Origin of the sequence: Deinococcus sp. YIM 134068, assembly GCF_036543075.1 — a bacterium.
In the GTDB taxonomy this organism is placed as follows: domain Bacteria; phylum Deinococcota; class Deinococci; order Deinococcales; family Deinococcaceae; genus Deinococcus; species Deinococcus lichenicola.
Genome location: NZ_JAZHPF010000027.1, coordinates 1 through 43,064, shown reverse-complemented (window position 1 = coordinate 43,064; position 43,064 = coordinate 1). Strand labels below are relative to the sequence as shown.

Here is a 43,064-nt window from a genome sequence, read left to right as displayed (position 1 = left end):
CGCGCCGCCACTGCCACCAGCGGGCCCCCACCCCCTCCCCCGCGTTATTGTTGGCCGGAACTCACTTCAGGAGGGGAACCCATGACAACCAGCACCAAGCAACCCGTTCGTGTGGCCGTCACCGGCGCTGCCGGGCAGATCGGCTACAGCCTGCTCTTCCGCATCGCCGCCGGAGACATGCTCGGCAAGGACCAGCCCGTGATCCTGCAACTGCTGGAGATCACGCCCGCGCTGAAGGCTCTCAACGGCGTGGTGATGGAGCTGCGCGACTGCGCCTTTCCGCTGCTGACCGACATCGTGACCAGCGACGACCCGAACGTGGCCTTCAAGGACGCGGACTATGCCCTCCTCGTCGGCGCGATGCCCCGCAAGGCCGGGATGGAGCGCGGCGACCTCCTCGGCGCGAACGGCGGCATCTTCAAGCCGCAGGGGCAGGCGCTCAACGCTGTGGCGAGCCGCGACGTGAAGGTTCTCGTGGTGGGCAACCCCGCGAACACGAACGCCCTCATCGCCCAGCAGAACGCGCCCGACCTCGACCCCAGGCAGTTCACGGCGATGGTGCGGCTGGACCACAACCGCGCCATCAGCCAGCTCGCCGAGAAGACCGGACAGCCCGTCAGCGCCATCAAGAACCTCACGATCTGGGGCAACCACTCCTCCACCCAGTACCCCGACCTCTCGCAGACGACGGTGAACGGCCAGCCCGCCCTCGACCTCGTGGACCGCGAGTGGTACGAGACCACCTACATCCCCACCGTTGCCAAGCGCGGCGCGGCGATCATCGAGGCGCGCGGGGCGAGCAGCGCGGCGTCGGCGGCGTCGGCGGCCATCGACCACATGCGCGACTGGGCGCTGGGCACGTCGGAGGGCGAGTGGGTCAGCATGGGCATCCCGTCCGACGGCTCCTACGGCGTGCCGGAAGGCCTGATCTACGGCTTCCCGGTTCGGTGCAGCGGTGGCAAGTACGAGATCGTGCAGGGCCTCTCCGTCTCGGACTTCAGCCGGGGCAGGATGGACGCCACCGCGCAGGAACTCACCGAGGAGCGCGACGAGGTGCGGAAGCTCGGATTGGTGCAGTAAGCGAATACCGCCGAAAGTGGGCCGTCTCCTGGGGAGGGGGCGGCCCCAACTGTTCTCGTCCGCTGGCATCTTCCCCCGCCACGGGCTAGACTGACGGGCTGAACGTGCCGAAAGCAGGCGCAACGACCGGCACCCGCCACGCCCACCGGGCGGTCTTCCTGCGGGGTGCCGATTGAAAGGGGTCTTTACCGTGGCTGAAAAGGACATCGACAAGTTGCTCTCCCTGACCGACAGCAAGTACCGCCTGTCGGTCGTGACGGCGAAGCGGGCGCTGCAACTGCGCTCCGGCGCGCCGAGCGTGTTGCCCGTGGAGCAGCGCGTCCGCACCCGCAACCTCGTCACCCAGGCGATGCGCGAGCTGGCGACCGGGCGGCTCACCGTGGGCACCGAACTCATGGATGAGGGCCGATTCCATCAGGATTACGTGCGGCAGAAGCAGGCGCAGCTTCAGGCGCAGCTCAACGCCGAGCGCGAACGCGAACGCGACTGAGCGCGGGTCAATCGGGGGGGCGGGCCTGTTCGGGGTCCCGTCCCCCTCGCCTTTGGGAGGGAGGCGCGGACTAGATTGGGGTCTATGCTGAGCGCCTTCGCCGTCCTCCTGAGCGTGACCGCCGTGCTGGCCTACCTGAACGAGCGGACGCTGCGGCTCCCGACCACGGTGGGCGTCACGCTGGCGGGGGCGCTGGCGAGCATCGGCCTGATCGCGCTCGACGCGCTGGGGGTGCCCGGCCTGCGCGGCTGGGCGAGCGAGCTGCTGCGAACGCTGAACTTCACCGAATTCGTCCTGAACGGCATTCTCAGCCTCCTGCTCTTCGCCGGTGCGATGGGCCTCAACGCCGGGCAGATGCTGCGGCAGCGGGTCAGCATCCTCACGCTGGCGGTGATCAGCACCCTGGTCAGCACCCTCCTGATCGGGTTCGCGGCCTACGGCGTCTTCGCGCTCGTGGGGCTGGACGTGCCCCTGATGTGGGCGCTGCTCTTCGGTGCCCTGATCAGCCCGACCGACCCCGTGGCCGTGCTGGACCTCCTCAAGCGGGCGCGGGTACCCCCCCGGATCGAGACGCTGATCGCGGGCGAGAGCCTGTTCAACGACGGGGTGGGCGTGGTGATCTTCCTCGTGCTGGCGGGCCTCGCCGGGGTGGGCGACCACCACGCGCCGCCGGGGCTGACGGGTGCCCTGACCCTCTTCGTGCAGGAGGCGCTGGGCGGGATGCTGTTCGGGGCCGCGCTGGGCGTGGTGGGCTACCGGATGCTGCGTTCTATCGAGCAGCACGCGGTCGAGGTGCTCATCACGCTCGCGCTCGTGGTGGGCGGGTACGTGGCCGCCGCCGCGCTGGGCATCAGCGGGCCGCTGGCGATGGTCGTGGCGGGGCTGTTCGTCTCCGCGACGAAGGACCGTGCCTTCGGGGCCGAGACGCGCGCCCACATCGAGGGCTTCTGGGAGACGACCGATCAGGTCCTCAACATCCTGCTCTTCTCCTTTATCGGGCTGGACGTGCTCCTCACCGAGACGACCGGGCCGCAGATCGTCGCCAGCCTTCTCCTCGTCGGGGTGGCCCTCGCCTCCCGCTGGATCAGCGTCGCCCTGCCCTTCGCGCTCGTGCGGGCGCGCGAGGGGTATGGGGCCTACACCGTGCGCCTCCTGACCTGGGGCGGCCTGCGCGGCGGCATCGCCATCAGCCTCGCGCTCAGCCTTCCGGAGAGTCCGTACCGCACCCACATCGTCACGGCGACCTACGTCATCGTCCTGTTCACCATCGCCGTGCAGGGCCTGACCATCATGCCCCTCGTGCGCCGGGCGGTGGAGGCGAGCGGGGAGGCGAGTCCGGGGGAGGGTGCTCCGGCACGGCACTAGACCTCTGCGAAAGCAGGTGCTGGGGGTGGAGAAGGTCAGAGGAAAAAGTGATGGGTGATGAGGGATGAGGAGGGACACGGCCCGGTCGCCCTCTTCCGCTCCTCCTCAAAAGAAGAGAGGCGGTAGGCCACAGCCCCCGCCCCTCGTTGTTGTTGCTGACCGCTGATTGCTGAAAGCTGACCGCTTCCCCCTTACCTCCCCGCCGACGCCGTGACTCCGGTGGTCAAGGCCTCGTGGATGCCCTGCGCGATGCCGAGGGCCACGCGGTCGAGGTAGTTGTCGTCCTTGAGGTTCAGGCCGTCCACTGGATGACTCGTGTACCCGATCTCCACGAGGGCGGCGGGGACGCGGCTGTTCCGCAGCACCGACAGAGAGCGGTTGCCCTTGAGGCCGCGCGAGAACGCGCCCGTCACGTTCACCATGTTCTTCTGCAACAGGCCGGCGAAGCGTCCCGACAGGGAATGGTTGGGGTTCCACCACGTCTCCACGCCGTAGCCGCGCAGGGCGGTCTGGGCCTCCATCGCGTTGACGTGGATGCTCACGAAGAGCTGGGTGCCGGGACTGCCCATCCGGGCGCGGGCTTGCAGGTCGGCAGCCTTGTTGGCGTTCAGGGCGGTGTCCGACTCCCGCGTGAGCACCGCGTCCACCCCCGCCGAGCGCAACAGCCCCTTGACCCGCTGGGCCACGTCGAGCGTCACCACCTTCTCGACGATGGAACCGACCGCGCCGGGGTCCCGCCCCCCGTGGCCGGGGTCGATCACCACACGCGGCTGTGTCAGGCTCGCGCTGAAGGCCAGGATCGCCGTGCCGCGCGTGGCGGGGATGGGCGGCACCGCCGTGAGGACCTTCGCCTGCGGGACGAGCGGCGTCAGGTCCGCCAGCGCCGGGGAGAGGTCCACCGCGAGCCGCGAACGGTCGCTTCCCGCCGCCGGGGGCAGCAACTCCGCCCGCCATCCGCTGCGCGCCGTCAGCGAGGTTCCCGTCAGGAGCGTTACGGCCACGCCCTCCACCGTCGGCTCGAAGCGCCACGCCCGCAGTTCGGGGCTGAGGTTCTGCCCGCCCTGCATCCCCGCCGTCACGCCCGCGAGTTCCAGCCGCAGGCCGATGCCGCCCGGCACCATCCGGTAGCTCGCCCCCGGCGGCAGGTCGAGGACCACCCGCGTGAGGCCGGGGTTCTTCCCCAGACGCGGCGCGGCGAGGCTGGCTCCCGGCTGCACGTTGCCGGGCACCCGTCCCGCCAGCGGGTTGGGCTTCCCGGCCTCCTGACTGGGCAGCGCCGGGGCGGGTGGGGGCAGCGTCCCCTGCGTCTTCACCGTGTCGCCGGGGGGCAGCCCTTCCGGCAGGGAGGCGGGGGGGTCCGCCGGGGCCGCCGCAATCGGGGTGGGTGTTGGCGTCGGAGATGTCGCCGTCGTCGCGGGCGGGGTCAGGGGCGCGTTCAGGGCCGTGCGCGCGTCGGGGGTCGTCGGGGCCACGCTCGTCCGCACCTGCGCCCGCAGCGCCGCGCTCGCCCCGCCCGTCAGCGTCGGCGCGAACTCCACGATCAGCACCCGCGCCCCGTTCGCCACCGTCGTCTCCGAGGCCCGCCAGCCGTCCGTCAGTGACAGCGGGAAGGGCGTGACCAGCGTCACCTGCCCACCTCCCGCCCGGTACTCGCTCACGCTGGCCCCCAGCCGCGCGCTCACGGATGGCAGCACGCGCGCCCCCCGCACGTCGATCCGCAGCCCCCCGAAGGTCGGCGTCAGCAGGTATGTCACCCCCGGCCCGAGGTCGAACACCACGCGGGTCAGGCTCCCGTCGTTGCTCGCGCGGGGCAACCCGAAGGCCGTCGTCGTCGCGCCCGTCAGGTTCAGCGCCGCCGGGGGAGTGGTGGTGGAGAGGGTGGGTGCCGCCTGGGTCGGGGTGCTCGTCGCCGGAGTCTGAGCGCCCGTCGCGGACCGCAGAGAGGGGGTCGTCTGCGTGGGCAGCGCCCGCTGGAAGGGGTCGGTCTGTCCCGCAGCCCACGACCCCGCCACGCCGCACGACAGAAGGGATGAGAGGAAGATGGCCCTCGGCTTCATGGTCCCCCATAGTGAGGGCAAATCTCGTGAGAAGCGCACATTTCACCTCATGAGCGAGGAGATTGTACGCCAAAAGGGAGGGTGCTGACAATCGCTGGGTGAGAAGTCCACGGCAGAGCTTCATGGGAGAGAAGCCGGAGAAGGACGCCGGAGCATCCTCTCCAAGCCCGTCAACCTCACACGTCACCCTCGAAACCCCACCTCGGTTCTATCCTCTGGGCATGACCGCCGCCGAGACTCCTGCTCCCCATATCCATCTGCCGGACGGCTCCTGCTGCGGTCCCAGGAAGTTCGCGCACCTGCACCAGCACACGCAGTACAGCCTGCTCGACGGCGCGGCGAAGCTCAAGGACCTCCTGAAGTGGGTCAAGGAGGTCACGCCGACCGACCCGGCCTGCGCGATGACCGACCACGGCAACATGCACGGGGCCGTCCACTTCTACAACTACGCGACGGGCATGGGCGTCAAACCGATCCTGGGCTACGAGGCCTACGTCGTCCCCGGCCACGGCACCCGGCGCGACAAGAAGCCCGGCGTGAGCGGTGAGAAGGGCATCTTCCACCTCACGCTGCTCGCCCGCGACTTCGAGGGCTACCAGAACCTCTGCCGCCTGAGTTCGCGCGGCTACACCGAGGGCTATTACTACAAGCCCCGCATCGACCACGAGCTGCTTCAGGAGCACCACAAAGGGGTCATCGCCTTCTCCGGCTGCCTCGGCTCGGAGGTGCAGCAGCTCCTGTTGCAGGGGCGCGAGGACGAGGCGAAGCAGCGGTTGCTGTGGTACCGCGACCTGTTCGGCGAGAACTACTTCATCGAGATTCAGGACCACGGGCTGACCGAGCAGCGCAAGAACAACCCCATCCTCAAGGCGTGGGCGCAGGAACTCGGCATCGGCATGGTGGCGACGAACGACGGTCACTATGTCAAGAAGACGGACGCCACCGCCCACGAGACGCTGCTCGCCATCCAGACGAAGGCCACCCTCGCCGACGAGAACCGCTTCAAGTTCCCCTGCGAGGAGTTCTATGTGAAGGGCCTGGACGAGATGCAGAAAGCCCTGCCTGTGTCCGAGTGGGGCGAGGAGCCGTTCGACAACACGGCACGCATCGCCGAGATGTGCAACGTCGAACTCCCGGTGGGGAAGAAGCGCAAGTACCAGATGCCCGCCCTGCCCATCCCCGAGGGCCGCACGATGGCCGAGGAACTGCGGGTGCAGACATACCGGGGCACGGTGAAGCGGTATCCGGCGCACGCGACGGAGGGGCTGCTGCGCGACTATGCCCAGCGGTCGCTGGAGGCGCTGGGGGCGGAGGATAAAAAGCGCGTCCTCGCCCGCGTGAGGGGTTGCGACGCCAAGACTTGCGACCTCGAAACGTTGTTTACGCTGCTTGCCTTCATGGGGTCGGAGTGGGAGAAGCGCGGCAAGGACGCGGGGGAGAAGTACACGAAGTACCCAGCGTTGGAAGTGATGGAGGCGGAGGCTGAGGCGGGCCAGCTTCCCGCCTACGCCCACGAGGACTGCCGCCGCGCCAGTCAGAAGGACAGCGACACGGCCATCGAACTCGACCCGGAGGACGGGGGAGAGGAGACGACGAAGGCGCACCACCTCCACGCCCTCGTCATCCTGCGCCGCGCCGAGTACGAGCTGTCGGTCATCAACAACATGGGCTTCCCCGACTACTTCCTGATCGTCGCCGATTACATCAACTGGGCGAAGGATCAGGGCATCTCGGTCGGGCCAGGGCGTGGGTCGGGCGCGGGGTCGCTCGTCGCCTACGCCATCCGCATCACCAACCTCGACCCGCTGGAGTTCGAGCTGCTGTTCGAACGCTTCCTCAATCCCGACCGCATCTCCATGCCCGACTTCGACATCGACTTCAACGATGCCCGGCGCGGCGAGGTCATCGGGTACGTCCAGCAGAAGTACGGGGACGACAAGGTGGCCCAGATTGCCACCTTCGGGACGATGGCAAGCAAGGCGTGTCTCAAGGACGTGGCGCGTGTAATGGGCCTGGAGTACGCCAAAGTTGATAAGGTCTCCAAACTTATCCCTATCAAGTTCGGCAAGTCGTACTCGCTGGAGCAGGCACGTGACGCGGTGCCGGATATTCAGCAGATGCTCGAAGAGGACGCGCAGCTCAGGGAGGCCTACGAGTTCGCCCTGAAGCTGGAGGGTCTGACCCGCCACGCCTCCGTCCACGCGGCGGGCGTCGTGATCGGTCGGGACCAGCTCACCGACCTCGTGCCCGTGATGCGCGACACGTCGGGCGAGGGCATGGTCTGTCAGTACGACATGAAGGCCGTGGAGGACATCGGCCTGATCAAGATGGACTTCCTGGGGCTGCGAACCCTGTCCTTCCTCGACGAGGCGAAACGAATCATGCGCGAGTCGAAAAGTATCGACATCGACTTCGACGCGATCCCCTTCGACGACGCCAGAACCTACGAGCTGATGAGCCGGGGCGACACGAAGGGCGTCTTCCAGCTTGAGGGCGCGGGCATTGCCGACGCCTCCCGCCGCCTCAAGCCCCGCCGCCTCGCCGACATCATCGCCCTCTCGGCGCTCTACCGCCCCGGCCCGATGGAGAACATCCCCACCTACGTCCGCCGCCACCACGGGGTCGAGGAGGTGGATTACGTCAAGGACGGCTTTCCCGCCTCCGCACAGTGGTTGGAGAAGATTCTGGCCGAGACGTACGGCATCCCCGTCTATCAGGAACAGATCATGCAGATCGCTTCGGAGGTCGCGGGATTCTCGCTCGGCGGCGCAGATTTGCTTCGTCGCGCGATGGGCAAGAAGGACGCTGAGGAGATGAAGCGTCAGCGGCAAATCTTTGTTGATGGGGCAGAGAAGAATGGCGTTCCAAAAGAAGAAGGTGATAAGTTATTCGATTTGTTGGATGCTTTTGCTAATTACGGATTCAATAAGAGTCACAGCGCCGCATATGGAGTCATTACTTATCAAACCGCCTGGCTCAAAGCCAATTACCCCGTCGAATTCATGGCGTCTCTTCTCACCGTCGAGCGCCGCGATTCCGACAAGGTGGCCGAGTACGTCAGTGACGCCCGGAAGATGGACGTGCGCGTGCTGCCGCCCGACATCAACCGTTCCGCCGCCGACTTCGCGGTGCAGGGCGAGGAAATTCTGTTCGGGCTGTACGCGATCAAGGGGCTGGGTGAGGCCGCCGTGCAAAGGATTCTGGATGAGCGCCAGCGGGCCGGGGAGTTCCGGTCGCTCGCCGACTTCTGCTCCCGGCTCGGCAACAAGGTCTGCAACCGCAAGGCGATGGAAAGCCTGATCAAGTCCGGGGCCTTCGACCACTTCGGGGAACGCAGGCAACTCACCGAGAGCCTGGAAGACTCCCTGACCTGGGCGCAGGGGGCCGCCGCGATGGCGAACAGCGGTATGGACGCCCTCTTCGGCATGAGCGAGACGGCACCCGAGCCGAAGCTCCGCACGGGAATTGACCCCTACACCGACCTCCAGCGCCTCGCCATCGAGAAGGAGTCGCTGGGCCTCTATATCTCCGGGCACCCGCTGGAGCAGCACGAGGGACTGCGTGAGGCCGCCAGTTGCCGCATCTCCGACCTCGACGCCTGGTTCACCACCCAGAACGTCGCGCCCGGCAAGCGGGTGAAGGTCGTCCTCGCGGGCATGATCGAGAGCGTGGTCAAGAAGCCCACGAAGTCGGGCGGCATGATGGCCCGCTTCATCCTCGCCGACGAGTCGGGGCAGACAGAACTCGTCGCCTTCTCCCGCGCCTACGACCGCATTCAGGAGAAGCTGGTCAACGACACGCCCGCCCTCGTCATCGTCGAACTCGAATCGGAGGACGGCGGCCTGCGCGCCATCGCCGAGGAGGTCGTGGGCGTCGAGCAACTGGCCGAGGTCCCGAAGGTCATGTACGTGACCATCGACCTGGAGACCGCCAGCCCCGACGCCGTGGGCGAGTTTCAGAGCGTGCTGGACGAACACGCGGGCACCATGCCCACCTACCTGCGGCTGGAGACGCCCGAGCAGTTCGTCCTCTACCAGCTCGATCACAACATGGGCAGCCCCGAGGCCATCCGCGCCCTGAATACCACGTTCCCGTGGGCTGACGCCTACCTCGCCTACGACCAGGGCACCATCCTCAGCCGCTTCGCGCCCAAGCCGCCCGCGTGGGTGAATAAGCAGGGGGGACGGGGGATGCAGGCTTGAATGAGGCCTCCACATTGAGTGACGAGGCGAGCATGTACCGCCAAGCCTTGCTCAGCGCTCTGATTACATCTTCAGAGGTTGTGGCTTGGGCTGACCGTCAAATCCCGCGTCTTGATGTGCTTCCTGATGCCCTGGTGGATGTTAGTTTGTCTGGTGGTGACACCAATAAGCTCTCGATTGCCTTGGGCGAGTTAGGGGCACGAAAACTGAGCGAGACTGCGTTCCGGCTCTATGCAATGCATCTGCTTTCGCTTCTGCGAGATGATCCCGCTAGCCTGTCTTCTGTTACTGGGGCTTTGTATCGTCTCGCGTGGACCAAGGAAGCGCCGGAGAACATTGGCGACAAGATTTGTGGATTTGATGACGAATTGCACCTTGCTCGGGAGCTGATCTACGGCTCTTTAGAGGAAGTGGAAGCTGACGTGCGGAAATTCCTGCAAAGCTGGGCCATCCCAACTGCTCTTTAATTACAACCCCAGATGCCCCCGCACCCGCTCGTCCAGTTCTCTGATCAGATGGGCAGGAAGACGGCCTTACTCCTTCGTTACCCAATCTTCCACTTTTAGACCCTCGATCCTCCTAAACTCGCTTAAATTATTGGTGACAAGTATGGCTTTAAGAGCTATAGCGTGTCCGGCAATCAATTGATCGTAGGGACCAATAGGTTTTCCTGTGGACGCCAAGCCGGCCCGCACTTCGGCAGCTTTCTCGGCGGCACTGTCCTCAAAGGGGAAGACATGCAGTCCAGAAATGAAATTACCGAGGCGCTTGGCATTGGTGGACTGTCGAGAACTGCGCCACACACCAAACCACAACTCGTGCAGCGTGACGCTGGAGATGGCAAGCGTATGACCCTCCTCCGTCACCTCGACCATTCGCCCCCGTACCTGTTTCGGTTCCTCGTTCATGATGAAAACACAGGTGTTGGTGTCGAGGAGATACAGCCTGGGGAGACTCACAGGATAGGTTCCCGCTCCTGTTGCTCGGTGGGCTGTTCGCGCTCAATCGGCCCCTCGATGGATGCGAGAGCGTCGAAAATTGCGCCCCCATCCTGCTTCTTGATAGGCGTGATAACCAATTCGCGACCACGGCGAATAATTTCCACCTCACCGTAGGGCAAAGCGAACTCCTGCGGAATGCGGACGGCTTGGCTATTTCCACTCTTAAAAACCTTGCTCCTGGTCACGACCGACCTCCTGTGTAGATACAGTATACACAGTAAAGCGTGCGCTCCAGCCCGCGCCTTTCTCTTACCCCTCCGCCCCACCCCCCAGCGGGTTCCTCCCCAGCAGCGCCACCACCACCGCCGTCACCCCGACGCCGCCGATCAGCACCTTCTGAATCGGCGTGGCGTATGCGAAGGCGAAGGCCGCCACAAACACCCCGACGAAGCCCATCACGAGGCGTTCCTCGGGTTTCATCTGCCCCTGTGTCGTCATGGCTGCATTGGACGCCCGGCTCAGCAGGCCAATCCCGCGCCCCCTCACTGTATGGGGGCCAGCTCAAGGCGAGGGGCTGAACCTTTCCGGCTTACGCGTACTGCCGGGTCATCATCATGATCTTGAGTTCGTGGGGACTGGTGGCCGACTGCATGGCGTCCTCCTCCGTCATCTTGCCCTCGGTGACGAGTTCGGCGAGGTGCTGGTCGAAGGTGTGCATTCCGCGCGCCCCGCCTTCCAGAAGGGCCTGCTTCACCTCCTCCATCCGGTCCACGTCCTTGATGCACTCACGGACGGTGGGGGTGCCCAGCAGGATTTCCATGCCCAGTACGCGCCCGCCGCCCGCGCGGGGCAGGAGGCGCTGGCTGACGATGCCGACGATACTCTCGGAGAGGCCGAGGCGAATCTGGTCGCGCTCGTGCGGGGCGAAGAAGTCGATGATGCGGTTGACGGTCCGCACGGCGTCCTGCGTGTGCAGGGTGGAGAAGACGAGGTGCCCGGTCTGCGCGGCGGAGAGGGCGGCCTCCACGGTCTCCTTGTCGCGCATCTCGCCGATCAGGATCACGTCGGGGTCCTGGCGCATCGACGCCCGTAGCCCGGCGGAAAAGCTCATGGTGTCAGTGCCGAGTTCGCGCTGGGAGATCAGGGCCGTCTTGTCGCGGTGGACGACCTCGATGGGGTCCTCCAGCGTCACGATATTTACCGGGCTGGTCGCGTTGATGTAGTCGATGATGGAGGCGAGCGTGGTCGTCTTGCCCGAGCCGGTCGGCCCCGTCACGAGGATCAGGCCGCGCTCGTGGGCGGCGAGGGCCTCGAAGGTGGACTCCGGGAGGCCGAGGTCCTTGAAGGAGGGGATGGGCTTGTCCTCGATCACGCGCATGATCAGGCCCACCGAGCCGCGCTGGTAGTAGGCGTTCACGCGAAAGCGGGCGAGACCCGGCACCCCATAGGCGAAGTCGGCCTCGCGCCTCGCCACGAACTCCTCCCACATGCCGGGTCGGGGCATCATCTCGCGGGCGAACAGCTCCACATGCTCGGGCGTCAGCCGCGCCTCACCGAACCGTTGAATCGAGCCGTTCACACGTCCCGCCGGGGCCGTCCCCGCCCGCAGGTGAATATCGCTGGCTCCCCCCTTCACCATGACCTGCAAAAGACCATTCAGAACGCTCACCCCGCGAAGGTACGCTGGGGGGTCTTACACTTTTATGCGGCGTTCATGTGAGAGCAGGCCGGGCGTCAGACGACGCGCAGGTGGTCCACGTCCCCCACCAATCCCAGGTCCTGCAATCTCCGGGCGATCAGCGAGCGGTGGCACGTGCCGGGGTCCGCCTCGTAGCACAGCAGGCAGGCGCGGTGGGCGGTGGCGAGGGTGCCGAGTTCGTCCAGCGCCTCCCCCTGCGTGGCGAGGTGGGCGTGATACCCGCGCGTCAACACGCCGAAGTCGTGGCCCAGGCGGTACTCCTTGCGGAGGCTGGGCGGCGTGCCCAGGGCGCGCAGGTGGCGGTACTCGATGCCGCGCTCCCGCAGGGCGTCCGTCAGTGCCGTCTTGCTGTAGCCCCGGCGTCGGCTCTGCGCCCGCTCGCGGGTGTCCACGAGCAGGGTGACGCCCCTCTCGGTCAGCGTGTCGAGAAAGGCGTCCAGATCGGCGTTCTCGTAGCCGATGGTCAGGAGGGTGGGTGGGGTCATCCTGGGGCTAGCCCTCCTTCGCCCCCCGCAGGCGTCGGCTCTCTAAATCGGCGTGCTGGGTGAGGTAGCGCAGCCAGCCCTTCGGGGTGAGCGGCCCCAGCCCGTTGTGTTCGACGGTCGTGCCCTCGGTCGGGGGCGCGGCGTGGAGTTGCCGGGCGAGGTCCACCGTCTGAGAGCGGGTCTGGGAGAGGAGGTCACGCAGCTCGCGCAGACTCGTTCTCTCGGGCGGCCTGTAGGCGTGGTTCTCGTCACGCTCGAAGTCGCGCTGGCCGAGCGCCACGCGCAGGCGGTTTTGCCCCCACCGCTCAATGGCGATGATGTGACTCAGGGTGGCCCGGTTCGCCTCGGTGTCGGCGGCGCGGGCGGCCCGCTGGGCGAGGAAGACGCCGCCGCGCTCCAGGCTCTGGCCGAGATCGGTGTAGCTCGCGCGGGCGGCGGGGCGCTCGAAGACCTGCGCGACGAGAAAGTCCTTGACCTCCTCCTTGCGGCCCCGCGCCACGAACGCGGCCCCGGCGGCGACGCCGACGCTGGCGACCGTCACGACGGCGGGAACGAACACCTTGCTGCGTTTGGTCATGCCCCCAGTGTACGGGCCGGGCGGAGAACGTCAGTCCCGCTCGCTGGAAACGCGGGGCCGCTCCTCGCCCGCCGCGACGCTCTGCCTCTCCGGTCCCTCCTGCGGGTCGGGCCTGCGCGTCTGGTTGGGCGTCGGGTCGGGGAATTGCGGGTTGGCCTTGCGCCCGGCGTCGTGGGGGTACACGCGGGCGTCCACGTCGTACTCCTGCGGGGAGCGCAGTTTGAGGCGCGTCACCTTCGCGGGCAGGCCCATCGCTATGCCGTGCGGGGGAATGTCGCCGCGCAGCAGGGCGTGGGTGGCGAGCATGGCGTCGTCGCTGACCACGCTGCCCGCCAGAATCGTCGAGTGGTAGGTGATGCGCGCCCCGCGCCCGATCACCGTGCGGCGCAGGGTCACGTCCGGCCCGTCGAGGACCGAGTGCGTGTGGCTGTAGATGTTCACGTAGTCGCTCACCGAGGCGTTGTCGTGCAGCTCGATGCCGCCGATGTCGTCGAGGAAAACGTAGCGGTGGACGACCACATCGTCCCCCACCTCCATGTTGTACCCGACCGAGAACTCCACGTTCTGCCAGCACTTGAAGTTGCGCCCGACCCGCCGGAAGATTCGTTCGGCGAGGAGACGCCGGATGGGAATGCCCGTTACCGGGTTCTGCCCCATCGGCGTGAGGTCGAGGTTCTTCCACAGCCACAGCAGCGGCTTGACCGGGGCGAACCGCTCGGGGTCGGTCGCCATGTAGTACTCGGCCTCGAAGGTCACGTTCCGCGCGTCGAGGTTCAGCGCCGCGATGGGCGCGTCGGCAAGGAGCTGCCCGTAGGTGCGCCCGTACATCGCCTCCGCGAGCACGTCCCGCGCGAGCACGTTGCGGTCGGTCGCCGGGTCCGCGAGGCGGGCCTCCAGGTCACGCAGAAAGTCGCCAAACGCGGCCTGCGCGTCCCCATCGATGCTCACCGGCTTCAGCCACGTCACGCCCGCCACTGTAGCGCGGCCCCGCCGCCCACCATAGAGTTTAAAGCAGTTTTCAAACGAGTCTGGACCTCCGACCCTCCGGCGTGGGGAGAAATGCCCGTCCTGACGCGGGAACGGCGGTGGGATGGACCCTAGACAGGCGAGGGCTGCTCCTCCACATCCAGCACCCGCACCTCGTACCCGAGCGCCCGCGCCGTCTCCAGCGTGGCGGGCAACACGTCCGCGCCGGGGAGGGCCAGCAGCTCCAGCTCGCGCACGTCCCGCCGCCGCAGCTCGGCGTCCAACCCCGTGCCCGCGAAGGCGTCCGGCGGCGTGGCCCGCAGCGGCAGGTCGCCCGCCTCCGCCCGGAAGTCGGGGTGGTGGACCCACCCGCGCGAGAAGGTCGCGCCCGGCGTTCCCTCCGCCCCGTCCCACTGCACGTGGACGACCAGGTGGCTCGCCGCCCGCGCCGAGAGCACCCGCCGCTGCCAGCGTTGCGAGACACGCCCCTCGTCGGGGTGGCCCTCCAGGTGGTGCCGCTGGGCGGTGAGCAGGACGAGCGCCACGGGCGAGGGGGTCATATCGGGGATCATACCGGGGCGGCGCTCTCCCCCAATCGGGCGACGATGCCCTTGGCAGGAGAACTCCCCAGCCACAGCTCCACCCCGTCCACCTCTCTACCCCGTAACGGCGTTGCAGCGTTCTCCAGCCCCGGAACGAGAGGCTGGGGCGGCTGTGCCTCCAGATGAGGCGGTAAGAGAGGGAGACCACGCCGAGGAAGAAGGCCCAGCCCAGGACGGCGGTGAGGAGATCGAGCGGGAAGGCCACGGCGAGGGCCTGGAGTCACCCTTAGATGGTCACGACGCCTGCCCCTGCCCCGGCATCGTCATGATGCTCGCCCCGGCATCCACGTACATGGTCTGCCCGGTGACGCCGCTGCCGAGGTCGCTGAGCAGGAAGAGGGCGAGTTTGCCGACCTCCTCGGGGGTGGCGTGGCGACCCAGGGCGGCGCGGCGTCCGGCCTCGTCGTACAGGTTGCCGAAGCCGGGAATCGAGCGGGCGGCCACCGTCCGCATCGCCCCGGCGCTGATGGTGTTGACACGCACGCCCGATGGGCCGAGGTCGGCGGCGAGGTAACGGGTGGCGGCCTCCAGGGCGGCCTTCGCCACAGCCATCACGTTGTACTTGGGCACGACCTGTTGCGAGGCGTGGTAGGTCAGGCTGATGATGCTCGCGCCGTCCCTGAGCAGCGGCTCGGCGTGGCGGGTGGTGGAGACGAGCGTGTAGGCGCTGACGTTCAGGGCCGTGTTCCAGTCCTCGGGGGTCGTGTCCACGAAGCGGCCCTCCATCGCCGCTCTGGGCGCGAAGGCGATGGAGTGAACGAGGATGTCCAGCCCGCCGAACTCCTCCCGGACGCGGGCGAACAGCGCCGTCAGGTCCTCCTCGCTCGTCGCGTCGGCCTGCTGGGACCACACGCCCTCCCGGCCTGCGAGGAGCTTGTCGAGTTCGGTTTTGAGCCGCTCGCCCTGATAGGAAAAGCTCACCCGGCACCCCGCCGCGAGCAGTTGCTCCGCGATGGCCCAGCCGAGGCTGCGCGCGTTGGCGACCCCCATCACGAGGGCGGTCTTGCCGGACAGGTCCACGGAAACGGTCATGGGCGTGACTGTAGCAACCCGCCGGGGTCGGGCGTTGGAGCGGGTGCAAGCGGGTGGGGGAGAGTGACGTGGTGGAGCGTGTTTTGTGAGGTCGTCCTGGAGGGTCCGGCAGGACGGGTGACTGGGTTTCTTCCCACGTTGTGACCCTTGAAAGAGACCATCCCACATGTACTTTTTCTCCCTCCCTCCTTGTGGGGGAGGGTCGGGGAGGGGGTGACGAGCACCGCTCGTCCTCCTGCCAGACGGCAAAAACCAGCTTTCCGTCCAAGCTGTAACTCACATCGAGCGTTTGGAGGGGAGGCCGAGTGAGATGTGGCAAGTGCAGTGCAGCTCGCCCGACCAAACATCACCCAAGTCAACGTCCCCAAACCACCCCCTCGCCCCAAGCGTGCCCAACCCTCCGCCTCCTGCTGAAAAGACAGTCAGACTTCGGTGAGACATGCGAACCGATACTGACTCCCTGATGCTCCTGCGTTCCCCCCTCCTGCCCGTGCCGCACGCGTTCACGACGCGCGCCGGTGGCGTGTCGGTGGGGGCCTACGGTGCCCCGGCGGGTGGGGGCCTCAATCTGGATGACCGGGAGGACAACCCGGAGGTCGTCGCCGAGAACCGCCGCCGCCTGAGCACGGCCCTCGGCTTCGACCCGGCGCGGGTGGCCCGCCTGAATCAGGTCCACGGCACCGACGTTCGGGAGGCCCGGCCCGGCGTGCAGGAGGGCGACGCGCTGGTGACAACCGAGCCAGGATTGCTGCTCGCCATCGGGACGGCGGACTGCTACCCGGTCCTCCTCGCGGACGAGGCGGCGAGCGTGGTCGGCGCGGCGCACGCGGGCTGGCGCGGCACGCTGGGGCGGATTGCGGCACGGACCGTGGAGGCGATGGTGGCGCGCGGGGCACGGGCCGAGCGGATCAGGGCCGCCGTCGGCCCCGGCATCTGCGGCGAGCAGTATCCGGTGGGGGAGGACGTGGCGAGGCAGTTCCGGGAGGCCGGGCTGGACGAGCATGTGCTGGAGATCGGGGGTGCCCTTCACCTCGACCTCGCGGGGGCGAACCGGGCCGTGTTGCTCGCGGCGGGCCTCCTCCCCGAGAACGTGTGGGTGAGCGGGCGGTGCTCCACCGAACCCGACTTCTACTCCTACCGCCGCGACGCGGGCCGCACGGGGCGGATGTGGGCCGTGATCGGTCTCACCGGGACGGGGGGTGCGGCGTGAGCCTCCCCACCTCCCGCAGCCTGTTGCGTCCGCGCGACGTGCTCGACCACATCCACGACATCACGCCGGACTTTCTCGGCGAGCGCGGGCTGCACGGCCTCCTGCTCGACCTCGACAACACCCTGATCCCCTACGGCAGCTACGAGGAGCGGGCCGACGTGATGCGCTGGGTCGCCAACCTGCGGCGGGTGGGCGTGCGGCTGTACCTGCTGAGCAACGCGACGGGGAAGCGTGCCCGTTTCTGGCTCGACAAGCTCGGCTTCGAGGGGGTGGGGATGGCGGGCAAGCCCAACCCGCGCGCCTTCCGGCGGGCGCTGGGCGAACTGGGGCTGCCCGCGCGGCAGGTCGGGATGGTGGGCGATCAGCTCTTCACCGACGTGCTGGGCGGGAACCTGGCGGGGATGCACACCATCCTGGTGCGGCCCCTGGCGGTGAACGCCCTGCCCCACACCCGCGTGACCCGCAAGCTCGAACGGGCGGTCCTCAAACGCTACGGCCACGACTGGCGGCCCTCGGTGCCCCCCACCCTTCCCGCCCCCCCCATCCCCGACCGGCTGAACCCGCACGACAAGACGCACGACGACACGGAGGACAACGACAGTGGCACTCTCGATAGGTGATCGGCGCCTGGGCGCGATCCTGCTGGAGCAGGGGTACGTGAGCGACGTGGACCTGCAAAAGGCGCTCGTGCGCCACGCGGAGGTCGGTGGACGCCTCGGCGACATCCTGATCGACTCGGGCATCGTGGGCGAGAAGCGCATGGCCCGCGCCATCGAGGAGGCGCTCGGCATCCCGCTGGTGGACCTGCTCGTGGTCACGCCCGAACCGGAGGCGGTGGCGGCGGTGAACGCGGCGACGGCCCAGGCGATGCAGGCCTTCCCCTTCGCGCGGGACGGCGACACCCTGCGCGTGGCGTTCGTGGACCCGCTGTCCAGCGTGGCCGTGGAGACCCTGGAGGACGACAGTGGGCTGGACATCGAGCCGTACCAGGCGATGCGCGACCAGATTCTGTGGTCCATCGCCACCCACTACCCGGAGCTGAACCTCACGGTGGCGGCCCCCGCCGACGCGCGGGGCGGGGGCGGGCAGCTCGGGCAGCGGCTGATCGCGCGGGGCCTGCTCACCGGGGCGCAACTCGGGGTGGCGCTCGACGTGCAGCAGCAGACGGGCGAGCTGCTGGGCGCTGCCCTCGTCTCGCAGGGCATCCTCACGGACGATCAGCTCTACGAGGTGCTCGCCGAGCAGGCCGGGGCGACCTTCGTGCGCGACCCGCGCGACTTCCACCCGTCCGAGGACGTGCTGGGCGGAATGCTGCGCGCCGACGCCCTGCGGCTTCAGGCCGTGGCCGTGGACGAGAACGATCAGGGCATCATCGTCGTGGCGAGCGACCCGCGCCGCCGGGGCGACCTCGAGACGCTGCTGGGGCGTCCGGTGCAGCTCGTCCTCGCCAAACCGCGCGACGTGGAGGGATTGGTCGAACGCTTCTACCCCCAGCGGGGCCGCCTCGGTGAGCAGATGGTCCAGCAGGGCAGCCTGTCGCGCGCCCAGCTCCGCGAGGCCCTCCAGGTGCAGGCGCGCGGGGGCAAGGTCAAGCCGCTCGGGGAGGTCATCATCGAGATGGGCTTCGCGGGGGCCGACGAGATCGAGTCCGCCCTGCAAAAGCAGAACTCGGGCGGGGGACGGCTGGAGGACACCCTCGTCCAGTCGGGCAAGCTCAGCCCCGAGATGCTCGCCCGCTCGCTCGCCGCGCAGCTCGGCTACGAGTACCTCGATCCCGTCCAGAACCCGCCCGACGCGAAGGTGGCCCTGATGATCCCCGAGGCGACGGCGCGGCGCTACCTCGTCGTGCCCGTGCGGATTCAGGGCGAATCTCTCGTCATCGCCATGAAGGACCCCCGCAACGTCTTCGCCCTGGACGACCTCAAGCTCATCACGGGCCGCGAGATCGTCCCGGCGGTGATGGCGGAAAAGGACATCGTTCGCCTCATCGAGCGGTACTTCGGCAGCCAGGACATGGCGAACCTCAACCAGCGCCTCGTCGCCGAGAGCAAGAGTCGCGAGGCGAAAAAGCAGGACGACGTGGAGGCCTCCGCGCTCGACGACAACGCCGTCGTCCGGGTGGTGGACAACCTGATCCGCGAGGCGGCCCTGCAGGAGGCGTCGGACATCCACATCGAGCCGACCGAGACCTCGCTGCGGGTGCGCTACCGCATCGACGGCGTGCTGCGCGAGCAGAACGAGCTGCCCCGTGGCAGCGCCCAGAGCATCCTCGCCCGCATCAAGATCATGGGCAACCTCGACATCGCCGAGCGGCGCATTCCGCAGGACGGGCGCGTGCGCTTCCGCAAGGGCAGCATCGACATCGACCTGCGTCTGTCCACCCTGCCCACCGTGTACGGCGAGAAGGCCGTGATGAGGTTGCTGCAAAAGGCCAGCAACATCCCGGAAGTCGGGCAGCTCGGCTTCTCCGAACACAACTTCCAGCGGTATCTGGACGTGATCGAGAAGCCCAACGGCATCTTCCTCGTCACCGGACCGACGGGTTCGGGCAAGTCGTTCACCTCGTTCTCGACCCTCAAGCGCATCGCCCGCCCCGAGAAGAACACGACGACCATCGAGGACCCCATCGAGTACGAGATTCCGGGCATCGTGCAGTCTCAGGTGAACACGGCGGCGGGCATGACCTTCGCGCGGGCGCTGCGGGCCTTCCTCCGGCAGGACCCCGACATCATCTTCGTGGGCGAGGTCCGCGACGCCGAGACCGCCAAGATCGCCACCGAGGCCGCCCTGACCGGCCACCTCGTGCTGGCGACCCTGCACACCAACGACGCGCCCGGCGCGATCACCCGTCTGGAGGAGATGGGCGTGGAGCATTTCAACATCGCCGCCGCTGTGGTGGGCGTGCTCGCCCAGCGCCTCGTGCGCCGGGTGTGCGGCGAGTGCAAGCAGCCCACGAACGCCGACCCCGACGTGCTGCGCCGCCTGCGCCTGACCGAGGCCCAGGTGGCGGGTGCCCAGCTCATGCGCGGCTCGGGCTGCCCCCGCTGCGGCGGCACCGGCTACAAGGGCCGCATGGGCATCCACGAACTGATGGTGATCGACGACCCCCTGCGCCGCGCCATCGGGGCGGGCAAGACCGCCGCCGAGGTGCGCGACGTGGCCCTGAACGAGAGCGACATGCGGACCCTGCGCCACGACGGCATCGAAAAGGCCTTGCAGGGCCTGACGACGCTGGAGGAAGTGCTGGCGGTCACGAGCAACTAGCGGCGAGCGACCAGCCGCCAGCTCCCAGCGTCCAGCCCCTCCTTCTTTTCCCACTGACCACTGACCACTCACCACACCCCACATCCCACACCCCGAGGTTCCCCATGACCACTTCCCCCGCCGACATCACCGACATCCTGCGCGTGGCCGCCGAGAAGGGCGCGTCCGACGTGATCCTGACCGTGGGGATGCCGCCGCAGTTCAAGCTTCAGGGCGTGTACGACCCGCAGGGCTTTTCCGAACTCGTGGCGACGCAGACGCGCAAGCTGATGTACTCCATGATGAACGAGAAGCAGCAGCGCACCTTCGAGGAAAAGCGCGAGCTGGACTTCTCCTTCGCGCTGGGCGACAAGGCCCGCTTCCGCGTGAACGCCTTCATGCAGCGCGGCAACGTGGGCGGAGTGCTGCGCCTCATCCCCACGCGCATCAAGACGGCGCAGGAGATGGGGCTGCCGCAGAACATCGTGGAACTCGCCGAGTCGCCGCGCGGCCTCGTCCTCGTGACCGGGCCGACGGGCAGCGGCAAGAGCACCACGCTCGCCGCCATGATCGACCATATCAACCAGACCAAGCGGCTGCACATCGTGACCATCGAGGACCCCATCGAGTTCATGCACCCGCACAAGCAGAGCATCGTCAACCAGCGCGAGGTCGGGGCCGACACCATGAGCTTCAACGCCGCCCTGCGCGCCGCGCTGCGTCAGGCCCCCGACGTGATCCTCGTGGGCGAGATGCGCGACTACGAGACGATCAAGGCCGCCGTGACCGCCGCCGAGACCGGCCACCTCGTCATGGGCACCCTGCACACCAACTCCGCGCCCGAGAGCATCGACCGCATCGTGGACGTGTTCCCGGAGGAGCAGCAGGAGCAGATTCGCGTCCAGCTCGCCAACAACCTCGTTGCCGTGATGACCCAGCAGCTCCTTCCCAAAGCCGACGGCTCGGGCCGCGTCCTCGCCTACGAACTCCTGATCGCCAACCCCGCCGTCCGCGCCCTGATCCGCGAGGGCAAGACCTTCCAGATCGTCTCGACGATGCAGACGGGTGCCCGCGAGGGCATGGTCACGATGGACGCCTTTCTCGCCAACCTCTACCGCCGCCGCGTCATCTCCTACGACACGGGCGTGGAGCGGGCCGTGGACCCCAAGGAATTCGCCCGCCTCGCCAACGACGCCACCACCAGTACCGGGGCCGCCGGGAGCTACAGCCCACCCGCCGGAGGGGGGGCCGCCTCCCCCACGGCGGGCCGCGCCCCGGCCAATCCCACCCTATCGGGTACCGGGGCGGGCCGCACAACCACCGACACGGCCTTCGGGAACACGAGCGCGGGCAAGCCGTACGGGCGGGGGTGAGGGCGGGGGAGTCGCCAGTCGCCAGCTTCCAGTCGCCAGAAAGAGCGGTGGTCGTGGCGCTGTACGGGCGGTTCCTCACGCACCATCACCACTCACTCCTCCCCACTCACCGCAGGTTCCCCACCTCCACCGTTGCCGTCAGCTCCCCGCTCGCGGCGGCGGTGACGATGAGTGCCCCCGGCGTGACGTTCAGGGCTGAGAGCCGCAGGGGACCGACCGTGCCCGCGAGCCTCACGCCCGGCGTAGGAGCGAAGGGCAGCCGGGATTGCACCTGCCCCCGCGCCTTCGCCAGAGGTTCGGTCAGGTCGAAGCGGGCGGCGCGGGTGAGGTACGCCTGTGCCCGCGCGTCTGCCAGCCAACCGATCACGCGCCCGGTCAGCCCCTCGCGGCGGGTGGTGACGGTCACGCCGCCGAGGGTGACGACGCGGCCCGAGGCGTCCAGCTTGGGCGTGCCCGTCACGTCGGCGGTCGCCCGGACCTTGAGGCCCAGCGGCCCGCTCACAAGGACGGAGACGGCGGCGCTGAGCTTCGGCCCCAGCGGCTTCACCGTCACACCCGTCACGCGCAGGGTGGGGGAGAGGGGCACGGGGAGGGGGAAAGCCTGCCTTCCTGCCGCCCGCGTCGCGGCTTCCGAAAGCTCGGCGTAGGGGAGACGCACGGGCACGCTCAGGCTCACGCCGGGGGTGGGCGGCGGGGCGACGCGAAGTGGGGGCAGGGGCGAGGGCATGTGGGCGGAAGCGCGGCCCAGCCCGGCGTCCAGATCGAACGTCGCGCCGACCGTCAACTTGAGTGCGTCGTCCGTGAAGCGGAAGGGGCTGACACTCAGGCTGCGGGGGGTGACGCGGGCGTAGGCGGGGTCTGGGGTGGGGAGGGTCCACGGTCGCTGAACCTGCGCCCATACCGTTCCGGCCCGCGCCCGCAGGTTCGCCCCCTCTCGCACGGCCCGCGCCACCTCCGCCGCCACCCGGTCGAGTTGTGCCCGCACCTGCCCATCCACCAGCGACCGCACGCTCACCCGCACGCCCTCGGTGAGGTCCACGCTCAGGGGGTCGGTCCACTCGTAGTCGCCCTTCACCCGCGCGCCCGCCTCCCACTCGGGGGTAACGAAGGGGGCCACGCGCAGGCTGACCGTCGCCGCACCGCCGAAATCGCGTGTCAGGAAGGAGCCGAGGCCCGCCGGGGTCGCCCGGAAGCTCGCGCGGATGGGCACGCTGACGATCAGGGCGTCTCCCTCCGGCGCAGTCCGAAGGCTGACGTGACCCGCCCGCATCACCGTGCCCGTGAGCCTCACACTCAGCAGGCCACCCAAATAGTCCCGCGTTTCGTCCACCCGCGCGAACTCGGCGGGCACCCGCGCGTTCGCCGCTCCCTGCACCCCCGCCAGCGGGACGGTGACGGGCAGCGTCAGCAAGGACAGGGCGGAGGCGTTCTCGGTCATCAGCACGGTGAGGAGAGCGGGCAGGAGCAGGCGTCTCATGGAATCGGATTCAGGCTAGGGGAGAGGGATGAGGAGACGGGCCTTTCCCACACCCTACACCCCACATCCCACTACCCTCCTTCCCATGTGGGCGCAACACGACCTCCGGCTCCGGCCCCTTCCGCGCGGCTTTCACCTCATCACGCGGGAGGTGGTGGGTGCCGTGCCCGAACTCGCGCGGGTGCGGGTGGGGCTGCTGCATGTTTTCATCACACACACGTCGGCCAGCCTCGCCCTGAACGAGAACGCCTCGCCCGACGTGCGGCGGGACTTCGAGCGGTACTTCACCCACCTCGTCCCCGACGGCTGGCGGGACTTCGAGCACACGCTGGCGGGACCGGACGACATGGCCGCGCACATCAAGGCGAGCCTGCTCGGCCCCAGCCTGAGCTTGCCCGTGCAAGGCGGTCGGCTGGCGCTGGGGACGTGGCAGGGCGTGTACCTCTGCGAACACCGGGACGAGGGCGGGGCAAGGAGGCTCGTGCTGACCCTGCATGGCGAGGAACGGTAGTCACTCCCCCGGTCTGAGTGTCAGCGTCCGCGTTCGGCCCCAGTCCGCCTCGTCCGTGCTCATGGGCAGGTATTCACCCCGCGCCCACAGCGCCTGCTGGTCGCTGACGTTGCCGCCGAAGGGCGAGCCGCTCTGCCCGAGGCTGCCGATGTAGAGGCTGCGGTTCATGTCGCTCAGGTCGATGATGTGGCGGTAGCTCGCCCCGTGGGTCTGCCGCAAGGTCTCCGGGTCGGGGCGGGCGACGTTGACGGTGTTCGTGCCGCCGGGGGTGGGCGTGGTGTGGTTGAACAGCCACGCGAGGGCCTTCACGTTCCCGAAGGCGCGGTGGTTGCTAGCGACGGTATGGACCTTGCCGTAGGTCCAGCCGTCCACGTTGGAACCGAGGCGGGCGGCCAGACCATCTACGGTGCGGCTCAGGCTGGCGCGGAGTTCGGCGGCGCAGTCCACGCGCTCGGCGGCCTCGTTCCGGCACAGCTCGCCCCCGGTCCGCAGTTGGTTCAGCACGGCGAGGCTGTTCACGCGCGTCCCGTCGCCCACCTCGTCCGCCGCCATTGCCTGAAGCTGCACGAGCCACGCCTCGAAGATGGTGGCGGGCACGCTCGCCGTCGTCTCGTTGCCGTCCCAGTCCTGCAATCGGGCAAGAGCTTCCCGGCTGAGGTCGCCCTGCGGCTGGGTGGCGAGCAGGAAGGGCTTAAGGTCACGCCACACGAGGCTCACGGTATCGAACTGGACAGCCTTCACATCGTCCATCGTCAGCCCGGCGGGCTTGGCCGTCAGCAGTTCGGTGATGCGCGCAGCGCGGTACGGCTCGGCCCAGTTGCGGATGTTCCCGAGGTTGAAGGGGTAGCCGTCCGGCACGACGCGGTTGTTGGCGGTGACGACGAGGCCATCGGCGGGATTGAAGGTGTGCGGCAGGCGCTCGAAGGGGACGTAGCCCGCCCACTCGCGGGAGCCGTCGCCGGGCACGGGGAGCGAGCCGTCCCAGCCGTTGCGGAGGGGAATGCGTCCCGGCGCGTAATACCCGGTGTTCCCGTCCACGTCGGCATAAACGAAGCTCTGGCTCGGGGCCACGTAGCGGCGAAGCGCGGTCACGAAGTCGTCCCAATTCCGCGCGTAGTTCAGGCCGAGGAAGGCGTCGAAGGTCGTGTCGTTCGGTTGCAGCGCCGTCCAGCGCAGCGCCACGCGCGGCCCGAGCGTTCCCGCGCCCACGTCGCTGACGATGGGGCCGTGGCGGCTCTCGCGGACGGTGAGGCGCACGTCGGGGCCGCCCTTGACCCGGATGACTTCCGTGCGCGAGGTCAGGGGCGCGTTCTCCGGCTCGATGTAGAGGTCCTGCACGTCGGGATTCACGTTCGTCACGCCCCACGCGATGCGGTCATTCCGCCCGATGACGATGCCGGGCAGGCCGGGGATGGTGGCCCCGATGGAGCGCAGCGTCGGCCCCTGAAGGTCCGCCAGATACCACAGCATCGGGCTGGTGAGCGCGAGGTGCGGGTCGTCCGCGAGGATGGGCTTGCCGCTCGCTGTGCGCTCCCCGCCGATCACCCAGTTGTTGCTCCCCTTGCCGGGCACCCGCTCCAGGCCGAGGGCGCGGGCGGCGTTCAGGTGGGTTTGGAGGGCGGTCAGAGTTGCGTCGGGAAGGGCGGCGGCTTGAGCTTTCGTCTCTGTTGCCCGTCCCGTCACCCCGATCTCTTCCCGGCTCAGGATGGTCGGCCCATTCATAGGGTAGGGGGGCAGAACGGTATTCAACCCCTGCGCGCCCAGCCGCCGCAGCACGCGCGAGGCGAGCAGTTCCTCGTCGTAGTTCCCGCCGAGGTCGTAGGCCATCAACTTGCTCCACGCCACGCTGTCCACGTCCGTCCACGGTTCCGGCGTGTAGCCCAGGATGCGGAACTTGGGGGCTAGCTTGCCTTGCTTCAGCCCCGCGTTCACCCCCGCCGTGTACGCGCTCACCAGCCGCCGCGAGCGTTCGGAGAGGGCGGGGAGGATGGACCCCGCCGCCCGGTAGAAGCCCCACGTCCGCAGGAAGCGGTCTTGCGGCAGAGCGGCCTCCCCCAGCACCTCCGCGAGCCGCCCCTGCGTCACCCGCCGCTGGAAGTCCATCTGCCACGCCCGGTCCTGCGCGTGGACGAAGCCGAGCGCGAAGAGGGCGTCGGCGTCGCTCGCCCGCGCCCGGATATGCGGCACTCCCCAGCGGTCACGCGTGACGGTCACGGGACCGGACAGCCCGGAGAGCGTCACCGTCCCGCTCACCCGTGGGTTGGAGGTCGCCCGCAGCCACAGCACCGCCCCGAGCGCCGCCCCCAGCACGAGCAGCACGACCCACAGCAGGCCGCGCCCCAGCCGCCCCGCCCACCTCTGCCGCGTCCTCAACGTCATTCTGACCCCCTTTTGAAGTGGGTCCAAGATAGTGCGTCTAGGCCGCCCGACGTTGCGCCAGCACCGCCCCCGCGAGGATGAACGCGCCGCCGAGCAGGATGGCGGGCCGCAGCGCCTCGCCCAGAATGAGGAAGGCCAGCAGCACCGTGAACAGCGGCTCCAATGTGCCGACGAGGCTGGCCCGCGCCGCCCCCAGCCGCGCGACCGCGCCGTACAGGGCGGGCACGGCGACGACGGTGGCGACGAGCGCCATACCGACGATCACGCCCCACTGCGTGAGGGTTCCGGGGATGTCCAGGGTCCCGCTCCCCGCCGCGAGCAGCGCGAAGCACACTCCCGCCACGAGCGCCATGTGCCCGGTCGAGGCGAGCGCCGGAATGCCCCTCAACCACCGCTCCGAGGCGAGGAGGTAGACGGCGTACAGCGCCCCCGCCCCGGCGGCCAGCGCCAGCCCCACGGGGTCCCGGTCGCCCGCCCCCGGCACGCCGATGACCAGCCCCAACCCAAGTGCGGCGAGCGCCACCGCCCCCAGCCGCGCCGCGTCGGGCCGCCGTCCGGCGAGCCACCCGAACAGGATCACGAAGGCGGGCGCGAGGTACAGCAGCAGCGACGTGGTGCCCGCCGTGATGCGCCCCAGCGCCGCGAAGTAGAGGGTGGTCGCCAGCGCGTAGAGCAGACCCACGGCGAGTAACGGCCCCCGCTGTCGCCACGTCAGCCCCCGCCCCGCCAGGGGGAGGAGCATGACGGCGACCAGCCCGAAGCGCCAGGCGAGGAGGTCGAAGCTCCCCAGCCCCACCTGCCCGGCGACCTTGCCCCAGATACCGATGGTGCCCGCACCCAGGGCCGCCACGAGCGCCAGCCCCAGCCCGGAGCGCGTGCGGTCGGCGTCGGCGGTCGCGGGTTGGGCGGGCGCGGTCGTCATGGGGGCGAGGGTAGAGCATGGGGGAGGGCTGGGTTGGCGGGAGAGAAGGGCTTGTCTGGCCTATGGATTCGCCTGGCAAGGCGGAGGTTAGTTCTGATAAACGGTGGAGCGCGTGGGGATGGCGTGCCCGTTCACCCCCTCCCAGCCTCCTCCCTCAAGGGGGAGGAGCAAAAAGCTCCAACCTCGCGCCCTTCCCCTCATGACTTCCCGCTCATCCCTCTAAGTCCGCTGACGGCTGAAAGCTGACTGCTGACCGCTGCCCCTTCCTCACCCCCCTCCCCGACCCGTGCGGCACAATGGAGCGTGTGACCCTGCCGCCCGCCCCCCCTCTTCCTCTGCCGTGGCGGGTGGTGGTGCCCCTGCCCGTGCCCGCGCTGGACTACGCTCCCCCCCACGGGCGGGGTGGGGCCGTGCCGCTGGGCTGCCGGGTTCTCGTGCCCTGGCGCGGCGAGCTGGCGGTGGCCCTGGTCGTCGGTGAGGGGGACCCGCACGGTGCCCACCGCCTGCGTGAGGCGGTTCACGTGCTGGACGACGAGGAGGGGCCGTGGGTGCCTCCCGCCACGGTGGAGGCAGTGACGGCCTGGGCGCGCGACGCCCGACTCCCCGCCGGGCTGGTGTGGGGCGACCTGCTCGGCGTGGGCTGGACGGCCCGGCACAGCCACCGGGTCCGGGCGGTGCCGGGGGCCGACCTGAGCGCCTTCGGGCGGCGTGCCCCGGCGGGGGAGTGGGCGGCGGCGAAGGACTATTCCCCGGTCCTCCTCGACGCCGTGCGCGAACAGGGGTTGCTGGAGGAGACGTTTCAGACCACCTCGCGCACCCGTGGGCTGGTCCGCGCCCGCTCTCTGGCCGAAGTGCCCGCCGCCGCCCGTATGGTCCCCGTCCTGCGCGCCGTGCCGGACGCTCCTCCTCCTCTGACCGCGAAGGGACGGCAGGCGTGGGTGTGGCTCGCCGAACACGGGCCGCACCCCACGCTGAGCGCCTGGGCGCGCGGTGCTGGGGTGGGAACCGGGGTGGTCTCCGGCGTGATGAACGCAGGCGGGGCCGAGACGGTGATGGTGGAGGCCGACCCGCCGCCTGCCTGGGCGTGGCTCGTTCAGAATGGTCCCGCCGAATCCTTGACATCCTGGGCGACGAGAGCGACGGCGGACGGCATCCCCCTCTCGCCTACAGGGGCGGGCACGCTCGTCGCGCGGGGGTGGGCGGACGTGGTACAGGAGGCTGCGCCGCCGCCAGCCCTTCCCGAACCGGGAGACTCCTGGCTCACCCCCGACCCTGACCGTCTCCCGGAAGTTCCGGCGTGGCGGCTGCACGGGGGGCGGCCCGCCTCGCGCTTCCGCACGCTCGCCCCGCGTATTTCCCGGCTGCTGGGGCAGGGGCGCTCCGTCCTCGTCCTCGCGCCCGACCACGCGACCCTGCGCCGCGCGTGGGACGGGCTGTCGGGCCTCGCGGCGACGGCGGGCACCCGCGCCGTGCAGGTCAGCGGGGCTTTGAACGAGGGGCAGCGCGAACACGCTTGGACCCTCATTCGCTCGGAGCGGGCGCGGCTGGTGATCGGCTCCTACCTCGCCCTGACCGCGCCCCTGCCCGATCCGGCCCTCGTCGTCGTGCTGGAGGAGGCGAGCGACGCTTACAAGCTCCCATCGGGGTCGCACGCTTTCGTCCCCGACGTGGCCGCCCGCGTTGCCCAGGCGCATGACGCCGCTCTCGCCCTCGTGGGAAGTGCCCCCGCCGCCGAGAGCGTGCCCCTGCCCGGCGCGGTGCTGCCGCCGCCGCGTGCGCGCGTGCATGTGGTGGACTACGCGAATCCGCCCGAGCAACCCGAACTCGGCCCGCTGAGCGGCGTTCACCTCACCCCCGGCGACCTCGGCTACCCGGTGAGCCACGACCTCGCACGGCTGCTGCGGCAGGTGCAGGAGCGCGGGCGGCAGGCGGCGCTGCTCGCCCCCCGGCGCGGGTACTCGGCCCTGCTGCGCTGCCCGACCTGCGAACACATCCCCCAGTGCCGCAACTGCGACGTGGCGCTGCGTTTCCACCACGACACCCGCCAGCTCACCTGCCACCAGTGCGGCTACCGGGTGGCCGTCCCCGACCGCTGCGACGTGTGCGGCGAGCAGATGTGGAAGGCGCGCGGCCCCGGCACCGAATGGATCGCGCAGACGGTGGAGAAGCTCGCCCCCGGCCTCCCCGTCTACCGCTACGACCGCGACCATCAGGACGACCTCTCGCCCCTGTACGCGGGGGAGAGCGGCGTGGTGGTGGGCACCCAGCTCCTGCTCTCGCAGGACGCGCCGCCCAACCTCGCCCTGCTGGGCGTCACCCTGGCCGACACGTGGCTCAACCTGTCGGACTTCCGCGCCTCCGAGCGGTATCACCGCCTGCTGCGCCAGCTCGCCGAGTGGCACCCGGAACGCGCCCCCATGATCGTCGTGCAGACCTTCCAGGCCGACCACCCGGCGTTGAGGGTCCTCGTGGAGGGCCGCGACGCCCTCGCCTACCCCGCCGCCGAGGAGCGGGTGCGGGCCGCCCTGGGGTATCCGCCCCACGCCCGCCTCGCGCAGGTGGAGGTCGCCTCCCGTGATCCTCAGCGGGCGAAGATCGCGGCCCAGGAGGTCTTCGACGCTCTGCACGGGGCCGGAGCGGGGGCACACGAGGTCTTAGGCCCCGCACCCAGTCCAGTCGCCCGATTGCGTGGCGTCTACCCCTACCACCTGCTCCTGCGTGCCCGCGACGACGCGCGCCTGTCTCAGCTTCTCTCCACGCTGGACCGCTCGTGGAAGGCGCGCGTGCGCGTGGATGTGAACCCACGCGGCGGGTTGTAAGTGGGCACGGACATCCACGAGTCCTACGAGGTCCGGGAGGGCGGGCGCTGGGTGGAGCGGGTCTTCCAGCCGCCCGCCGACTTCCACCGCATGACGGCCAGGGAGCGGGCCGCCTACTTCGACCATCCCGCGCGCCTGACCCGCAACTACGCCCTTTTCGCCATCCTGGCCGACGTGCGAAACGGGGTTGCGGACGTGCCCGGCAGCACATTCTTCCCCACCATCGCCCCGCCGCGTGGCCTGCCCGCCGACGTATCGCCCAAGATTCGGCGGGCCAGCCGGGACCTCGGCGACGGCGAGGAGGACGAGGAGTGGGGCTACAGCCACTCCTGGTTCACCCTGCGCGAGCTGCTGGAGTACGACTGGGAGCGGCGCGTCGTCCGCTTGGGCGTGGTGAACGCGGCGGAGTACGCCCGCTTCCGCCGCGAGGGCAGGCCGGGCGGCTGGGCGGAGGCCATTGCGGGGCCGAACGTCGTTCCGGTCAGCCATGCGGAGATGGACGCCCTGCTGGAGCGTGAGCCGCACCTCGTCCTCCTGTCGTGGAAGGAGCCGGGGATGGGGCACCCGGCGGCGCGCGATGGCCGGACCTACATCACCTCCGTCCGCTGGGAGGAGACGTGCTCAGAGGCGGTCGGCCCCTTCGTGACGCGGACGCTGCCCTTCCTGCGCGCTCAGGTGGACGACCCGGACGACCTGCGGCTGGTCTTCTGGTTCAGCAGTTGAGCCGCCCCGCACCCACGATCTGAATGATCGCCTGCGCGAGTGCCGGAGTTCCGGGCGCTGCCCCAGCTTCCTGCGCTGAGGCGCTCACTGCCGCCCTTCCCGCTTCCTTGACCCTCATCTGACGAGCTTGGTCGCCTGGGCTAAACTGCCCTCCATGATCCGTCTCGCCGTCCTCGCCGACCTGCACGCCAACCTGGAGGCGACGCGGGCGGTCCACGCGGACGTTCAGAGGCGCGGCATCACCGACATCTGGGTCCTCGGCGACCTCGTGGGCAAGGGGCCGCGCCCCCGCGAGGTGGTGGAATGGACGCAGGCGCACGCCTCGCGCGTTATCCAGGGCAATTGGGACGCCCGCGTGGCCGGGGCCACCCACCGCCCGCAGGACCTCTGGCCGCGCAGCCAACTCACGCCGGGGCAGCTTCAGTACCTGTCCTCCCTTCCCTACGGCATCGAGGAGCAATTCGGCGGCGCGTGGTGGCGCTTCGTTCATGCGAGCAGCAAAGGCCTCTTCCACCGCCTGTACCCGCATTCCAGCCTCGCCGAGCAGCTCGACGCCTTCGCGCCCAACCCGCAGTTCGGCCTCCTCCAGCACGCCGATGCCCTGGTCTATGCCGACGTTCACGAGACCCTGATGCTGGACGTGGAGGGCCGTCCCCTCATCAACACGGGGTCGGTGGGCAATCCGCTCGACAGCACGCTCCCCAGTTACCTGATTCTGGAGTTCGACCCGAACGGCCCCGCCCACACCGCTGCCTTTGTCCGGCTCACCTACGACCGCGCGGCGGAAATTGCCGTGGCTGAGGCGAGCGGGATGCCCTTCACGCGCGAGTACATCGCGGAATTGCTGACGGGGGCGTATCAGAAACGGCGGGCGCGGACGGGGGAATGAGGGTTGTGGGAGGAGAAGGAGAGCTTCTGCCAGGTGGAGAGCATTTTTCCTTCTATAGTTACTTAAATCATGCCGTCTATTCTAAATACTTAGAATTATGTCTATAGTGGATCATATGTCGTCGAAATAATGTACCGCGAATAGGGGTTGACAGGGCAGGGGGAGAAATGCGAAAGGGACGGTGCTTATGGGCCGTCCCGACCTCAGTTTACTCCCACTCCCCGAGGCTTTTCGACTCCTGGCCCAGTGGCTGATGCCCCACATGCCGCCCAAACTGATCCACCCGCACGAGAAGATCAGCGACGCCGAACTGGTGGCGGTTGCGGTGCTCCAGCGGCTCCACAAAGTGCCGTACTTCAATCGGTGGTGGCGGTTGGTGAAGCTCAACCACTTCCCCCAGTTCCCATCGGAGGTGCAGGCCCGAGTGCGCCTGAAGAGGCTGACCCCGGTGATCGAGGGCGTCTGTGTCGAAGTCCAGGCACTGGACTTCGTGGTCGTGGACTCCGAACCCCTCCCGGTTTGTACCTTCAAACGCGCTCCCCGCTGCAAGTTTCGGGGGGCTGGACACGGGTTCAGCACCTCCGGCCCAGTTTACGGATTCAAGCTCCATGCCTGGACGATGCTCAACGGCAGGATTGCCAAATACGAGATTCACCCGGCGAACGAGCATGACTTCTCGGTCGGGTGTGTGATGAACCGGGACTGGCCCGCTTACAGCGGACCCAAGCAGATTGGGGATAAAGGCTACCAGTCGGGCACTTACCTGACGCCGCCCAAGAAGAATGCCAAACGACCTGACCCACGCTGGAAAAAAGAGTACGGGGTCGCCCGCAAGATCATCGAGTCCACGTTCTCGGTCCTCGTCGGTTCCGGGCTGCGTTGGGGGCAGGTCAAAACGCTGGAGAGTTTGCGACTCAAAGTGGCCCTCGTCGTCCTGGCGCACAACCTCAAGTTCCTCACCCTCGCTCCCTAACCCTACCTCCCCGCCAGAATCAACCCCTATTCGCGGTAATGTATAATCTCTCTTTGTGTCACATTAGGTAACAAATCTGAAGAAGTGAAGGCATCTTCGTATTCTGTGATCGTCTTATACATCTTGAATGCAACTTCCGCTCGTGAAAGTTTTGATGCAACTACAATCTGTTCCAACCAAGTTGAACACCAAAGAACTGACAGTTCCTTGTCGTCCTCATAATCAACGTCCATATATACGCCAACGGCGGTAAAGATAATACGAGCAAAAGAGTCGTCTGCCTCACGCAGTCTTTTCTCATATGCTATTTGAAGTAGGTGACGAGATAGTAGAAGGTTCTCGTCGCCACCAAGCCATCCAGCACCCCTAATCTTCTTTAGCGCGCGCGCTATAGCGATATTGTTGCTCCTTCCATTATAAATGGAACACGCCATGAGACCGTGGAGCATCAAAACGTTAGAGAGGTTGTATTTGTACAACTCTTGGTAGACATCCATAAGTTCCCGCTGTGTGTCTGTGATCTTTATAACTCACAGCCCTTATGCGCCAATTTCTCCCCGCTCCCGCATCCGCGCCGCCAGCTTGGCTGGCTCGAAGAGGCTCGCGCCGTCCCCGTAGCGGCGCCGCACCGCGCCCTGCACGAGCCACAGCGCGAGGCCCACGCCGACGAGGCTGATGACGAGGGCGGGAATCCGCATGATGGCGTTCACCTCGGCCACCTGCGCGTTGAAGGTGTCGGTGCCGAAACGGGCCGTCACCCGCCCGTAGTTGACGATGCTGTTCACCACACCGCCCACGAGGTCCACGACCGCGAAGGCGACGGTACCGAGGGCGAGGGCACGGTGAACCTGCGGGTCGCGCATGGCCTGTTGCGTGGCGGCGCGGTCCTCCGGCTTCTCACCGATGGAGGCGGCGTCGAGGAAGACGCGGAAGAGGGGCACGCTCGTCGCCGCGCTGATGAGGAAGAGAATGCCCGTCAGGTACGAGCGGGCGCTGTCCTTGATCGCGTACCAGAAGCCGTCCACGTACCAGAAGGCGAGCGCCCCCGAAAAGATCGCCCCCGCCCCGCCGATGATCGCCACCGGGCTGACGTTGCGGTTCACGAACAGGTCCACGAGCACGTACACGACCGGGATGAGCGCCGCGACCACGTAGGCCCGGATGTTCCCGCCCGTGCCGCCGCCCAGCAACTCCGCCACGCTGATGCCGCTGCCCAGGATGTTCGGACTCAGGATCAGGATGGGGATGATCAGGGTGAACACGAGGTCCCAGACGGTCTTGGGCACCCCGGAGCGGGGAGTGGTGACGGGACGGGGGGACTGCGGGACGGTCATGGGAGGATTGTCTCACCTGCGGGTGAGTGGTGAGTAGTCAGTGGGGAGTGGGTTGGGGCCATGTGGCACTTGCGCCGCGTGCCCGCAACGCTGGGGTCTCAGCACAGGCCGACCCCTCCACTCACCACTCCCCACGGACCACGGACCGCCTCTCAGTCCTCGTGCCCGTGCCCCGATTGCCCGCGCCTCCCGCTGACCTCCTCGCGCACCTCGGCGATGAAGTAGGTGCAGGCCTCGGCGCAGGGGATGGCCCCCGGCACGCCCGAGAAGAAGGTGCGGGGCAGCCGCTCCCCGGCCCACAGCCGCGTCTTGAGGCAGCCGCTACAGACATCCTTCGCCACGTTCTCCACCTGCTCGGGGGTGGCGCGGCTCACCTTCGCGTAGATGCCGGTCTGGCGGCGGGCGGTCGTCGGCCACGGGGTAGCGCGCAGAGTGTGGCAGTGCTGGGCGTACCCCTCCTCCACGACGGCGGGATAGAGAGTGTGGACGCCGCGCGGCAGGTCCTCCTCCGACAGCACCGCCCGCCAGCCGCGCGGCAGATTGCGGAGGGTGTGGACGGGGCGGTGGTGTCCGCCCTCGTCGCGGCGGGTGAGGTCGCGCAGGCCCTCGGGCGTGACGACGGTGGTCAGGTCGTCGGCGGGGCAGCCCTCGTCCAGCGCGTGCCTCAGCTCGAACATGCCCGCTTGGGGAGTGATGAGCGCCTCGCCCAGGCGGGTGCCCCGGCGGGCCAGCCCCAGGAAGGCTCCCCACGCCGCCGCGTGTCCGCGCTCCACGTCCCCCCCGCGCTCCGACGCGCCGTGTGCCTCCTCCGCGAGGTGCAGCACCACGTCGGCCACGGCGGAATGGGTCCCGACCGGCTTGGCGTAGTACACCGTCTGCGGCCCATGCGGGTTGTCAGGAAACTCGGTAATTTCCCCCGTCAGGCCCATGTCCTCGGGAATCGTCTCCAGCGTGTGCCAGCCCTCGGAGGCGAAGAAGGGCACGACGACCACGCGGGGAGCGCGCACCTTTTCCGGCCAGGTGCCCACCTTCGGCTCCTCGTCGAGGAAGAGGGCGTGGACCTCCGCGAAGTGACCCGCCTCACGCAGGCGGTCGGCGTTGCCGTAAATCACCCGGTTGGAGTTCTCGTTGCGGGTGGTGCCGTGCCCCAGCACGATGAGGGCCGTGTCCTCGGCGCTGAGGTCGGGCAATGCCTCGCGCGCCCGCGTCAGGATCACGTCGCCCATGCCGGGGTGGACGCCGTAGGGCAGCGTGTAGCGCACCGTCCGCCCACCGAGCACACGTGCCACGCCCTCCGGCGGCACCGGTCCCTGATGGCCGAGGCCGAGTTCGCGCGGGATCACCGTCTCGGTGAAGTAGCCCTCGGAGATGAACATGGGGATGACCGTCACGTCGGTGCTGGCGGTCGTCCTCAGCACCTGCCGCAGCGACGGTTCCTCCTTCCAGTAGCCCTCCACCACCTCGTCGAACAGGCCGCGCCCGCGCAGCAGCTCCGCGTAACGGTAGACCGCACCCGCCGACTCGCCGTTCAGGTGGGAGCCGTGACCGATCAGCACGAGAGAACGCATATGAGTGCAATCTAACGCCGCTCGGGGCGCGCGATTGTCCCGCGTCCCTCCGTCTCCGGTCCGGCATAAATCGCCCTGAAGTGTGTCCTCACACACGCTGGGGGGAAGGGTGCGAGGTTGGGAGGCGTCCGCACTCTTCATCCCCGACTCTTCAGGAGGTCTTCCCATGTTCTTCCAGCAACGTGACCGCCACGAGCAGATGGCCCGCCTCGACCCCCGCGACACCAACATGGACGGAACGGTCAGCCCGCAGGAGGCCGCCGCGTACATTCAGGACTACATGCAGAACGCCTCCCCCGAGGAGCGCCGCCAGATCATGCAGGAGTACTTCGGACAGATGCCGCAGGACCAGCGCCGACAGATGGGCGAGGCCATCGTGCAGAGTCCCTACAACCCGGTGCAGAACGTGCGTCACGACGACGACGACGACCTGATCGACGCCTACACCCGCACCGCGCAGGCCCCCATGCAGCAGGGTGGCCGCAGCCCGTTGGAGGCCGCCTTCGGCCAGGGTGGGGCGCTGAGCAACCCGATGGTCAAGGCGGGTCTCATCGGTCTGGCTGGAATGATCGGCAGCCGAATGCTACGCCGCTAGACTGAGAAAACAAGCAAGATCACGCCCCCGGTCCGCGCGGCTGGGGGCGTTCGCCGTGGAAGCTGCGTGGGGAAGACCACAGGAGGGCGGAGCAGGATTTCTTCTGCCCCTCCCCCCTGAACTCCTGATGTGCAATAGGAACCACACGCGCCAGACGTATGTTTTGCACCCCCTGCGGGAGAAGGCCGGGGAGAGGGGTGAAGAGCACCGCTCATCCTGCTGTTAGACGACAAAAACGTGCCTTCCCCTGAACCCGCAGGACACATCGGACGACCCCTGGGGGAGGCTGGGACTGGTACAGCTCCGCAGGAGAGGGGGTGAGCGGGCATGGGTGCCCGGAACATAGTCCGACGACCCCTCGCTTCCCCCTTGCAAGCAAACGGACTTCCAAATCCCGCTGGCGGCTGGGAACCGGCGACCAACCTCTCCCCAACCCTCAAGCCCGACTGTGAACCCTTCGCGCAATTGCCCCCGCACCCGACCCGCTAGAATCGCCCCCAATGCCCCTCTCGTACCTCGCGCGCATCGCGCAGACGCCCGCCCCGACCTTCGAGGAGGAGGAGAGGGCGGACCTCATGGCGCGGCTGTGGGAGGGCCTCGGCTACCACACCGAGCGCGACGAGGTGGGCAACGTCCTCACCCGCATCACCCCGCCCGGCACCCAGGGGCGGCCCGCCCTGCTCCTCGCCGCGCACCTCGACACGGTGTTCGCGCGGGGCACGGACGTGACGGTGCGTGAGGAACGCGGGCGGCTCGTCGGCCCCGGCGTGGGAGACAACAGCGCCAGCCTCTCGGTCGTAACGGCGCTGCTGCGCGACCTGCGCGGCCACGAGGGACAGCTTCAGCGCCCGCTGTGGGTCGCCGCCAACGTGGGCGAGGAGGGGCTGGGCGACCTGCGCGGGGCCAAGCACCTTCTCGCCCGGCACCGCCCCAGCCTCGGGGCCTTCATCGCGGTGGACGGGTATCTGGGCGTGGCGGTGACGCGGGCGGTGGGGGTACGGCGCTACCGGGCGGTCTTTCAGGGACCGGGTGGGCACTCGTGGGGCGATCAGGCCCCGAGCGCCCTGCACGCGCTGGGGGTGGCGATCAGCGCCCTGTACGCCCTGCACCGCCCGCTCTCGCCCCGCACGACCCTCAACGTGGGCCTCGCCTCGGGCGGCACGAGCGTCAACTCCATCGCGGGCAGCGCCGAACTTCTCCTCGACCTGCGCTCGCTCGACCCGCAGGCCCTCGCCGACCTCGACGCGCGGGCGCAGGCGGCCCTGCACGCGGCGGCCCGTGAGGTGGGGGTCAGCCTCCATCTGGAACGGGTGGGCGACCGCCCCGGCGGAGACCTCGGGGCCGAGCCGCTGCTCGACCTTGCCCGCGACGCCGCCCTCGAACACCGCGCCGACCTCCGCCTCGCGTCCAGCAGCACGGACGCCAATGCCGCCGTTCCCCACGCGCTGCCCGCCATCGCCGTCGGCGTCTACCGGGGCGGCAACGCCCACCGCGAGGACGAGTGGGTTCAGGCGAGCAGCCTCGCGCCCGGCCTGCGCTTTCTGCGCCGTGTGGTGGACCTGTATCAGCGGCGTCCGGTGGCGTAGGAGCGGTCAGCTTTCAGCGATCAGCCGTCAGCTCCCAGGGTCCGATCAGAAGTTCGGCGTTCGTGCTTGTGAGGATGGTTTCCCCTCCAAACCCGGAGAGTTGCCGAGCAGAGGGGAAGCTCTGAGGCCAGTTCCACTCGCTCCCTTACCCAGAGACACTCTTCTCAACCGGACTCCCGGTGCTGCAAGGTTCGTCGGGGCAAGACCTCTATTCCAGTTCTGAAGATGTGCAGGACCCGCCCACCGCAAGCTGACTGCTGAAAGCTGATGGCTGACGGCTGACTGCCTCCCGTCCCCCCACCCCCCGCCCATTTTTTGTGACGGGTGCGGCATTTTCGGCCCACCAACTTCCCATCTGTCAGGGGCAGAATGGGAGGGGAAATGACTGCTTCCCCACGCCGCCGCGCGGCCTCTCACCTGTCCGTGTTCCTCGCTGCCGCAACCGTGCTGACGACCGGACCGCTGGGGAAGGGTGCCGGAGCGCAGGTCAGCCCGGCGCAGGTCAACCCGGCACAGGTCAACCCCGTCGCCCCGTCCGCCGTCTCGCCCGCCCAGGCGACCTTCGAGCAGGTCAACCTGCTCATCCAGAAGGAATACGGCGGCCTGTCTACCGTGGACCGGGTGGCGCTGGGGCGCGAGTATCAGGCCCGGCTCGACGCCGTGTGTGCTCCAACGCCGACGACCTGCCCTGCCGAGAAGGCGTATCCGGTCATTGAGGCCGAACTCACCGCCCTCGGCGACGAGCACAGCTTCTTCCAGACGCCGGAGGACTTCCGCGACTTCGTGGCGAGCGCGACGGGCGGCAACCGGCGGCAGTTCGGGGTCAAGCTCGCCCGCCTGGATGGCGAGAACCGGGTGGTGCTGGAGATCGTGCCCCAGAGTGCCGCCGAGGAGGCGGGGCTGGTGCGTGGCGACGTGCTGCTCACCCTCGACGGCCAGCCGTACACCTTCGCCGGGCTGCGCGAGGCGCGGATCGCGGGCCGCACGGTCGCGTTGGGGGTCGAGCGGGCGGGCCAGCCGCTCACCGTCTCCCTCACGTCGCGCGACAGCTCCACCCGCGACCTGCCCCGGCTGAGCTTCGCGGGGCCGCAGGGGAACGTGGCGGTCCTGCGGATTCCCACCTTCCTGTCGGGCGGCGGCATCGCCCAGCGCGTTCACGAACTCGTGGCCGAGGCGCGGCTGCGCGGCGCGGCAGGCATGATCGTGGACCTGCGCGGCAACACGGGCGGCAGCCTCTCCGAGTGCGACAGCTCGGTGAGCGCCTTCGTGCCCGCCTTCACGCGCGTCGCGCGGGGCGCAAACGGGGAAGCCTCCACCCGCGTGGGCCGGGGTGCCCGGCTGGAGGATGGCCGCAGCCTCGGCGGGGTCCGCAGTCCCCAGCTCTGGACCGGGCCGCTCGCCGTCCTCGTGGACGAGGGCAGCGCGTCGTGCAGCGAGTTCTTCGCCTACGAGGTTCAGTACGCCGGACGCGCCCCCATCATCGGCGAGGCGACGGCGGGCGTAGGCAACACGGCCACGCGCGTCTTCCCGGTGGGCGAGGACGCCGCCCTCCAGCTCACCATCATCAACTACGCCAAGCCCGACGGTTGGCCCTACCCCACCCAGATCACGCCCAACGTAGTCCTCGACCAGACCGAGAACGACGTGCGGCTGCTCACGCGCGGCCAGGACACCCTCCTCAACCTCGGCCTTCACGCCCTCGCCACCGCCCCGACGTTGACGCAGGACCAGAACCGCTCGTTGCCTTGAGAGCGGTTGGCCGAGAGGGAAGGTCCAAACGGTGCCTGTCAGGGCAGCCGGGAGAGGAGGGCCGTGAAGTCCCCCGCCAACCTGTACTCCCCAAGTGCCGCCGGAATGACCACCGAGCGGAGGGGAGCGAGCGTGACGCCGCCCTCCGCCCACGTCAGCCGCGCCTCCCCGCTTGTCACCGTCAGGGCGTGGAAGCTCTCGCCGCGCGTGTCGCCCGTGAGCGGTGCGCCTCCTGTCAGGCGTTCCAGAACGAAGTAGTCGCAGCGGGTGAGTTCCCGCGTCTCGCCCGGCTGGAGGGCTTCGCTCGTCATCAACGTGGCCTGAGCGGTCGTCGTGACGATGGCGCTCTCGTGGAGGTGGAGGGTACGCCCGGCGCTGGCGGGGCGGTCCCAGTCGTAGACGCGGTAGGTCAGGTCCGAGGTCTGCTGCACCTCGTACAGGAAGAGGCCCGGTCCCAGCGCGTGCAGCGTCCCGGCGGGCATCAGCACCGTGTCGCCCGTCGTGACGGGGTGGCGGTGGGCGTGGTCCATCACCCGTCCGCCCAGGATGGCCTCGCGCAACAGCCCCGCCTCCGTCCCCGGCCTCACCCCCGCGATGAGTTCGGCCCCCGGTGCCGCGTCGAGGATATGCCACGCCTCCGTCTTGCCAAGCTGGCCCTCACCCGCCAGCTCGCGCGCCTGCTCGTCGTTGGGGTGGACCTGCACGCTCAGCCACTCGGCGCAGTCCAGCAGCTTGATCAGGAGCGGGAAGCGGGTGCCCCGTGCCCGGCGTCCCAGCAACTCGTGAGGGTGGGCGGCGCTGAGTTCGGCGAGCGTGTGCCCGGCGTGGGGACCGCCCTCCACCTCGTTCTCCTCGTAGACCTCCCACGCCTCCCCGATGGGCTGGGGCGCTGCCGGGTCAAGCCGCCGCCCTCCCCACACCCTTTGCGCGAGCCGAGGCCGGAGGACGAGGGGCGCACGCGGGGAAGCAACCATGCCGCCCATGATGCCAGAGCGCGCCGGGCGCTCCCACAAGCAACACCCCACCCCTCGCCTCATGGACTGGGGGTGGGGTGGGGGAGGGTGAACTCACACCAACCTGTGTTGATTCGTGAGAATCAACCGAGCGGAGCGAGCAGCAACAAGGACCGGCTGGCGGCGATGGAAGAACATCCGGTGGTCTCCAGGATGTTCTGGAATCAGAGCAAGTCGGTCTCAGGCCTGGACGCGGCTGGGGCGGGTCACGGTGACGCCCGCATCCTCGCGCTTGGCCCCGGCGGCGTAGCCCACCTGGGCACCGAACTGCCACGCCAGCTTGATCATGAACTGGATGGCCTCCTCGTCGCGCGTCTGAATCAGGGTCCGCAGGTGTTCGGGCAGGCCGTCGGGCAGCGGCATCTGACTGAGCTGCTCGCCGTACTCCGCGCGGAGCTGCTCGAACCACTCGGCGTAGGGATTCGTCATGCCACTATCTTAATACGCCCACGCTCAAGCAATGTAAGTGAAGACGTTCATGGAAGGGGGGCGGGAGGGCTGGCTATGCAGGTGTCGAAGTTTGCCTCCGGGGCACTTTTTCCTTTCCCCAATGGTGTTACGCTTCACGCATGACGGCGACTCTGGCTTCGGACACCCACGACAGCGCCCCCGAGGGCACCCTGAGCATCAGCGAGTACGGCGCGCAGAAGGCCCTTGCCATCCTCGCGCAGAGCGGCAAGGAGAACGCGGGCGTGCGCGTGTTCATCAAGAGCGGCGGGTGCAGCGGCTACCAGTACGGCATGGCGATCGACGACCGCGAGCTGGACGGCGACACCATCGTCTTCGACCGGGGCGTGAAGCTCGTCGTGGACCGCATGAGCTTCCCGCTGCTGCGCGGCAGCGAGGTGGACTTCGTGGAGAACATGATGGGGGGCGGCTTCACCGTCCACAACCCCAATGCCACGAGTTCCTGCGGCTGCGGCCACTCCTTCCGCACGGACGGCTCCCAGTCCCCCGACGGGCAGGGCAGCGGTGGCTGCGGCACGCACTAGGACTTTTCCTGCAAGCTGCCCGGTGTCAGTCGCCGGGCGGTTGCTTTTTGGACTTTGGCCGGGAGGAGCGGCCAGCCGCCAGCCGCCAGCCGCCAGCGAAGGACGATGGACAGTCCCCGCGTCGGATTTGCCCGTGTGCGTCGGCCTGGGCTTGCTATTCTGCCCGCATGATTGTGCTCGGCGTGGACCCCGGCCTGGCGAACCTCGGCCTGGGCCTCGTCGAGGGGGACATCCGCAAGGCCCGGCACCTCCATCACGTCTGCCTCACCACCGAGAGCGCGTGGGTGATGCCCCGCCGCCTCCAATACATCCACGAGGAAGTGTCGCGCCTGCTCGCCGAGTACCAGCCGCAGGCGGTCGCCATCGAGAACCAGATTCTGCGGCGGCAAGCGGACGTGGCCTTCAAGGTCGGGCAGGCGTTCGGCGTGGTGCAGCTCGCGTGCGCGCAGGCGGGCGTGCCCATTCACGCCTACGGCCCCATGCAGGTCAAACGCTCGCTCGTGGGCACGGGCCGTGCGGACAAGGAACAGGTCATCTATATGGTCAGGGCGTCCCTCGGCCTCGGCGAGCTGTTCAACAACCACGCCGCCGACGCGCTCGCCCTCGCGCTGACCCACCTCGCGCACCAGCCCATGCTGGCCGCCGCCTCGCGCTCCCGCCCCCGGCTCGCGCGCACGTAGGCCTTCCCGCGTGGCCCTCGCTCTTCCGCTCGCCGCGTCCGTGGTGCTGACGTTCGGATGGCTGTGGTTCTTCGTGCGCCGCGACCGTCACCCCGAGCCGCCGTGGCTCCTCGCCCGGACCTTCGGCTGGGGCATGGTGGCGTGGGCCGTCTCCGCCGCCTTCGAGGCCAGCTTTCAGCGGCTGGGCGTGGCCGCCTTTGTCCTGCTCCTTGCGGCGGTGGTGGAGGAGGCCACCAAGTTCCTCGCGGCGAGCACCGTCGTCACCGAGCGGGCCTTCGACGAGCCGATGGACGGCCTCGTGTACGCCGTGACCGCTGCGCTGGGCTTCGCCCTGATGGAGAACGTCACCTACACCCTGGGCTTCGGCACCCACGCCGCCACCTGGCACGCCCTGCTCACCACGCTCGCCCACGCCCTGTTCAGCGCCCCGCAGGGCTATTCCCTCGGGAGCCGTCACCTGCGCGGCGGCGAGTACGCGAGCCACTGGTGGCGCTCGCGCGGGCTGCTCCTGAGCGTGGCGCTGCACTTCGTCTTCAACGGCCTCGTGACCGGGGGGGCGGGCTGGCCGCAACTCGCCGTGCTGGGCGTGGTCGTCGTTCTGATGGTCGTCCTGACACGGCGGTATTATCTGCATTTCGAGGAACACGCCCGCACCAATCCGCGTCCGCCCCAGTGACTCCTGTGTAGGAGCTACAACGTGGGATGGCCCGTCTGACCGTCCACCCAATGCTCGCCGTCCTCGTCGGCCTCATGCTTCCAGACGGGAAGGTGGACTTTGAGGTGTTCGATCAGGAAGTCGCACGCCTCCAGTGCCGCACGCCGATGCGGACTCGCCACGCCGATCAGGATGCTCGCCTCCCCCGGAAGCAGGCGGCCCACCCTGTGTTGGACGACGACCCGCATCTCACCCCAGCGCTGGCGGGCCTGCTTGGCCGCCTCCCGCATCACTCGCTCGGCCATCGGCGCGAACCCTTCGTACTCGATGGAATCCACCCGCTTGCCCTTGTTGGGAGAGCGTACCGTGCCCACGAAGTACGCCTGCGCGCCGTGCTCGGGCCGGACGAGGAAAGCGTCGGCCTCGGAGAGGAGAAGGGGCTGGTCCACCACCTCACACCGGGTTTCGTCGTCCGTGCCGCCCGCCACCGGCGGAAGGAAGGCCACCTCGTCGTCGGGCCTTAGCGTCTGGTCCGGCGTCGCGTACACCTCGTTGACCGCCGCCATGCATCCGCGCAGGCTCAGGCCATGTTGCGCCTCCACCCGCGTTGCCAGGTCCCGAACCGTCGCGCCCTCCGCCACGTCGAGCGTGGCCGTCTCCAGCCCGGCTTCCCGTTGCAGACGCGCAAAAAACACCACCATGACCCGCATGGCCGGAGCGTACCACGCCCCCTGGGCCTGGGCCGGGGTTGGGTGTTGACAAGATCGGGCGTGACCTGTATCTTTTCTGAGCCTCAGTTGAGGCGCGGAGCATGACAAGCGAAGAGGTGTGCGAGAAATAGCGTTGTTCACGCCCAGGTTCTGCGGAGCCTGGGTGT

At 68.6% G+C, this 43,064-nt stretch carries 38 protein-coding genes and 1 pseudogene; 20 read left to right on the top strand and 19 right to left on the bottom strand.

Annotated features, from left to right (window positions below; genetic code table 11):
- Positions 1-81 precede the first annotated feature (81 nt).
- The 3 genes from V3W47_RS17630 (at position 82) to V3W47_RS17620 (ending at position 2,935) form a co-directional block, all read left to right on the top strand.
- Positions 82-1,080, top strand: coding sequence for a malate dehydrogenase (locus V3W47_RS17630; protein WP_331826543.1), 999 nt, complete (start codon positions 82-84; stop codon positions 1,078-1,080).
- A 190-nt stretch (positions 1,081-1,270) separates the two neighbouring features.
- Positions 1,271-1,570 carry a DNA-directed RNA polymerase subunit omega gene (gene rpoZ / locus V3W47_RS17625; protein ID WP_331826542.1) on the top strand — a complete coding sequence of 100 codons (300 nt, stop codon included), beginning with the start codon at positions 1,271-1,273 and terminating at the stop codon, positions 1,568-1,570.
- 84 nt (positions 1,571-1,654) lie between these two features.
- Positions 1,655-2,935 (top strand): cation:proton antiporter, encoded by a 1,281-nt coding sequence (locus V3W47_RS17620; protein ID WP_331826541.1) that lies wholly within the window; start codon positions 1,655-1,657, stop codon positions 2,933-2,935.
- 191 nt (positions 2,936-3,126) lie between these two features.
- Here V3W47_RS17620 and V3W47_RS17615 read toward each other — a convergent pair whose 3' ends face one another.
- Positions 3,127-4,992 (bottom strand): N-acetylmuramoyl-L-alanine amidase, encoded by a 1,866-nt coding sequence (locus V3W47_RS17615; RefSeq protein WP_331826540.1) that lies wholly within the window; start codon positions 4,990-4,992, stop codon positions 3,127-3,129.
- Between the two features lie 221 nt (positions 4,993-5,213).
- Between V3W47_RS17615 and dnaE the strand changes: the two genes are divergently transcribed.
- Both dnaE and V3W47_RS17605 read left to right on the top strand, forming a co-directional pair.
- A complete protein-coding gene (gene dnaE, locus V3W47_RS17610) occupies positions 5,214-9,194 on the top strand; it encodes a DNA polymerase III subunit alpha (protein WP_331826539.1) in 3,981 nt (1,326 codons plus the stop codon).
- 32 nt (positions 9,195-9,226) lie between these two features.
- The gene (locus tag V3W47_RS17605) at positions 9,227-9,661 is read left to right on the top strand and encodes a hypothetical protein (protein WP_331826538.1); all 435 of its coding nucleotides are present in this window, start codon (positions 9,227-9,229) and stop codon (positions 9,659-9,661) included.
- A gap of 66 nt (positions 9,662-9,727) precedes the next feature.
- Here the strand turns inward: V3W47_RS17605 and vapC are convergent, their stop codons facing one another.
- The 9 genes from vapC to V3W47_RS17560 form a co-directional block, all read right to left on the bottom strand.
- Complete coding sequence (gene vapC / locus V3W47_RS17600; RefSeq protein WP_331826537.1) at positions 9,728-10,153, bottom strand: type II toxin-antitoxin system tRNA(fMet)-specific endonuclease VapC; 426 nt, start codon at positions 10,151-10,153, stop codon at positions 9,728-9,730.
- On the bottom strand, positions 10,150-10,380 hold the full coding sequence (locus V3W47_RS17595; RefSeq protein ID WP_331826536.1) for an antitoxin: 231 nt from the start codon (positions 10,378-10,380) through the stop codon (positions 10,150-10,152). Before V3W47_RS17595 ends, vapC begins: the two co-directional genes overlap by 4 nt.
- Positions 10,381-10,444: 64 nt before the next feature.
- The gene (locus tag V3W47_RS17590; RefSeq protein ID WP_331826535.1) at positions 10,445-10,633 is read right to left on the bottom strand and encodes a hypothetical protein; all 189 of its coding nucleotides are present in this window, start codon (positions 10,631-10,633) and stop codon (positions 10,445-10,447) included.
- 91 nt (positions 10,634-10,724) lie between these two features.
- Positions 10,725-11,804 carry a PilT/PilU family type 4a pilus ATPase gene (locus tag V3W47_RS17585; protein ID WP_331826534.1) on the bottom strand — a complete coding sequence of 360 codons (1,080 nt, stop codon included), beginning with the start codon at positions 11,802-11,804 and terminating at the stop codon, positions 10,725-10,727.
- Between the two features lie 65 nt (positions 11,805-11,869).
- Positions 11,870-12,319, bottom strand: a complete 450-nt coding sequence (locus tag V3W47_RS17580; protein ID WP_331826533.1) for a DUF488 domain-containing protein — start codon at positions 12,317-12,319, stop codon at positions 11,870-11,872.
- Positions 12,320-12,326: 7 nt separating this feature from the next.
- Entirely contained in the window at positions 12,327-12,896 is a 570-nt protein-coding gene (locus V3W47_RS17575) for a DinB family protein (protein ID WP_331826532.1), read from the bottom strand.
- A 30-nt stretch (positions 12,897-12,926) separates the two neighbouring features.
- Entirely contained in the window at positions 12,927-13,862 is a 936-nt protein-coding gene (locus V3W47_RS17570; RefSeq protein WP_331826531.1) for an acyltransferase, read from the bottom strand.
- A gap of 131 nt (positions 13,863-13,993) precedes the next feature.
- Positions 13,994-14,422, bottom strand: coding sequence for a cysteine hydrolase family protein (locus V3W47_RS17565; RefSeq protein WP_331826530.1), 429 nt, complete (start codon positions 14,420-14,422; stop codon positions 13,994-13,996).
- Between the two features lie 276 nt (positions 14,423-14,698).
- Complete coding sequence (locus V3W47_RS17560; RefSeq protein WP_331826529.1) at positions 14,699-15,496, bottom strand: enoyl-ACP reductase FabI; 798 nt, start codon at positions 15,494-15,496, stop codon at positions 14,699-14,701.
- 439 nt (positions 15,497-15,935) lie between these two features.
- Here V3W47_RS17560 and pgeF point away from each other — a divergent pair, with 439 nt between their 5' ends.
- From pgeF to V3W47_RS17540, 4 genes and pseudogenes are all read left to right on the top strand, one after another.
- Positions 15,936-16,706, top strand: a complete 771-nt coding sequence (gene pgeF, locus V3W47_RS17555; protein WP_331826528.1) for a peptidoglycan editing factor PgeF — start codon at positions 15,936-15,938, stop codon at positions 16,704-16,706.
- Positions 16,664-17,218: pseudogene (locus V3W47_RS17550) on the top strand (YqeG family HAD IIIA-type phosphatase); the annotation flags it as partial. The gene pgeF and the pseudogene V3W47_RS17550, both read left to right, overlap by 43 nt.
- An 88-nt stretch (positions 17,219-17,306) precedes the next feature.
- Positions 17,307-19,970, top strand: coding sequence for an ATPase, T2SS/T4P/T4SS family (locus V3W47_RS17545; protein ID WP_331826527.1), 2,664 nt, complete (start codon positions 17,307-17,309; stop codon positions 19,968-19,970).
- A 104-nt stretch (positions 19,971-20,074) separates the two neighbouring features.
- Positions 20,075-21,322, top strand: coding sequence for a type IV pilus twitching motility protein PilT (locus tag V3W47_RS17540; protein WP_331826526.1), 1,248 nt, complete (start codon positions 20,075-20,077; stop codon positions 21,320-21,322).
- Positions 21,323-21,428: 106 nt separating this feature from the next.
- On the opposite strand, the gene V3W47_RS17535 is transcribed toward V3W47_RS17540, so the two are convergent.
- The gene (locus V3W47_RS17535; protein ID WP_331826525.1) at positions 21,429-22,799 is read right to left on the bottom strand and encodes a DUF4403 family protein; all 1,371 of its coding nucleotides are present in this window, start codon (positions 22,797-22,799) and stop codon (positions 21,429-21,431) included.
- Between the two features lie 85 nt (positions 22,800-22,884).
- On the opposite strand from V3W47_RS17535, the gene V3W47_RS17530 reads away from it, so the two are divergent.
- The gene (locus V3W47_RS17530) at positions 22,885-23,310 is read left to right on the top strand and encodes a secondary thiamine-phosphate synthase enzyme YjbQ (RefSeq protein WP_331826524.1); all 426 of its coding nucleotides are present in this window, start codon (positions 22,885-22,887) and stop codon (positions 23,308-23,310) included.
- Here the strand turns inward: V3W47_RS17530 and V3W47_RS17525 are convergent, their stop codons facing one another.
- Complete coding sequence (locus V3W47_RS17525) at positions 23,311-25,689, bottom strand: penicillin acylase family protein (protein ID WP_331826523.1); 2,379 nt, start codon at positions 25,687-25,689, stop codon at positions 23,311-23,313.
- A 37-nt stretch (positions 25,690-25,726) separates the two neighbouring features.
- Positions 25,727-26,611 carry a DMT family transporter gene (locus tag V3W47_RS17520; protein WP_331826522.1) on the bottom strand — a complete coding sequence of 295 codons (885 nt, stop codon included), beginning with the start codon at positions 26,609-26,611 and terminating at the stop codon, positions 25,727-25,729.
- Between the two features lie 296 nt (positions 26,612-26,907).
- Here V3W47_RS17520 and priA point away from each other — a divergent pair, with 296 nt between their 5' ends.
- The 4 genes from priA to V3W47_RS17500 all read left to right on the top strand — a co-directional run bounded on the left by priA (position 26,908) and on the right by V3W47_RS17500 (position 32,015).
- Entirely contained in the window at positions 26,908-29,430 is a 2,523-nt protein-coding gene (gene priA, locus V3W47_RS17515; protein ID WP_442877243.1) for a replication restart helicase PriA, read from the top strand.
- Positions 29,431-30,153: a hypothetical protein gene (locus V3W47_RS17510; protein ID WP_331826520.1), complete on the top strand. Its 723-nt coding sequence runs from the start codon at positions 29,431-29,433 to the stop codon at positions 30,151-30,153. It begins immediately after the preceding gene.
- A gap of 154 nt (positions 30,154-30,307) precedes the next feature.
- Positions 30,308-31,042, top strand: coding sequence for a metallophosphoesterase family protein (locus tag V3W47_RS17505; RefSeq protein ID WP_331826519.1), 735 nt, complete (start codon positions 30,308-30,310; stop codon positions 31,040-31,042).
- A 187-nt stretch (positions 31,043-31,229) separates the two neighbouring features.
- On the top strand, positions 31,230-32,015 hold the full coding sequence (locus V3W47_RS17500; RefSeq protein ID WP_331826518.1) for an IS982 family transposase: 786 nt from the start codon (positions 31,230-31,232) through the stop codon (positions 32,013-32,015).
- A gap of 26 nt (positions 32,016-32,041) precedes the next feature.
- On the opposite strand, the gene V3W47_RS17495 is transcribed toward V3W47_RS17500, so the two are convergent.
- The 3 genes from V3W47_RS17495 to V3W47_RS17485 form a co-directional block, all read right to left on the bottom strand.
- Positions 32,042-32,512, bottom strand: a complete 471-nt coding sequence (locus V3W47_RS17495; protein ID WP_331826517.1) for a hypothetical protein — start codon at positions 32,510-32,512, stop codon at positions 32,042-32,044.
- A 42-nt stretch (positions 32,513-32,554) separates the two neighbouring features.
- On the bottom strand, positions 32,555-33,349 hold the full coding sequence (locus tag V3W47_RS17490) for a VC0807 family protein (protein WP_331826516.1): 795 nt from the start codon (positions 33,347-33,349) through the stop codon (positions 32,555-32,557).
- Positions 33,350-33,501: 152 nt separating this feature from the next.
- Positions 33,502-35,058, bottom strand: a complete 1,557-nt coding sequence (locus V3W47_RS17485) for a CbiX/SirB N-terminal domain-containing protein (RefSeq protein ID WP_331826515.1) — start codon at positions 35,056-35,058, stop codon at positions 33,502-33,504.
- 25 nt (positions 35,059-35,083) lie between these two features.
- On the opposite strand from V3W47_RS17485, the gene V3W47_RS17480 reads away from it, so the two are divergent.
- From V3W47_RS17480 to V3W47_RS17470, 3 genes are all read left to right on the top strand, one after another.
- Entirely contained in the window at positions 35,084-35,512 is a 429-nt protein-coding gene (locus V3W47_RS17480) for a hypothetical protein (RefSeq protein WP_331826514.1), read from the top strand.
- 500 nt (positions 35,513-36,012) lie between these two features.
- Positions 36,013-37,098 (top strand): M20/M25/M40 family metallo-hydrolase, encoded by a 1,086-nt coding sequence (locus V3W47_RS17475; RefSeq protein ID WP_331826513.1) that lies wholly within the window; start codon positions 36,013-36,015, stop codon positions 37,096-37,098.
- Between the two features lie 381 nt (positions 37,099-37,479).
- Positions 37,480-38,847, top strand: a complete 1,368-nt coding sequence (locus tag V3W47_RS17470; RefSeq protein ID WP_331826512.1) for a S41 family peptidase — start codon at positions 37,480-37,482, stop codon at positions 38,845-38,847.
- A gap of 38 nt (positions 38,848-38,885) precedes the next feature.
- On the opposite strand, the gene V3W47_RS17465 is transcribed toward V3W47_RS17470, so the two are convergent.
- Positions 38,886-39,821 (bottom strand): type I phosphomannose isomerase catalytic subunit, encoded by a 936-nt coding sequence (locus V3W47_RS17465; RefSeq protein ID WP_331826511.1) that lies wholly within the window; start codon positions 39,819-39,821, stop codon positions 38,886-38,888.
- Positions 39,822-40,040: 219 nt separating this feature from the next.
- On the bottom strand, positions 40,041-40,289 hold the full coding sequence (locus V3W47_RS17460; protein ID WP_331826510.1) for a DdrH: 249 nt from the start codon (positions 40,287-40,289) through the stop codon (positions 40,041-40,043).
- Between the two features lie 140 nt (positions 40,290-40,429).
- On the opposite strand from V3W47_RS17460, the gene V3W47_RS17455 reads away from it, so the two are divergent.
- The 3 genes from V3W47_RS17455 to V3W47_RS17445 all read left to right on the top strand — a co-directional run bounded on the left by V3W47_RS17455 (position 40,430) and on the right by V3W47_RS17445 (position 42,208).
- Entirely contained in the window at positions 40,430-40,852 is a 423-nt protein-coding gene (locus V3W47_RS17455; protein WP_331826509.1) for a HesB/IscA family protein, read from the top strand.
- 167 nt (positions 40,853-41,019) lie between these two features.
- Positions 41,020-41,532 (top strand): crossover junction endodeoxyribonuclease RuvC, encoded by a 513-nt coding sequence (locus V3W47_RS17450; protein WP_331826508.1) that lies wholly within the window; start codon positions 41,020-41,022, stop codon positions 41,530-41,532.
- A gap of 10 nt (positions 41,533-41,542) precedes the next feature.
- Entirely contained in the window at positions 41,543-42,208 is a 666-nt protein-coding gene (locus V3W47_RS17445; protein ID WP_331826507.1) for a PrsW family intramembrane metalloprotease, read from the top strand.
- A gap of 14 nt (positions 42,209-42,222) precedes the next feature.
- On the opposite strand, the gene V3W47_RS17440 is transcribed toward V3W47_RS17445, so the two are convergent.
- Positions 42,223-42,897, bottom strand: coding sequence for a molybdenum cofactor biosynthesis protein MoaE (locus tag V3W47_RS17440; RefSeq protein ID WP_331826506.1), 675 nt, complete (start codon positions 42,895-42,897; stop codon positions 42,223-42,225).
- Positions 42,898-43,064 lie beyond the last annotated feature (167 nt).

Coding starts and splice junctions, on each gene's coding strand:
- V3W47_RS17630 (WP_331826543.1), top strand. CDS start 82: ATGACAACCAGCACCAAGCAACCCGTTCGTGTGGCCGTCACCGGCGCT.
- V3W47_RS17620 (WP_331826541.1), top strand. CDS start 1,655: ATGCTGAGCGCCTTCGCCGTCCTCCTGAGCGTGACCGCCGTGCTGGCC.
- V3W47_RS17615 (WP_331826540.1), bottom strand. CDS start 4,992: ATGAAGCCGAGGGCCATCTTCCTCTCATCCCTTCTGTCGTGCGGCGTG.
- dnaE (WP_331826539.1), top strand. CDS start 5,214: ATGACCGCCGCCGAGACTCCTGCTCCCCATATCCATCTGCCGGACGGC.
- V3W47_RS17605 (WP_331826538.1), top strand. CDS start 9,227: ATGTACCGCCAAGCCTTGCTCAGCGCTCTGATTACATCTTCAGAGGTT.
- V3W47_RS17590 (WP_331826535.1), bottom strand. CDS start 10,633: ATGACGACACAGGGGCAGATGAAACCCGAGGAACGCCTCGTGATGGGC.
- V3W47_RS17580 (WP_331826533.1), bottom strand. CDS start 12,319: ATGACCCCACCCACCCTCCTGACCATCGGCTACGAGAACGCCGATCTG.
- V3W47_RS17575 (WP_331826532.1), bottom strand. CDS start 12,896: ATGACCAAACGCAGCAAGGTGTTCGTTCCCGCCGTCGTGACGGTCGCC.
- V3W47_RS17565 (WP_331826530.1), bottom strand. CDS start 14,422: ATGACCCCCTCGCCCGTGGCGCTCGTCCTGCTCACCGCCCAGCGGCAC.
- V3W47_RS17560 (WP_331826529.1), bottom strand. CDS start 15,496: ATGACCGTTTCCGTGGACCTGTCCGGCAAGACCGCCCTCGTGATGGGG.
- pgeF (WP_331826528.1), top strand. CDS start 15,936: ATGCGAACCGATACTGACTCCCTGATGCTCCTGCGTTCCCCCCTCCTG.
- V3W47_RS17540 (WP_331826526.1), top strand. CDS start 20,075: ATGACCACTTCCCCCGCCGACATCACCGACATCCTGCGCGTGGCCGCC.
- V3W47_RS17535 (WP_331826525.1), bottom strand. CDS start 22,799: ATGAGACGCCTGCTCCTGCCCGCTCTCCTCACCGTGCTGATGACCGAG.
- V3W47_RS17530 (WP_331826524.1), top strand. CDS start 22,885: ATGTGGGCGCAACACGACCTCCGGCTCCGGCCCCTTCCGCGCGGCTTT.
- V3W47_RS17525 (WP_331826523.1), bottom strand. CDS start 25,689: ATGACGTTGAGGACGCGGCAGAGGTGGGCGGGGCGGCTGGGGCGCGGC.
- V3W47_RS17520 (WP_331826522.1), bottom strand. CDS start 26,611: ATGACGACCGCGCCCGCCCAACCCGCGACCGCCGACGCCGACCGCACG.
- priA (WP_442877243.1), top strand. CDS start 26,908: ATGGAGCGTGTGACCCTGCCGCCCGCCCCCCCTCTTCCTCTGCCGTGG.
- V3W47_RS17505 (WP_331826519.1), top strand. CDS start 30,308: ATGATCCGTCTCGCCGTCCTCGCCGACCTGCACGCCAACCTGGAGGCG.
- V3W47_RS17500 (WP_331826518.1), top strand. CDS start 31,230: ATGGGCCGTCCCGACCTCAGTTTACTCCCACTCCCCGAGGCTTTTCGA.
- V3W47_RS17495 (WP_331826517.1), bottom strand. CDS start 32,512: ATGGATGTCTACCAAGAGTTGTACAAATACAACCTCTCTAACGTTTTG.
- V3W47_RS17490 (WP_331826516.1), bottom strand. CDS start 33,349: ATGACCGTCCCGCAGTCCCCCCGTCCCGTCACCACTCCCCGCTCCGGG.
- V3W47_RS17485 (WP_331826515.1), bottom strand. CDS start 35,058: ATGAAGAGTGCGGACGCCTCCCAACCTCGCACCCTTCCCCCCAGCGTG.
- V3W47_RS17480 (WP_331826514.1), top strand. CDS start 35,084: ATGTTCTTCCAGCAACGTGACCGCCACGAGCAGATGGCCCGCCTCGAC.
- V3W47_RS17475 (WP_331826513.1), top strand. CDS start 36,013: ATGCCCCTCTCGTACCTCGCGCGCATCGCGCAGACGCCCGCCCCGACC.
- V3W47_RS17470 (WP_331826512.1), top strand. CDS start 37,480: ATGACTGCTTCCCCACGCCGCCGCGCGGCCTCTCACCTGTCCGTGTTC.
- V3W47_RS17465 (WP_331826511.1), bottom strand. CDS start 39,821: ATGGTTGCTTCCCCGCGTGCGCCCCTCGTCCTCCGGCCTCGGCTCGCG.
- V3W47_RS17460 (WP_331826510.1), bottom strand. CDS start 40,289: ATGACGAATCCCTACGCCGAGTGGTTCGAGCAGCTCCGCGCGGAGTAC.
- V3W47_RS17455 (WP_331826509.1), top strand. CDS start 40,430: ATGACGGCGACTCTGGCTTCGGACACCCACGACAGCGCCCCCGAGGGC.
- V3W47_RS17450 (WP_331826508.1), top strand. CDS start 41,020: ATGATTGTGCTCGGCGTGGACCCCGGCCTGGCGAACCTCGGCCTGGGC.
- V3W47_RS17440 (WP_331826506.1), bottom strand. CDS start 42,897: ATGCGGGTCATGGTGGTGTTTTTTGCGCGTCTGCAACGGGAAGCCGGG.